At 63.2% G+C, this 51,722-nt stretch carries 47 protein-coding genes and 1 pseudogene; 31 read left to right on the top strand and 17 right to left on the bottom strand.

Annotated features, from left to right (window positions below):
- From I2E26_RS03220 to I2E26_RS03210, 3 genes are all read left to right on the top strand, one after another.
- A partial coding sequence (locus I2E26_RS03220; RefSeq protein WP_195419580.1) for a hypothetical protein occupies nucleotides 1-537 on the top strand: 537 nt, incomplete at its 5' end.
- Nucleotides 538-539: 2 nt separating this feature from the next.
- On the top strand, nucleotides 540-1,235 hold the full coding sequence (locus I2E26_RS03215) for a hypothetical protein (RefSeq protein ID WP_195419579.1): 696 nt from the start codon (nucleotides 540-542) through the stop codon (nucleotides 1,233-1,235).
- Between the two features lie 428 nt (nucleotides 1,236-1,663).
- Nucleotides 1,664-2,188, top strand: a complete 525-nt coding sequence (locus I2E26_RS03210; protein ID WP_229056370.1) for a transposase — start codon at nucleotides 1,664-1,666, stop codon at nucleotides 2,186-2,188.
- Between the two features lie 425 nt (nucleotides 2,189-2,613).
- Here I2E26_RS03210 and I2E26_RS03205 read toward each other — a convergent pair whose 3' ends face one another.
- A complete protein-coding gene (locus I2E26_RS03205; RefSeq protein WP_195419578.1) occupies nucleotides 2,614-3,837 on the bottom strand; it encodes an ATP-binding protein in 1,224 nt (407 codons plus the stop codon).
- Nucleotides 3,838-4,458: 621 nt separating this feature from the next.
- Entirely contained in the window at nucleotides 4,459-4,626 is a 168-nt protein-coding gene (locus I2E26_RS03200) for a hypothetical protein (RefSeq protein ID WP_157966984.1), read from the bottom strand.
- A gap of 837 nt (nucleotides 4,627-5,463) precedes the next feature.
- Between I2E26_RS03200 and I2E26_RS03195 the strand changes: the two genes are divergently transcribed.
- From I2E26_RS03195 to I2E26_RS03185, 3 genes are all read left to right on the top strand, one after another.
- The gene (locus tag I2E26_RS03195) at nucleotides 5,464-6,750 is read left to right on the top strand and encodes an MFS transporter (protein WP_195419577.1); all 1,287 of its coding nucleotides are present in this window, start codon (nucleotides 5,464-5,466) and stop codon (nucleotides 6,748-6,750) included.
- Nucleotides 6,751-7,011: 261 nt separating this feature from the next.
- The gene (gene abc-f, locus I2E26_RS03190; RefSeq protein WP_195419576.1) at nucleotides 7,012-8,481 is read left to right on the top strand and encodes a ribosomal protection-like ABC-F family protein; all 1,470 of its coding nucleotides are present in this window, start codon (nucleotides 7,012-7,014) and stop codon (nucleotides 8,479-8,481) included.
- Between the two features lie 880 nt (nucleotides 8,482-9,361).
- On the top strand, nucleotides 9,362-11,182 hold the full coding sequence (locus I2E26_RS03185) for a hypothetical protein (protein ID WP_123649856.1): 1,821 nt from the start codon (nucleotides 9,362-9,364) through the stop codon (nucleotides 11,180-11,182).
- Nucleotides 11,183-11,460: 278 nt separating this feature from the next.
- On the opposite strand, the gene I2E26_RS03180 is transcribed toward I2E26_RS03185, so the two are convergent.
- Both I2E26_RS03180 and I2E26_RS03175 read right to left on the bottom strand, forming a co-directional pair.
- Nucleotides 11,461-12,051, bottom strand: coding sequence for a hypothetical protein (locus I2E26_RS03180; protein ID WP_195419575.1), 591 nt, complete (start codon nucleotides 12,049-12,051; stop codon nucleotides 11,461-11,463).
- A gap of 106 nt (nucleotides 12,052-12,157) precedes the next feature.
- Entirely contained in the window at nucleotides 12,158-12,382 is a 225-nt protein-coding gene (locus tag I2E26_RS03175; protein WP_096227031.1) for a hypothetical protein, read from the bottom strand.
- 131 nt (nucleotides 12,383-12,513) lie between these two features.
- On the opposite strand from I2E26_RS03175, the gene I2E26_RS03170 reads away from it, so the two are divergent.
- From I2E26_RS03170 to I2E26_RS03090, 17 genes are all read left to right on the top strand, one after another.
- Nucleotides 12,514-13,680, top strand: a complete 1,167-nt coding sequence (locus tag I2E26_RS03170; protein WP_096227030.1) for a WYL domain-containing protein — start codon at nucleotides 12,514-12,516, stop codon at nucleotides 13,678-13,680.
- Nucleotides 13,681-14,215: 535 nt separating this feature from the next.
- On the top strand, nucleotides 14,216-14,434 hold the full coding sequence (locus tag I2E26_RS03165) for a helix-turn-helix domain-containing protein (protein ID WP_096227029.1): 219 nt from the start codon (nucleotides 14,216-14,218) through the stop codon (nucleotides 14,432-14,434).
- Between the two features lie 152 nt (nucleotides 14,435-14,586).
- Entirely contained in the window at nucleotides 14,587-14,766 is a 180-nt protein-coding gene (locus I2E26_RS03160; protein WP_195419574.1) for a hypothetical protein, read from the top strand.
- Between the two features lie 5 nt (nucleotides 14,767-14,771).
- Nucleotides 14,772-15,287, top strand: coding sequence for a hypothetical protein (locus tag I2E26_RS03155; RefSeq protein WP_096227027.1), 516 nt, complete (start codon nucleotides 14,772-14,774; stop codon nucleotides 15,285-15,287).
- A 14-nt stretch (nucleotides 15,288-15,301) separates the two neighbouring features.
- Nucleotides 15,302-16,090: an ATP-binding protein gene (locus I2E26_RS03150; protein WP_033500214.1), complete on the top strand. Its 789-nt coding sequence runs from the start codon at nucleotides 15,302-15,304 to the stop codon at nucleotides 16,088-16,090.
- A 201-nt stretch (nucleotides 16,091-16,291) separates the two neighbouring features.
- Nucleotides 16,292-16,825, top strand: coding sequence for a hypothetical protein (locus I2E26_RS03145; RefSeq protein ID WP_033500213.1), 534 nt, complete (start codon nucleotides 16,292-16,294; stop codon nucleotides 16,823-16,825).
- Between the two features lie 57 nt (nucleotides 16,826-16,882).
- Nucleotides 16,883-17,434, top strand: a complete 552-nt coding sequence (locus I2E26_RS03140) for a hypothetical protein (protein ID WP_195419573.1) — start codon at nucleotides 16,883-16,885, stop codon at nucleotides 17,432-17,434.
- Nucleotides 17,431-19,236, top strand: coding sequence for a VirD4-like conjugal transfer protein, CD1115 family (locus tag I2E26_RS03135; RefSeq protein WP_101677784.1), 1,806 nt, complete (start codon nucleotides 17,431-17,433; stop codon nucleotides 19,234-19,236). Before I2E26_RS03140 ends, I2E26_RS03135 begins: the two co-directional genes overlap by 4 nt.
- Nucleotides 19,237-19,320: 84 nt before the next feature.
- On the top strand, nucleotides 19,321-19,536 hold the full coding sequence (locus tag I2E26_RS03130) for a hypothetical protein (protein WP_006234636.1): 216 nt from the start codon (nucleotides 19,321-19,323) through the stop codon (nucleotides 19,534-19,536).
- A gap of 12 nt (nucleotides 19,537-19,548) precedes the next feature.
- The gene (locus I2E26_RS03125) at nucleotides 19,549-19,974 is read left to right on the top strand and encodes a PrgI family protein (protein ID WP_101677783.1); all 426 of its coding nucleotides are present in this window, start codon (nucleotides 19,549-19,551) and stop codon (nucleotides 19,972-19,974) included.
- Entirely contained in the window at nucleotides 19,943-22,420 is a 2,478-nt protein-coding gene (locus I2E26_RS03120; protein WP_195419572.1) for a VirB4-like conjugal transfer ATPase, CD1110 family, read from the top strand. Before I2E26_RS03125 ends, I2E26_RS03120 begins: the two co-directional genes overlap by 32 nt.
- 2 nt (nucleotides 22,421-22,422) lie before the next feature.
- Nucleotides 22,423-24,024, top strand: coding sequence for an NlpC/P60 family protein (locus I2E26_RS03115; protein WP_229056369.1), 1,602 nt, complete (start codon nucleotides 22,423-22,425; stop codon nucleotides 24,022-24,024).
- Between the two features lie 9 nt (nucleotides 24,025-24,033).
- The gene (locus tag I2E26_RS03110) at nucleotides 24,034-24,753 is read left to right on the top strand and encodes a hypothetical protein (protein WP_195419571.1); all 720 of its coding nucleotides are present in this window, start codon (nucleotides 24,034-24,036) and stop codon (nucleotides 24,751-24,753) included.
- 2 nt (nucleotides 24,754-24,755) lie between these two features.
- Nucleotides 24,756-25,757, top strand: coding sequence for a hypothetical protein (locus I2E26_RS03105; RefSeq protein ID WP_219350861.1), 1,002 nt, complete (start codon nucleotides 24,756-24,758; stop codon nucleotides 25,755-25,757).
- Between the two features lie 109 nt (nucleotides 25,758-25,866).
- Nucleotides 25,867-26,325, top strand: coding sequence for a DNA gyrase (locus I2E26_RS03100; RefSeq protein WP_101677781.1), 459 nt, complete (start codon nucleotides 25,867-25,869; stop codon nucleotides 26,323-26,325).
- Between the two features lie 12 nt (nucleotides 26,326-26,337).
- Nucleotides 26,338-29,064 carry a VaFE repeat-containing surface-anchored protein gene (locus tag I2E26_RS03095; RefSeq protein WP_195419570.1) on the top strand — a complete coding sequence of 909 codons (2,727 nt, stop codon included), beginning with the start codon at nucleotides 26,338-26,340 and terminating at the stop codon, nucleotides 29,062-29,064.
- 72 nt (nucleotides 29,065-29,136) lie between these two features.
- Nucleotides 29,137-29,868 carry a class B sortase gene (locus I2E26_RS03090; RefSeq protein WP_195419569.1) on the top strand — a complete coding sequence of 244 codons (732 nt, stop codon included), beginning with the start codon at nucleotides 29,137-29,139 and terminating at the stop codon, nucleotides 29,866-29,868.
- 205 nt (nucleotides 29,869-30,073) lie between these two features.
- Here I2E26_RS03090 and I2E26_RS03085 read toward each other — a convergent pair whose 3' ends face one another.
- The 8 genes and pseudogenes from I2E26_RS03085 to tet(W) all read right to left on the bottom strand — a co-directional run bounded on the left by I2E26_RS03085 (nucleotide 30,074) and on the right by tet(W) (nucleotide 37,560).
- Nucleotides 30,074-30,628 carry a hypothetical protein gene (locus I2E26_RS03085; RefSeq protein WP_195419568.1) on the bottom strand — a complete coding sequence of 185 codons (555 nt, stop codon included), beginning with the start codon at nucleotides 30,626-30,628 and terminating at the stop codon, nucleotides 30,074-30,076.
- Complete coding sequence (locus tag I2E26_RS03080; protein WP_195419567.1) at nucleotides 30,625-31,896, bottom strand: relaxase/mobilization nuclease domain-containing protein; 1,272 nt, start codon at nucleotides 31,894-31,896, stop codon at nucleotides 30,625-30,627. The genes I2E26_RS03085 and I2E26_RS03080 overlap by 4 nt, the downstream gene beginning before the upstream one ends.
- A complete protein-coding gene (locus I2E26_RS03075; RefSeq protein ID WP_195419566.1) occupies nucleotides 31,884-32,330 on the bottom strand; it encodes a CopG family transcriptional regulator in 447 nt (148 codons plus the stop codon). Before I2E26_RS03075 ends, I2E26_RS03080 begins: the two co-directional genes overlap by 13 nt.
- Before the next feature lie 210 nt (nucleotides 32,331-32,540).
- A complete protein-coding gene (locus I2E26_RS03070) occupies nucleotides 32,541-33,497 on the bottom strand; it encodes a ParB/RepB/Spo0J family partition protein (protein WP_195419565.1) in 957 nt (318 codons plus the stop codon).
- Nucleotides 33,484-34,248, bottom strand: coding sequence for a ParA family protein (locus I2E26_RS03065; protein ID WP_075279298.1), 765 nt, complete (start codon nucleotides 34,246-34,248; stop codon nucleotides 33,484-33,486). The genes I2E26_RS03070 and I2E26_RS03065 overlap by 14 nt, the downstream gene beginning before the upstream one ends.
- 204 nt (nucleotides 34,249-34,452) lie before the next feature.
- On the bottom strand, nucleotides 34,453-34,824 hold the full coding sequence (locus tag I2E26_RS03060; protein ID WP_075279297.1) for a YraN family protein: 372 nt from the start codon (nucleotides 34,822-34,824) through the stop codon (nucleotides 34,453-34,455).
- Nucleotides 34,825-35,440: 616 nt separating this feature from the next.
- A pseudogene (locus I2E26_RS03055) lies at nucleotides 35,441-35,632 on the bottom strand (DUF4368 domain-containing protein); the annotation flags it as partial.
- An 8-nt stretch (nucleotides 35,633-35,640) separates the two neighbouring features.
- A complete protein-coding gene (gene tet(W) / locus I2E26_RS03050) occupies nucleotides 35,641-37,560 on the bottom strand; it encodes a tetracycline resistance ribosomal protection protein Tet(W) (RefSeq protein WP_195419564.1) in 1,920 nt (639 codons plus the stop codon).
- Nucleotides 37,561-38,240: 680 nt separating this feature from the next.
- Here tet(W) and I2E26_RS03045 point away from each other — a divergent pair.
- The 5 genes from I2E26_RS03045 (at nucleotide 38,241) to I2E26_RS03025 (ending at nucleotide 44,839) form a co-directional block, all read left to right on the top strand.
- Nucleotides 38,241-38,891, top strand: a complete 651-nt coding sequence (locus tag I2E26_RS03045) for a hypothetical protein (RefSeq protein WP_199408098.1) — start codon at nucleotides 38,241-38,243, stop codon at nucleotides 38,889-38,891.
- A gap of 1 nt (nucleotide 38,892) precedes the next feature.
- Nucleotides 38,893-41,955, top strand: coding sequence for a type III restriction-modification system endonuclease (locus I2E26_RS03040; protein ID WP_033499421.1), 3,063 nt, complete (start codon nucleotides 38,893-38,895; stop codon nucleotides 41,953-41,955).
- Nucleotide 41,956: 1 nt separating this feature from the next.
- On the top strand, nucleotides 41,957-42,841 hold the full coding sequence (locus tag I2E26_RS03035) for a DUF4238 domain-containing protein (RefSeq protein ID WP_022349656.1): 885 nt from the start codon (nucleotides 41,957-41,959) through the stop codon (nucleotides 42,839-42,841).
- 24 nt (nucleotides 42,842-42,865) lie between these two features.
- Complete coding sequence (locus I2E26_RS03030) at nucleotides 42,866-43,084, top strand: hypothetical protein (protein WP_022349657.1); 219 nt, start codon at nucleotides 42,866-42,868, stop codon at nucleotides 43,082-43,084.
- 81 nt (nucleotides 43,085-43,165) lie between these two features.
- A complete protein-coding gene (locus tag I2E26_RS03025) occupies nucleotides 43,166-44,839 on the top strand; it encodes a DUF262 domain-containing protein (protein ID WP_370551429.1) in 1,674 nt (557 codons plus the stop codon).
- Between the two features lie 3 nt (nucleotides 44,840-44,842).
- Here the strand turns inward: I2E26_RS03025 and I2E26_RS03020 are convergent, their stop codons facing one another.
- Genes I2E26_RS03020 through I2E26_RS03010 form a run of 3 tightly spaced genes read right to left on the bottom strand, consistent with a single transcriptional unit; the run spans nucleotide 44,843 to nucleotide 46,549 of the window.
- Nucleotides 44,843-45,268, bottom strand: coding sequence for a hypothetical protein (locus tag I2E26_RS03020; protein WP_022349659.1), 426 nt, complete (start codon nucleotides 45,266-45,268; stop codon nucleotides 44,843-44,845).
- 5 nt (nucleotides 45,269-45,273) lie between these two features.
- Nucleotides 45,274-46,344 (bottom strand): site-specific integrase, encoded by a 1,071-nt coding sequence (locus tag I2E26_RS03015; protein ID WP_022349660.1) that lies wholly within the window; start codon nucleotides 46,342-46,344, stop codon nucleotides 45,274-45,276.
- 1 nt (nucleotide 46,345) lies between these two features.
- Complete coding sequence (locus I2E26_RS03010; RefSeq protein ID WP_006681531.1) at nucleotides 46,346-46,549, bottom strand: hypothetical protein; 204 nt, start codon at nucleotides 46,547-46,549, stop codon at nucleotides 46,346-46,348.
- 140 nt (nucleotides 46,550-46,689) lie between these two features.
- Between I2E26_RS03010 and I2E26_RS03005 the strand changes: the two genes are divergently transcribed.
- Nucleotides 46,690-47,103: a helix-turn-helix domain-containing protein gene (locus I2E26_RS03005; RefSeq protein WP_022349661.1), complete on the top strand. Its 414-nt coding sequence runs from the start codon at nucleotides 46,690-46,692 to the stop codon at nucleotides 47,101-47,103.
- A gap of 618 nt (nucleotides 47,104-47,721) precedes the next feature.
- Here I2E26_RS03005 and guaA read toward each other — a convergent pair.
- Entirely contained in the window at nucleotides 47,722-49,329 is a 1,608-nt protein-coding gene (gene guaA / locus I2E26_RS03000) for a glutamine-hydrolyzing GMP synthase (protein ID WP_195419563.1), read from the bottom strand.
- 264 nt (nucleotides 49,330-49,593) lie between these two features.
- Between guaA and I2E26_RS02995 the strand changes: the two genes are divergently transcribed.
- Nucleotides 49,594-50,637 carry an asparaginase gene (locus I2E26_RS02995; protein ID WP_195419581.1) on the top strand — a complete coding sequence of 348 codons (1,044 nt, stop codon included), beginning with the start codon at nucleotides 49,594-49,596 and terminating at the stop codon, nucleotides 50,635-50,637.
- 42 nt (nucleotides 50,638-50,679) lie between these two features.
- Here I2E26_RS02995 and I2E26_RS02990 read toward each other — a convergent pair whose 3' ends face one another.
- Nucleotides 50,680-51,234 (bottom strand): hypothetical protein, encoded by a 555-nt coding sequence (locus I2E26_RS02990; protein ID WP_195419562.1) that lies wholly within the window; start codon nucleotides 51,232-51,234, stop codon nucleotides 50,680-50,682.
- Between the two features lie 201 nt (nucleotides 51,235-51,435).
- Here I2E26_RS02990 and I2E26_RS02985 point away from each other — a divergent pair, with 201 nt between their 5' ends.
- Nucleotides 51,436-51,612, top strand: coding sequence for a helix-turn-helix domain-containing protein (locus I2E26_RS02985; RefSeq protein ID WP_255431935.1), 177 nt, complete (start codon nucleotides 51,436-51,438; stop codon nucleotides 51,610-51,612).
- The last annotated feature ends 110 nt before the right edge of the window (nucleotides 51,613-51,722 follow it).

Here is a 51,722-nt window from a genome sequence, read left to right as displayed (position 1 = left end):
GACCTGCACGCGGCCATCATGCTGCTCTCCGAGGCCCATGGCCTCAAGCTCGACATGAGCCGCCACGACTACAAGTTCGAGGGGTTGCCGTTCGCCCTCGACTACGACGTCTGGCACCGCAAGGACGCTGCCGCGAACGGGATGTTCGACGACGAGGCCTCGCCGGAGAACCGCGACTGGCACGACGAGCACGACGGCATTATCGCCGACGCCATCGCTGGCATCCTCTCCAAGGCGCTGCCGGCACATGCCATCCCGCCAAAGTTCAGGTTCAGCTACGAGAACGTGCCCGCCTGCGACACTGAGATTCTCGCCGTGCGCGGCGGGTTCGAAGTCGCGAGATTCTCGTTCTTCCTGGATTTCGAGCTTGATACCGGCAGGGGCGGCAACCGAGTTTTCCTCGACCTGGAGCCTGAACCCTCCGCAGAGAACGTACGCCTCACCTGCGAGGGAATGGACGGCGATTTCAAGGCAGCGTGGAATCCCGATACCGCCGAGTGGGACAAGCCCCTCCCCGCCAAACGGCAAGAAAAATAGCTATGGGAGCGTATCTGGGCCTGCGCGACGACTGGTTTTGGGAAGACGACTCCGTCCTCGACGCAATCGAGGCGCTTCAGGCCCAGGCGGGCGGCATGTTCTACCCGACTGAATGCGGGCCGGAGAGCCTCGCAGGGGTCTCATGCCCCGACCTTTGGGGCTATCACGTCCCGCAGGCGGAGGCGGAGGCGTTCGAGCCCCTTTTCGCTGCACGCAAAGGCGGACAGATCGCAAAGCTTTACGAGAGCCGCTTCGCCTACGCCCGATGGGACGCGGGCGCCGATGGCGAACCCAAGGTGGGCTTTCTCCCCGCGCCCGTCTCCAAGGAGGAGCCCATTGCGGGAGGCGTCGGCAAGAAGGCGACATGGGCACGGTTCTGGACGTGGGGGCCTGCTCTCGAGGAAAACATCGACATACGCTGCGAACTGGTCACGGGTTGGTGCGAAATCGAGTACACCCCCAGGAGACGCGACCTTCCCGCCGCCAGATTCAGAGTTGCCGCGGCTAGGCTTGCGCCCTACGCCACCATCGGCGAAGGCGCCCGTTACAGCGATCACGGAGAAAGTCTGTGGATGGTCTACGACGGTTTCTACTGGAGCTACATCCTCGGAACCGACGATGCCATCCTACTTCGGGGGACGAGAAGCGGCTCACCCGAAAAGAGGACGATCCAATCCCCTCCCTGTTCCGCTCAATAAGAAGGTCCGCCCGCGGCGCGACGCGCCGTCTTTGGGGATTCTCCATCTAGTAATGGCGGAGAAGAACCTAGCCTTGCAAGGGAATTCTTTTGCGCATGTCCCCGCCGTTCATCTGCTCCTGCTCAGTCGAATCGCCAACCGCAACAGACCGTGTCCCAACGGATGGGTACCCTTTATCCGGGTGCACCCGGGGCAACGGGTTGAAGAACCTGCGCAGAGTCGCTCGCAGAACACGCAACATCAAACACGACAGAAGAGGAGAACGACAAATGCCGGACTCCGGAATACGGCACAGCGGAAGACGAGCGGGGTAACGCACTCTTTCTTGCGCACTTTGACAGCAGAATAGCGTCCAGATAGAAGGGAGGGCACAGCCCGCCTCGGTATGATTCGAGCTGTCTATTCTTGAAACATACTGGAGGTTGGCCATGCCCGAACCCATCGTAACATTGAACGAGGAAAGCCTTAGGTCCGATCTACGCGAGCTGATCAGGAAGGCGGCCGAGGATACGCTGAACGGCCTGCTCGAAGCGGAGGCGGACGACTTGGGCGGGGTCGGGCGCTACGAGCGCACCGCCGAGCGAGAGGCGCACCGCGCCGGCCGCTACGACCGCGGCCTCACCACATCGTCCGGCGAGGCCACGATCCGAATGCCCAAGCTCAAGAACGCGCGCTTCACGACCGCGATAATCGAGCGCTACCGCAGGCGCGAGTCGAGCGTTGAGGAGGCTATGATGGAGATGTACCCGGCGGGCGGCTCCTACGAGAGCGTCGCCGCCATGGTCGCCATCGGCGTCAACGACGACGGCCCACCGCGAGGTCCGCAGGCGAACGCGCGTGGTGGGCACCTTCCCGGACGGGAAGTCGGTGCTCATGCTCGTCATCACAAGGCTCAAGTACATCACGGAGAGCGAGTGGGGATCGAGGCGCTACCTGGACGTGACGCTGCTTGATGAGTTGCCGTACCGGATGGCAGGCCTATGGGGCTGTCGGAAAGTGCGCAAGACTCTTGACGGTACCTGTGTCATGGCTGTTGGAAAAGCTGCAGATGAGAGCGTCTTTTCAACCCGTAAGCCGTTGGCGAACCGATTCTGTTTTGACGCCAGCCTCCTGAGTCATGCCCACGCAATTAAGGCAATCTTATTTGCGGCAAGTACAAAAACACCCCTTGAGCAAGATTCTCTCAAGGGGTGTGACAGCTCGCTAATTGATATGATTTGACATCAACAATTATTCCCATTCAGCAACAGGAGCCGCTGGTCAAAAGCTCATTAACTTCAACACGAGTTCTCGGCCTGCCGATTCCAAGTGAATCAATTGTCCTCATTTTATGCTCACGTCACTCATGCACCGAGAAGCAAAGAAATCCGGCCGTCGCTCAAATAAGGTCGTCGTTATCTTTCATAAGCGACACCATGTTAAGATGCCTGACGCCTTCTCTCTCCTGCAGTAGGGGATCAAGTGTGAAAAGATATCGCGGATACCCGTCCCTGATGTAGCCGAATGGCCTGTACTCACGCTCTTCCACGTTCCTATCGGCAATTGTCATCGAAACCTGGATGTAGGCATAGGCGTTGCGCCTGCGGGCGATGAAGTCGCACTCCAGCTTCCCGATGCGGCCTATGGATAGCTTATATCCCCTCGAGCGGAGATAGATGTACAAGGCGTTTTCCAACGAGGGCCCGTAATTCAACCGGACATCGACGTTGCGCGCAAAATAGATACCCGGATCCGCAAGGTAGTACTTCTCCTCGCCACGCAACGATTTGCGGGACTTAAGATCGAATCTCTCGCATCTGTAGAGCACCTTGGCATCAACGAGCATCTGGATGTAGGAGGCGATCGTCCGCCGCTCGACGGCAATGCGCTCCGTCTTGGTGAAATAGTCATGAAGGCTGGTGAGGCTCGTTGGCGCACCGTAGTTGTTGATGACGTAGGTCATGACACGGCTGAACGTATCGATGTTCCTGATCTTGTTTCGGGACCTGATGTCCTTGTCGACAATCTGCCCAACGACATCCTCGATGTAGTGAGCCTTTGCCTCGGGATCTTCGTATTCCAGAGACCGAGGAAACCCGCCATAGCGCAGATATTCGTCAAATTCGATTCGCGCGTCACCGACCACCTTGCCCATGAACCTCTTCATATCGAGGAACTCGGAAAAAGACAGGGTGAACATCTCGAACTCCACGTATCGGCCCGTGAGCTTGGTCATCAGCTCGCCAGACAGCAGATACGAGTTGGAGCCTGTGATGAATATCGAGAAGCCGCCATCCGAGTTGTAGGCGTTCACGACGTCCTCGTAGTCTCGGACGTTCTGCACCTCATCGATGAAGAGGTATTTGAAGTCGCTGTCAGCCAGAAGCGACTCGATTTTTTCCTCCAGCTGCTCAGGCGTCTTTATCGAGCGGTTACCGCGCTTATCGAGGTCGAGGTAGACGATGTCCTTGTCTTCGACGCCGCGGCCTCTCAGTTCTTCGGCAATCGTTGCCATGAGGCACGATTTGCCGCAGCGGCGGATACCCGTGATCACCTTGATCAGGTCGTCATCGTAGAACGGTCGAATCTTTTGCAGATATTGCTCGCGATGGTACAGTTTCATGTAGATCGCCTCCTCTGCCTAGCTTATCAGAGGAGGCGATAATTGTCAGTTAAGGCACTAATATTTATGATTTTTCAGAAGTTGGCTCCTTAAACCTTATTCCCACTCGGTGGTTATAGTTTTGCCGTCTCGTCACTCCAGTTGCACCCAGTTTTCGGCGGCATCTCGAAGTGAGTGCCGCTGAATGACGCGACGTCGCGTTTCATCGGCTTCGGGGACAAAAGCTGGGACAACTTCAAAAACCATTTTCAAACTCAGAGTATTGAGTTTTTATTTTTGTCCCAAGGGGCACGGAGAGCCGCCTTTGGAGGCTCGATATCGCCGAAAAACGCCCGTTTTGAAACTCAACCGCCTTTGAGCCTGCAAACCACCAGCTTCAACAGTAAGTGAGTCGACGCGGGTGGCTTACGAGCCGTTCACAAAACCGCAGGCCACAGGTCTTTGTCAACGATAAGCAAAGTGAATAGTCTCAGGTGGCTTGCCCATGAGTTGGCGTAAGCCTGTTTAGCAAAAGGCTAATCGGACACGACAGGCCGCCCGCATGGCGACGGCGTTTCCCGTGCGGGCACAAACAGCCCTGCGTGCCCTGTCGCGCGATATCCCAATGCGACGTTCAGAACCCTACCCGCCAAGCAGCCACCTCGCGAAATTCAGCACGAGCACGCCCTCCCGGGTATGGGGCTCATGCCTCGTGCGAGTGATGAGAATCTTCGGGAATGCATCCCCGATGGATAGAATCGGCGCAATCTCCCTCTCGAGCGTCGAATCGGCGCCGATATCGTCGCTCACATACACTTTCCTTCCCGGTTTCGAAACTTGGAAGGCAGTATGCGCAAGGATGCGTCGAGGTGCGATCCCAGTCGTACCATGCCAGCAGAGATGTCGAGGCACATTCGTTCATGCTGCAATGCGGGCATCGGAGATGAAAAACAGCCCGTCGGGTAGTCATGGGCGTGCGGGAGCCCGCATCAGTAACCTGCCTCCTCGGTTGTCCCTTCTTTGCATGGTCGTCTACATAAAGGAGGAACCAGCCATGCAGATCAGCATGCTTGCCCTTCTTGGGTCACGGACCGGGGAGGCGAGGGCCTCCGTCGGGACCGCCCCGAGCAACCGGCATATCCAAGGAATGACAAGGCTCGATCGCTGTGCTGGTCAGGATGCCGAAGCGGGCCGTCCGCCAATCGGAATGCGGGTCAGGATGCTGCAACGTGATTCCAGCTGCAGGATACGGCTCCTTTGCGGTTGCCGCAAAACCTGCTGGCAACATTCTTACTATCCGAATGATGTACGCATCCCTTGGGATCGTTTCGCCTGACCAGGGCCATCTTCAGCGCCTCATCGGCCAGCTCGGCAGGCGCCTCTTCCACGCGTAATAGCCCTGGCGGGTCACCTATGCAACCAAAGATACAAAAGGAATCGAATGGCCAGAGAGGATTGCCCTTTCCGATGGTCGATTCTTGACAGGCAAACTCAAGCCTCGTTAATATTACATGGTATGCCAGACCGAATTAACAAAGGAGGGGTGTCGTGGTTGGTCTTTTCCGCACGTGGATGAGCGCCTAGAAAGCGGCGCTGTTGTGGCGTCGCGCTGTTTTTCTGCACGCCATTTCACGATTGGACATAACCATGATATTTGAAACCTCTCGGCGCAGGTCTGTTTCGCTGTGCCATTCATGGCAATTTAAGATTTGTTTCGTATGGGGTGGGGAGCTCGTGTCGACATTGACGAGCTCGATTCTCCAAATGGGTCTCATTTGGCATATCGCCCTCACGACAGAATCATCTTCCCTCCTCTCCCTGGCATCGTTAGCAGGCTTTCTGCCGATTGCTTTGTTCGGAGTCCTTGCGGGCGCCGTTGTCGACAGGCTGCCTTTGAAACGTGTTCTCATCGGCGCCGACCTCTTCGTTGCCGCGGTAGGCGCCGCCTTGGCGATTGCCTCGTTGGCCGGCAGCTTACCTGCGTGGTCAATACTCATCGCCCTGTTTCTCCGCGCAGCTGGCACTTCGTTCTACACGCCGGCCTCCCAATCCCTCACGCCCCATCTCGCCCCGCCAGAGCATCTCGTTCGCCTATCGGGAGTGATGCAGGCGATTCAGTCCGCCGGATACATTCTTGGCGCCGCGCTCGCGGCAGTGATTTATCCTGTGGCGGGCATTACCGCCATGATTGCCCTCGACGTGCTGGGGGCGCTTTTCGCTTCTCTAGCTGTCCTCGCCGCTCAGATAGACGCAGGAGGACTCGACGAAGCCGACCGCAGCTCGTCCTTTTCCAATAAAGTTCGAGAACTTTTCTCTGAGATTTCGGACGGCTACAAGCTGATCAGGGGATACAGGGGGCTGTTCGCCCTTCTTTGGTGCGGGTTCGTCTTCGCTTTCGCGTTCTCCCCACTCGCGGCATTGTTCCCAATAATGACCTTGGGACATTTTGGCGGTAGCACGGGGGATGCTGCTTTGGTGGAGGTCCTTTTCTCCGCAGGCATGCTGGCTGGGTCCGGCATTTTGGCGGCCACGGGAGGGTTCCGCAATAGGTCGCTCACCATGGTCGCCGCGATCGCCGGCTTCGGCGTCGTCGCAATCGCATCCGGATTGATCGGCCCGTCGCTGTTCGCCGTTTTCCTACCGGCGAGCTTTCTTATGGGCGCATGCTCCCCGTTGTACGCGGGAACCCAGACTGCCCTTATGCAGGAGCAGATACCTCCTGAGTACCTAGGCCGCGTTTTCGGCCTCTACGGAACCATCATGGCGTGGGCCATGCCCATGGGCCTCGCGGCCCCCTCCGTTTTTGCGGATCTGCTTGGAGCTCCGTTATGGTTCGTCGGCTCTGGAGCGACCATGGTACTGCTTGCGATGGCTATGCTGCTTGCTCCGAGCGTCCGAAACGTGGGGAAAAGAGATACCGGGCGGATTCAATAGCCCAAGTATTCGAAAAAAAGAGGCGGCAGCCATCGGTTCACGCGTCAGCCTTCAAGCCCTTGCGACGACGAGGTATTGCGCCGACATCCCACATCGCGCTCCTTATTCGTCGCCAACTATCATTTTCGGATTTGCCGGCTTGCGCAAGGTCAAAACGCTCGCGCCGGCAATTGGGCAAAGGCGAAAAATCGACGTGAGCAATCTTTTTTGGCATGGCTGCGCTTCCAGTAAAAGGCTAATACACAAAAGGCGGTTCAACCTATGGAACTCATAGTCAAAGCTAAAGACATCTTTTTGGAATATGCCGGCCGCGATATCCTGGATATCGAAGAGTTGGAAATCTATTCCTACGATCGCATCGGCTTGGTGGGAGACAATGGCGCAGGCAAAACCAGCCTGCTTAAAATTCTGAGCGGCAATCTTACCATTGCGGACGCCGACGTCAGGCGCTTCGGCAGCATTGCCCTCATCGGCCAACTCGATGAACTCGACCTTGATGCGGCTCAGGACAGTGGTGAGATGCTCTCCCGTCTCAACGTCGCCGGAGTGGCGCAGGAGACGATGAGCGGCGGGGAGGAAACACGCGCCAAGATTGCCTCTGCACTCTCCCAGCATGCAAGCGCGATCTTCGCCGACGAGCCTACGAGCCACCTCGACCAAGACGGCATCCGCCTTCTCGTCGGACAACTCAAGACATTTGATGGGGCTCTGCTCATCGTGAGCCATGACCGTCATTTTCTCGACCAGGTGGTAGACAAGATCTGGGAGCTCAAAGACGGCGGTATTTCCGAATTCTGGGGTGACTACTCCGACTATCTGCGACAGAAAGAAGAAGAGCGCAAAGCTCAGGCGACTCGATACGAAGAGGCGATGCGCGAGCGCGATCGCCTCGAAGCCGCCATCGAAAAACAACGGAAAAAAGCACGGCAGGTCGACGCCAAGCGGAAGGCTGCGAAAAAAAGCAACGAGTATGCAGGTCGATTGGGGCATCAGAAAGCAACCGGCACCAAACAGAAGAGGATGTACCAGGCGGCTAAGGACATGGAGAAGCGCCTCGAAGCGCTCGAAGGGATTGAGGCCCCAGATAGCATTCGCGCCGTGCGGTTCCGCCAGAGCAAGGCCCTGGAACTGCATAGTAAATTTCCCATCTCGGCAGACGATTTCAGCTTGAGCTTCGGCAACTGCATGCTCTATGACCACGCGAAATTCGAGATACCGCTCGGTGCCAAAGTGGCCATCACCGGTGGCAACGGTACAGGAAAGACCAGCCTGCTGAAGGCAATCGCTCGACGCGCCGACGGTATCAACATCTCTCCCAAGGCAGAGATCGGTTACTTCGAGCAAACAGGCTACAAGTTCGACGCCCGTCAGTCTGCGATCTCGTTCATGCAGGATGGTTGCGAGTACAGCATGACCGAAATTCGAGGCATCCTCGCCTCTATGGGAATCGGACCGCGCGACCTGACAAAGGACGTTGGCGTTCTCTCGGGAGGCGAAGTCATCAAGCTGCTACTCGCGAAGATGCTGCTGGGCAGATACAACATCTTGCTCATGGACGAGCCTGGAAATTACCTGGACATCAAGAGCGCCGAAGCCCTCGAGCAGATGATGAGCGCCTATGCCGGAACGATAGTGTTCGTCTCCCACGATAAGAGGCTGGTCGAGAACGTCGCAGACATTGTCTACGAAATAAAGGACACCAAGCTAGTCAAAATCTTTCAGCGCGAATAGCCCTAAATGAGCAAGAAATAATCCCCGAACGGAGACAAGGGAGTAAAACGGCAAAGAAAGAGCCTCCGTCCCAACGCAGGGAACGGAGGCTCTTTAATCGCTTTTACTCATCTCCGTCGCTGGTGGCTTTGTCATGACTCTCGTACGAAACGAAACTCAGCGGCATAGTGCGGCACTCAAAATCGCAGGTCAGAACCCTGTCGTCCTACTCCCACTCGATGGCAGCAGTTCTGATGTCCCGTCATTCCAGTTGCATCCAGTTTTCGGTGCCGTCTCGAATCGAGTGCCGCCAGGTAACGCCATGTCGCGCTTCGTCGGCTTCGGGGACAAAAGTCGGGACAACTTCAAATACTTTTTTCGAACTCAGGGCTTTGAGTTTTTATTTTTGTCCCAAAGAGTGCAGCGGGCCGACTTTGGAGGCTCAATAGCGCCGAAAGCGCCCGTTTTGAAACTCAACCGCCCTTTAACCCGCAAGCCGCCAGCTGCAATCGTAAGTGAATCAGCGCGGGTGGTTTGCGCGCCATTTGCAAAACCCCAGGTCGCGACCCTTCGCCATTCGTGGGAAAAGTGAGTAGTCTCAGGTGGCTTACTCATGAGTTGAACCGCTTTCGCGATTAGGGGCCTAATAGCGGCTTCTCCACTAACTGCCCCTGGGTTTGCCTTTGTCCGCCGCACGGGATGGCTCCCGAGGCAACGCGGTGAGATAATGCCATCCAACGCAGGCAATGGAGCCTGAAAATATAGGTGACGGCGGCATGGCCCGAGCCAGCACTTTTGGCCCGCCTCCGTAGCCTCCTTTTTCATATGCGGTCCGCGATACGCCTATGGGAGCAATTCGCTCGTGCAAGGCTGTAAACACGCAGAGAAAACGAGGTATTGGATGAATAGCGAACCGATCTACAAAGAATTCCTTCTTGGAGAAGGCTTAAGCGAGTTGAAGAAAATTCGAGATGGCTGGAGGGATGAAAGCGGCTATTCCGAGTCGAGGGGAGGAACCTCTTTAATACCTGAAAATCTATGCAATGTCTCAGGGTCCGAACGGCTTAACTATACCTTCATCATGGACAGAGCCAATGAGTGCATGTATCGACTGATTTGCGAGTCGATTTCCATGCTTCTTACAGAATATGGATACATAACACTACGTGCCCGCGTTCGCAGAAGCGATGCTTACCAATATCTCCCAAAAGACGGCCTAGCCGGGCCGACCGTCCTCAAAGCGAGCAAGAGGGTGGTCCGCATAATCAAGGTGGATGTCGATGGCTCCCCGAGCGTTTTTGTATTCAAGGAACCTGGATTAGACCAGAGTCTCCCGAAAGAGCTTGAGGATTCGCTGAGGGAAAACTTTGGGGTATCGAAAATCACCTACGTCTCTTTGGTTATGGACGGAGCGAAGAGGGAGGTTCTCAATTACGAGTCGGTGAAGGACGCTACGCCCTACATCTCGGTTAAAGAGTTCTTCCGCCTGTTCTTTCCACAAGAGGAGTTCGACAAATTCGAGGAGGCTGTGGTTGAGCTTAGGCAGAAAGCGCGTTCCTACTATGGCTTGAGCATAACCAAATCGCTTAACCATTTGCGCATGGGCCATTTCAGGAGAGACATCCGAGACCGTCTGATCGGCTACAAACCAGACGTGGAATTGGGGTCCGAACAGAGAATGGCCATAGACAAGAGCTTTGTCGTAGACGGCAGATACTCGGCGTTGACCGGTGACACGGATTTCGCAGTAAGCTTCCAGACCGCAGAATGGCTAAGGGATTCTTTAACGCATGCAGGATGCATAGATTTCGCCCCCATCGCGTTGGAGTACTTCAAATCGCTCGAACAATTCCTGTACAGATTTCTTTACGCCATACATAAGACTTCGAAATCGAAGAGTAGGCGTATTTACTACGGCAAAAAGCTCGGAGAAAACCCTTACTACCTGCCTGCGAAAAGAGATGGCGTTCCCGACAAATCGCGACACATAGAAGTCAAGGACGGAGAAATCGAAATCAACGATGAGCTTTTCACGGATGGTTTCGAATATGTCTTAGACCTCGGTAGGCTCACAAGGTTCTTCGGCGACTATGTTTGCGAGAAGCAGCAGCTGTACAGCCGCAATGAAGACCTTCTCGATACGGCGATAAGCGAGGATACGTACGAGTCGATAATTCGCGCACTCCAAAGCGCTCGAACGATGAGGAACGGCATTGCTCACAAAGACAATCTCTACGATTGGACCGAGATGGAAAGCGCCCGGTCGTCAGTCCTCTTGGCTTTCTACTTAGTCCTAGGTTCTTACAGCATCGATACTGAAATGCGAAGCCTCCTCGGCATCGAAAGCGATTGCGTGCAGAAAAGCGAGGAGTGGAAGCTCTGCAACTACGTGGCATCGGCGGCCGTTCCTAAAGGCAATCCTCTTGAGTTTCCCGTTTTTTATCTCGATGGCGACGATTCCCCCGAGGCCGCCTTGTTTGCTTGCCCCGACGACGAAGAATCCGATCCCGACCGATATGGAAAAGCCCAATCGTTCTCGGGTGTGTACTTCAAGAGAATCGGATCGCATAAGCGTTACGATATCTCGTACCCAACTGACCGTCTTCCCTCATTGGTTGAACAAGGGATGCTGATTATCTGCGGTGAGGGGCTGAAGCTCATGGGGCCTCAAAAGGTCATCTACAGAGACGGAAATTACCTTGGGGACACGAGCGCAGAGTGACTTCGAACCCAGGGCGTGGACCTCGCGCTCCCGCCCTAAAGACCATCGTGGCCGGTTTTAAGGGCGGGAGCGCGAGGAATGTCCGTAGGGTTCATGCCTTCCCGGGCGCAAGCCACCAGTCCGTAACCGCAGGTGAGGCAGCGCCGTGGCTTGCACGCTGGTGGCAAATTCGCAGGTCAAACATCTCCGTCATCTATCGACGAAACGAGAAGCCCCACGTTGACGCGTCTATGAGTTGATGACCTGAACGACGGTCGTCCTAGTTGCCAGCTTCCGCATCAGAGAAACCACTTGGAGCAGAAGCCGATCTGGAAGACCGAATGGACGAGCATCGAGATTCCGAGGCAGACCATCATCGCGCAAAACCCGATTCCGGCCCATTTCAAGAAAGGGTCTTTTTCTTGCTTGTCGGAAGCTCGCTCCATCCAGTCGCGCGAATACGTATCGCCGTACTCGTCGCTCTTTGAGGCCTCTTTCGAAAGCAGCTCGAGAGCTTCGTCGAGGTCATCAGCAAGCTTGTTTCCGTCGATTCCGACCTTGAAAAGATGAGTCTCATCATGCTGCTTGAGCGCCGATTGGTTCTGCAAAAGGTAGAACCTCTCGCCGTTCACCCCGTTCGCCAGAGCGGTCCTCTCGCTCGAAAACGACCGAATCTCCTTCTTGAGCCTTGAGAAGGCCCCCTTGCCCTCGATTCCGAACTTCTGCGCGAGCGACTCAAGCTGCCAGAGCAGGTCGTACAGCCCCACCGCGGGCAGGAGCCCGGCCCCGTACGCCTTCTCGAGCATCGACCGCTCGAAGCGATCGTAAACGGGGATCGCCTCCCCGTACGTCAACCTGGTGCCAACTTCGGGGAAATCATTGCATTCCATATCGTCTCCTATCATTCGAATCGAGAGTTAATTCCTTGGGGCGCGTCACGCGTCGACGACGCCGCGTCCCACAACAGCGGTTGTTGCTTCCGCGTGGGTGCATCGCCTAGCACGCAGGGCGCAGATCAAGCCTGAAATCACCTTTGGCGATAGAGAGGCTGTAGTTCGACCCGACTAAAACAGCGATGCCCATCAAGGCCAGACCGCAAGCGGCGATCAGCTGCTCCGGCGAAAAGCCGAGGATCCTCCTTCCGTTATCGCACGCCGCCTCCGCTACGGCATCGGCTGACGAAATCGTCGGGGCGTTCACCGCCCGTCCGGCGTCGTTCATAGTTGGCTCCCTACTCTCTCTTCCATTGCTTCGACCCTTATTTTCAACCGTCATCGGAATTTCGTCTCCTCTGACTGGTTTGGATTGCCTACAATTTCATAGGCAATAAAGCTGTTTATGGAGGACCTGCAATGTCTAGGACATTCACCGAGGAGGAGATCTCCGAGTTAAAGGAAGCCGGATTCGCGGCGAGCGGCACATCGAGAAGCAGGATCCTGTCCGTTCTCGACCTCCTCGTCCGCTTCACCGATGAGAGGACGGGCATATCCGCATCGGAAATCGCGCGCGTCATAGGCATTTGCTCCGAGAGGCCGACGTCGGAGAATGCCATTCTCAAGGACCTCCACCAGATAAGCGAAAGCATGCCAATGGGAATCCGCGTAGCGATACCAAGCCACGGTGAGAACATTGGGTTCAGAGCTATAAACAAGCCCTTGTCATCCGAGGAGGCAATCCTGATTTCCGACGTAGTGGGGACAAGCTCCTTCATCGGCGAGGCGCAGAAGGAAGCAATTTCCTCGAAGGTGCTCGTTTTCTCCTCCGACTACGACGTTGACGAAAGCATAGAAACCGTGTTTGTCGACCGCAAAGCCGGTAAAGACACTGATATGTTTTTTGGCGTCCTCCATGCCGTATCCCGAGCAATCCGGATGAACGAAAAGGTCGCCTTCAAGAAGCAGGTTCACCTGATGAGCGGACCCACCGTAAAAGTCGGGTTCTATGAGGAGGACCCGGTTGCGATCGTGTTCAGCTTCGGCCGTTACTATCTCGAGAGTATGCATCTCGATGAAAGCGGCTTTCCCATCCCCCACTTCCATCGACTAGACGACATCACAGACCTAGTTATCACAGGAAAACCGGTGTCGGATCGGGATAAGGTAGAGGCGCTGAGGACGCGCGTGGTCGCGGACACGCGCCAGCGGGTCGACATGTTCGGCTCGGGCACCGCCAGAAAGCTGTTCCTGGAAGTATCCGGCACTCATGCCAAGTACGTTTACGAAAGGTTCGGCCACGACCTCAAATTCTGTCACATCGACGAGAGCGACGAAAGAAACGTCATCGGCTACGCCTGCGTCAGCGTGATGCCGTCTCCGACCTTTTACAGGTGGCTATTCGGGATGGACGGCGCGGTGAGGCTGGCGAAGCCTAAGGGGAAACGGTGGGTCGAGAGCTTCCCGAATGCCGTCGCCTCCGACCTAGAATCCTATATCCAAGATTACGAAGCAGCATCAGAGGGCTACAAAGCCGCACTGGATGCAGCTATTTCACGATTGGACTCGAAGAGCTGCCGGCAATGAGGCAATCCCAATCGGTCCGATTCAAAAGCCAATATTGACTAACTCGAATTCGGCTCGCATCCTCGCGCCGTTCGTCTGCTCCCATTCGTCCGAAATGACAACCACAGCAGGTCGTGTCCCAACGGATGGGTACCATTTATCCGGGTGCACCTGGGGCAACGGGTTGAAGAACCTGCACAAGGTCGCTCGCAGAACACGCAACATCAAACACGACAGAAGAGGCGAACGACAGATGCCGGACCCCGGACGACAGCACCGCGGAAGACGAGCATTCCGACCACAACCGAACAACTCCAGCTACTAGGCAGGCGCCCGCATGGGTGCCTTTTACTTTTCAGGGACTTAGCCGCGAGCTAAGGCACGCGGCTCATGGCCGTTTCGTGAAGGCACGACCAGCTCGACCCACTTCGACCCGTCTCCGCTCCTGCCGTGCTCACCAATCGCCATCAGGCGGTTCAATCGTCGTGCAGACGAAAAGGCACACGGTGTCGTGCGGTGTCCTCGCGCGGTGCCGCACGGGAAGATTGGAGGAACCATGGCACGCACAGCCGAATGCGCCGCGCCCGAGGGAAGCCGAGATCGGGACGAATGGATGACGGTGATCGAGATGCAGGAGTACATGAGGGCGAGCCGAAACAAGGCGTACGACCTCATCTGGTCGGGAGAGATCGACTCGTACAGGCTCGGAAGGAAGCTCCTGGTGTCGAGGGCGTCAGTGGACGCCTACATCGAGTCGAGGAGCGGCAGGAAATGACGGCGGCGACCGCCCCGGGAGCCGCCCGCGGCCGGGCACGCGAGGGAGCCTCGAGACGAAAGGAGCTCGAGGACGACCATGACCAAGAGCATTAGCAGGAGCCAGGTGAGGCTCATCGCATCGACCAACGCGATATTCGGCGCCGACGAGGCGTGCGCGATGCTGCGCATCAGCCGCGACGCAATGTACCGTACCGGCTCGCCAAGGACCCCGACGACCCGTTCCCGATCCGCTACATCGGCGGCAAGACGCGCGACGGCATCGTTCTGCACGACGAGCTCGTCGCATGGGTCGAGCGGAACAGCATCGTCGGCTCGCCCAGAAGGGATTAGCGCCGATGGCAGCCGCAGGCCCGAGGGGACGCGACGGCCCCTCCCCGCGCGAGTTCACGGCGGTACGGCACTTCATGATGGCGGACCTGGGCCTCTCCGGCCTTCCCCTGCTCGTCTACGCGCGCATCTTCGGCTTCTGCGACGCCGGGTGCGGCTACTTCGAGAGCAAGGGTGGCCTGGCACGATTCCTCAACGTGCAGGAGCGCAGCGTCCACCGCGCCATCCGCGACCTGCTCGACCGGGGCCTCATCGAGGAATGCGGCGTGCACGCCCCGGCGCGCGGGCACGCCACCAAGCGGTACCGCATCGTGCGCGAGAGGCTGCCGCCCGGAGCGCTGGCAACCCCTGACGATTCGTCAGGGTTCCCGGCGCGAAAGGGTGACGAAATGACAGGGTTCGCCGAGAACAAGGGTGACGAACCGTCAGGGTTCGCAGCCCGAACCCCTGACGAGATGACAGGGAAACCCCTGACGATATGCCACCCAATAAGCAAAAGGGACAACAAGGACTTCAGAAGATAAGGAAGGGGCGCCCGATGGACCGAGCGGGACTCATCACCCTGGAGCAGGCCCGTGCGGCCGGGCTCTCCTTCGACGAGCCGGAGCCGAGGGCGTGCCCGCACTGCGGCGCCGCCCTCGATCCGCTCGGCGCGGCGCTGGCGGGCAGGGTCGCCTGGGTCTCCGCCGCCCCCTGCCCGTGCGAGGGCGCAGCCAGCGAGCGGGAGTCCGAGGCGCGAAGGCGCGCGGCCCTCGCCGCCAAGGAGGAGGCCGCCCGCCGGGAGAAGGCGCTCTCGCGCGCGGGCATCCCCAGGCGCTACTGGGCCGCCGAGGCCGACCGCCCCGAGTTCGCCGAGTACATCGCCTCGTTCGCGGGCAACGGGGGCGCCGGGCTCTACATACACGGGGGCGTCGGCGCCGGCAAGACGCACGCCGCCTCCGCCATGGCCAGGCTGTTCGCCGAGGCCGGCTACGACGTCGCCTTCACGACGGCCAAGGGCATGCTCGAGCGCGTGAAGGCCACGTTCGACGAGGGCGGCACCGAGGCCGCCGTCGCGCGGTACGCCAAGTGCGACGTCCTCGTGCTCGACGACCTCGGCAAGGAGGACGCGACGGAATGGTCCGTCGGCACCGTGTTCAGCGTGCTCGATGCGCGCTACGAGGACATGCGCCCGACCATCGTCACGTCGAACTACGCGCCGGGCGCGCTGGCGGACAGGCTCGCAAGGCGCGGCGAGCGCGTCACGGCAGAGGCGATCGCGAGCAGGATCTCCCAGACCTGCAGGACCGTCTACCTGGGCGGAAGGGACAGGCGCCGCCTCGGCTAGCTTGTGCGCTTCCCGTGGAGGCGCGGACGGCTCGACCCAGCTCGACCCATCGCAGGCGGCCCCGATGCCCGCCGCAATCGAAATCGCTATACACGTCTTGGGCGGCGCCGACGCGCCGGCACGCACGCCTGCTCCGACTCGCACCGTGCCCCCATCGCGAGGACGCCGCCCGCCAAGCAACAAACGAAAGGCGGAGGGCCCATGGACGGCTTCGAGAGGATAACCGGCCGCGAGCACGACGGGCTCGTGGAGAAGTGCCAGGAGAACGGCTGGCTCAAGGTCGGCGGCTTCGACTGGCAGGACGACCCGTTCCTCGAGGAGTACCCCTACGAGTTCTCCCGCACGGATAGCGTCGACAGGCTCCGCGAGGCGCTCGGCTCGGGCAACTGGGCCATACGCCAGGGGTTCTGCTACCGCGACCTCGCGTTCATCCAGCAGGTGAACGGCGGCGACGAGTGGTGGACGCTCAAGCGCGACGGCGACGCGTGGACCGGCTTCGAGAGCTGGAGCTTCGGCGCCATCGCCCAGGAGCCCGAGCGGTTCGAGCGCGCCATGCGCGACATGTGCGAGGCGACGCCGGAGCAGTGCCGCAGCGGCGAGTGGGCCCATCTGCACGAGAAGGCGCCCGAGCCGCTGGCGCAGCGCGCCGCGTCCGCCCGCGAGGCGAGCCGCGCGCACGCCGGGCAGGAAGCCCGCGCCCCAATGGCGCGCGAGAGGGCCGTCGGGGCCGAATAGGGACGACCGGGGCGCGAAGGCGCCCCTTTTTCATCTCGACTGGAAGGGAGGCGCGGGATGGCGAGCGACTACGGGGACGAGGCGGGCGGCAAGCTGCTCGACTGGATGCTGAGGATCGGCCAGGAGGCCGGCGCCGAGGCAATGGCGCGCAGCGCGAGGGAGCTCTCCGAGCGCCTTGCGGGAATCCGCGGGACCATCGCCGGCGGGCGCGCCGAGGCCATCGCGGCCGACGGCGTGCCGACCCACGCGAAGCTCAGCCTCGAGGAGCTCTCGGGGCTTCCCGAGTACGCGACGATCAAGGAGGTCGTCTCCGACAAGCTGCGCGCCGCGTCGGTCGAGCACCACATCATCCCCGGCGAGGGCCGCGACTGGCTGCTCTTCAAGGCGGAGGACGCGCCCGAGGTCGACGAGGCCTTCCGTCAGCTCGAGCAAGAGACGGGAAAGGCCGCCGAGCGCGCAAGGGAGCGGCTCTCCGAGATAGCCGAGAGGCGCCAGGCGCCCGAGCGGCTGGCCGAGCGCGCCGAGCGTGCGCGCGAGGCTTCGAAAGCCCACAGCCAGGGCCTCGGCCGGGACCGCGGCCCGCGCCAGATCGAGGGGCTCGAGAGATGAGATGGCAGGCGGCGGCCGCGCTGGCCGCGGCGGCGTTCGCCGCGGGAGACTTCGCGGCCGCGGCAATCGCGGCGTCGGGCGCGAACCCGATTCTCGACCCGGAGGCCGCCATGGCGGCGCTCCGCGCGGGACGCGCATTCTCAACGGAGGCGCTTCCCCTGTGCGCGGGGACCGCCTGCGCGTGCGCGGCGCTCCTCGCCTGGGCGCGCTCCCTGGGGTCCAAAGGGGCCCGACGCGACGGCGAGGAGCACGGGAGCTCCAGGTGGGCCACGCCTAAGGACATCGCGCCCTTCGGCGACGCCAAGGACCCCGACAACAACATCATCCTCACCGACAGCGCGCGCATCCGCCTCGTGAGCCGCAGGTTCGACCTCTCCACCGACACCAACGACAACGTGCTCGTGGTGGGAGGACCCGGCACCGGCAAGACACGCTACTACGTCAAGCCGAACCTCCTGCAGGCCAACGCCAGCTTCTTCGTGACCGACCCGAAGGGCACGCTCATCCGCGAGATGGGCGGCGCGCTGGCGGAGCTCGGCTACGAGATCCGCGCATTCGACACCATCGACTTCTCGCGCTCCATGCGCTTCAACCCCATAGCCTACATACGCGACGAGGCGGGCGTCATCCGCTTCGCCCGCGGCATCGTCGCCAACACCGAGGGCGAGGCCGACCACAAGGGCGACCCCTACTGGGAGAAGGCCGAGCGCCTGGTCTACACCGCGCTCACGGCCTACCTCGTCATGCACTGCGAGCCCGCCGACCGAAACCTCGACGGGCTGCTCACGCTGCTCTCGCTCGCCGACGCACGCGACGACCCGGGCTACATGAGCCCGCTCGACATGGTGTTCCGCGAGCTGGAGACCGGCGAGCGCTACGTCAGGCGCGGCGGCGCCTCGGCGGAGGGCGGTTCGCTGCGCGGCTTCGCCGAGGAGGACGGCGCGTGGGAGTGGGTCAAGGTCCGCGAGCCGGCGCCGCCCGACGACTTCGCGCTCGCGAGCTACCGCGAGTTCCGCGTCGCCGCCGGCGACACCATGAAGTCGATGCTCTCGAGCTGCAACGTCCGCCTGAAGCCGCTGTCCATCCGTGCCGTCCGCGACCTCACCTCCAAAGACGAGCTCGACCTCGCCCACATGGGCGACGAGGGCGCCAAGGTCGTGCTCTTCGCGTCGATGAGCGACACCGACTCGACCTTCGACTTCCTGTTCGCCCTGCTCATGGATACGGCCGTGAGCGCGCTCTGCGCCGAGGCGCTCGAGGCGCACGGCGGCTCGCTGCCCACGACGGTGCACTTCGTCTTCGACGAGTTCGCCAACATCGGGCGCATACCCGACTTCGAGCGGACCATCGCCGTCACCCGCAGCAGGAACATCGCCGTCTCGATGATCGCCCAGTCGCTCTCGCAGCTGAAGGAGACCTACGGCGACAACAACGCCGAGACCATCGTGAACGCCTGCGACACGCTGCTCTACCTGGGCGGAAAGGCGAACGAGACCAACGAGGAGATCAGCAAGATGGCCGGCAAGCAGACGGTGGCGAGCGAGACGCAGAGCGACTCGCGGGGCGCCGGCTGGACCCGGACCGTGAACCGCGGCATCTCCGAGCGCGACCTCATACAGCCCGCCGAGGTGGCGCGCATGCCGCGCGAGGACGCGCTCGTGCTCGTGAACGGGTGCATGCCGCTCATGGACCGGAAGTACCGGCTCGAGCGCCACCCGCGCTCGCGCCTGCTCGAGGAGGCCGCGCGCCGCGGCCCGTTCGACTTCGCGGAGTACCGCAGGCGGAAGGATGGCGCCTCGTGACGGGGCCGCGGAGGGCGCGGGCCTCCCCCGCCGCGGGGGAGGAACAGCAAGGAACATCGTCAACCGAAAGCAAAGGAGAGCAGCATGCTCGCAAACGTCATCAAGCTCGTGTCGGGCTGCGTGACCTTCCTCGGCGGCTTCCTGGTCGTGTGGGGAGCGGTCTCGCTCGGCCTGGCCATCAGGGAGCAGCAGGGCGGCCCGCAGATCGCGACCGCCATATCCACCATCGCCGGCGGCGCGATCATCATCGCCGCGTCGGTCTACTTCGGGCAGCTGGACACGTCCTGGCTGCCGGCATAGGGGGCGTCGCGGATGGCGCTCCGGATACCGGTCCAGAAGGACATCGGCGAGTACGAGGAGAAGATCGTCGGGAAGATGAGCCTGCGCACGCTCGCATGCGTGTCGCTCGGCTTCGGCAGCGCGGTCGGGGCGGCGGCCTTCGTCCACCTGGGCCTGCACGCCGACGTCGCGGACGCGGCCTTCCCGATCATGCTCTGCAGCATGCCGTTCTGGCTCGCCGGGTTCTGGCGGCCCTTCGGCATGCGCGCCGAGGAGCTGCTGCCTCTCCTGGCGGCACACGAGCTTTCCCCGCAGCTGCTCGCGTACGAGCCCTGCCTCGCCGCGAGCCTCCCCGAGGGCTCGCCGCGCCCGGGCCGCCCGGGGCGGCGCGCGAGGCGCAGGACCAGGAAGAAAGGAGCCGAGCTCTATGAGCCGAGCAAGAACCAACAAGGAGAATAGGCCGAAGCGCCCGAGCACCCTCGGGCTGCTCCTCGGCGGCACGGGCGGGCGCAAGGACGCCTCGAAGGGCGCGGAGGCCGAGCGGCAGAGGCGCCGCCGGGAGCGCGACCGTTCGCGCGAGATGGCCGCCTACGTCGGCTACGACGCCATGTACAGGGACGGCATCGCCCAGGTGATGCCCGGGGTGTTCAGCCAGACGGTCGAGTTCTCCGACATCAGCTACCAGTCCGCGCGCAAGGAGGCGCGCGAGACGGCCTTCACCGTGATGAGCTCGCTGTTCAACTACTTCCCGGCGGACTCCCACGTGCAGCTCCAGGTAGTGAACGCGCCCATCCCCGCCGACGAGGTCGGCCGCAAGGTCTTCTTCGAGCCCGGGGAGCGCGCCACCGCCGGGCTCGCCGAAGAGTACAACCGGATCCTCAACGACAAGATGCGCGAGGGCGTCTCGAACCTCGTGCGCCACCGCTACCTGACCTACGCCGTGGGCGCCGACGACGTCGACGCCGCGGTGCCCAAGCTTGCGCGCATCCGGGGCGACGTGGAACAGACGCTCGCGCGCATACGCTGCTCGTCGCGCGCCCTCGACGGCGCCGAGAGGCTCGAGCTCCTTCAGGGGCAGCTGCGCCCGGGGTCGCGCTTCGAGTTCTCCTGGGACAAATTGTCCCCGACGTCGGGCGCGCGCACGAAGGACTTCGTCATGCCCTCCACGCTCGACTTCAAGCCCGAAGGCAGGTCCGACTGCTTTTGCAGCGACGGGCGCTACGGCGCGGTGCTCGCCGTGCGCAGCTTCGGGTCGGTCATCGAGGAGACCCACCTCGCCTCCATCATCGACCTGCCGCTGCCGCTCAACGTGACGCTGCACGTGCAGCCCATCGCGCAGAGCGAGGCGCTCGCGCTCGTGAAGCGCCAGATCGACTGGATGGACAAGGAGATCATCGACGAGCAGATGAGCGCCGTGAAGAAGGGCTACGACTACCAGATCCTGCCGCCCGAGCTGCGCTTCTCGAAGGAGGAGGCCGAGGAGCTGCTCGACTTCCTGCGCAACAAGTCCGAGCGCCTGTTCGTCTACACGGGCCTCGTCTACACCTGGGCCGACAGCCTCGAGGAGCTCGACCGCCGCGTCCAGCAGGTAACGAGCGTCGCGCAGGGCTGCACGATCGGCCTCGAGCCGCTCCACTTCCGGCAGCGCCAGGCTCTCAACTCGGTGCTCCCGCTCGGGGACAACCACGTCACCGTGAGCCGCTACCTCACCACGGGGCAGGTGGCCATGCAGATGCCCTTCGCCAGCCAGAGCCTCGACGAGGCGGGCGGAGGCTACTACGGGCAGTCAAAGGAGAGCGGGAACCTGGTGCTGTGCGACCGCAAGCGCCTGGCGAGCCCCATGGGCTTCGTGTGCGGCAAGCCCGGCTCGGGCAAGAGCTTCTCGGTGAAGCGCGAGATAACCAACACCGTTCTCGCGCACCCCGAGGACGAGGTGGTGATCTTCGACCCGGCCGGCGAGTACGGCAACCTCGTCGGCGCGCTCGGCGGCGCGAACGTCGAGCTCGCCCCGGGATGCTCGGCGGTGCTCAACCCCCTCGACACCGCCGACGTCGCGGACCGCGCCGACGCCGCCAAGCTCGCGTACAAGACCGACGCGGTGCTCGCGCTCTCGAGCGCGCTCATGGCCGAGGGGCGCGAGGGCCTGCCGGAGCGCGACCGCTCGATCATCGCCCGCTGCGTCGGCGAGGCGTACCGGGAGTGCGCGAGGGACGGCCGCCTGCCCACGCTCGGCGACTTCCACGCGGCGCTGCTCGCTCAGCCCGAGCCCGAGGCTGCCGACATCGCGCTGCGCTACGAGCGCTACGTGAAGGGCGCGTTCTCCTTCTTCAACGGCCAGAGCAACGTGGCGCTCGACAACCGCATCACCAACATCGACATGCACGGGCTCGGCCAGAACATGCGCGTGTTCGGCATGATCACGGCGCTCGAGATGGTGCGCAACCGCGTGATGGTCACGCCGCCGCGCCCCAACTACACATGGCTCTACATCGACGAGGTGCAGAGCCTCTTCGCGCACCCGACGGTGGTCGAGTACTTCGCCCGCCTGTGGCGCGAGGGGCGCAAGTTCGGCCTCATCTGCACCGGCATCAGCCAGAACACGAGCCACATGCTGGCCAACGCCGAGGCCCGCGACATGGTGCTCAACTCCGAGTTCTTCCTGCTGCACAAGCAGTCCACCGCCGACCTCGACGCGTGGGCGGAGATGCTCCAGCTCTCCGCCACGGAGCGCGGCTACATCGGCGACGCCGTCAAGCCCGGCGAGGGCCTGCTCATCAGCGCCGGGATCCGCGTGCCCATCACCGACGACTTCCCGAAAGGCCCGCTCTACGACCTGTGGAACACCAAGCCCGCAGAGGTCGCCGAGCGCGAGATGCGCCGGGCGGCGCGAGAGGCGGAGGAATAGGAATGGCCGGCCCGAGCGAGGGCGGCGGGATGCTCGAGGTGGTCGGGGCGCAGCGCCGCGACGTGCTCACCTCGGGCGACGTCACGGAGACCGAGCGCGACGCCCTGGGAAACGTCTCGGAGGGAGCCGGCCCGCTCGACGAGGCGGGAGGCCCCGCCGCAACGGCGAAGGAGCGCCCCTCCAAGCCCGATGCTCCGGAAGGCGGGCTCGGGGACAAATTGTCCCAACCCGCCGGCGACCGGCGCGCGGCGGCCGCGATGCGCTCGCGCGTCGAGGCGGCGAAGCTGGCGATCGCCCGGGAGGCCGTCTCCCAATTCGACGACTCGGAGGAGCTCGAGGGCGCCTCGGGCATGTACGACGCGGGGCGCGCGTCCAAGAAGGCCGCGGGAAGGCTGCGGCAGAGGAAGGCGAAGAAAGCAGCCCAAGGCAGCCGCAAGGCGGCGACCGCCCTCGGCGCCCCCAAGGGAGGCGCGCGCGGCCCCGAGGCAGCCGGCGCGACCGCCCCGGCCAGGCACCAGGCGGCCCAGGCGGCCGCGCAGGCGTCGGGCGAGGCGGCCCGCGCCGCGGGGTCGAAGGGCGCCGCCTCCGCGATCGCGGGCGCGGCCTCGGGCGCAGCGCCCGCCCTGCTCGGGGCGGTGGCCGGCATCGTGGCCTTCGTCGCCTGCGCGCTCGCCGTCGCGCAGCTGCTGAGCGCGCTGTTCGGCTTCTGGGACGACGCGGCCTCCAAGCAGGGTCTCGAGGGGCTGCCGCCCTACATCACCTACGAGATGGTCGAGGCGGCGCTCGAGTGCCAGGAGGAGTACGGGCACCCGGCGGGCTGCACCATCGCGCAGATCATCCAGGAGTCCAGCCAGGGCGACCGCATGAGCCGGCTCGCAGAGCGCGACCACAACCTCTTCGGCATGAAGTGGTGGTCGGGCTACGCGGGCTGCCCGGAGGTCGCAGGCAAGGCGAACTGGGCCACCAGCGAGGAGTACGTGCCCGGCGAGCACACCCAGATCACGGCGAGCTTCATCCGCTTCACCGGCGACGCCGAGTGCATCCGCTTCCGCAGCAGGATCTTCCTGCAGGCGGAGCGCTACTCGGGCAACGCCCTCATCCGCGAGGCGATCGAGGGGCACGACTCGGACAGGATGGCCGAGGGGCTCAAGGACGCCGGCTGGGCGACCGACTCGTCCTACGTCGAGTCCCTGAAGTCGATCATGGCGCAATGGGGCCTCTACCGGCTCGACTCCATGACGGTCGAGGACCTGAAGGACCCGTCCGCGAGCGGGAACGCGATCGTCGAGGCGGCGTACAGCCAGCTCGGCGTGCCCTACGTGTGGGGAGGCTCGACCCCCGGCAAGGCGCTCGACTGCAGCGGGCTCACGCAGTACTGCTACGCGCAGGCGGGCATCCGCATAAGCCACTACACGGGTTCCCAGTACGAGGAGCTCAGGCGCATACCGCTCTCGGAGGCGAAGCCCGGCGACATCCTCTACCGCTCGGGCCACGTGGCCATCTACATCGGCGACGACAGGTACATACACGAGCCGCGAACGGGCGACGTGTGCCGCATAGCGAGCGGCATCGGCAGCTTCAGCTGCGCGCTCACCGCGAGATAGGAGAAACCAATGCAGGGAAAGTCAAGGGTCATGGCCGCCGTCGCGGCAGGCGCGCTCACCGTGGCGCTCGGCGCGGGCGCGGCGCGCTGCGCCATCGCCCCGCAGGAAGGCGCGCAGGATAGCCCCCAGGGGCAGGCGCAGCCCGCGGCTGCAGGCGCCGACGCGGCGACCGGGAAGGCCGCCTCGGGCGCCGAGGCGCTCTGGAACACCGTGTGGACGGGAGCCGACGACCCGACCGCCACGCTGCGGATCGTCGAGGGCGCCATGGTGGAGAGCGCCGGCGGCACCGAGCGAGCCTGGTTCTTCTCGGCAGAGGAGCCAACCGAGGCCGACGGCGTGCTCAGCGTGCCCATCGACGTCAAGGGAACCGGCGACAAGGCGGGAGGCCTGTCCCTCATCCAGGTCTCGGGCGGCGGGGACGCCCGCACCCTGGCCTGCGACCTCCTGACGCAGGCCTACGCGCCCCAGAAGGCACGCGAGGGAACGTTCTCCGTGACCGGCACCGACGGCCGCCTCTCCGAGGCGCTTGGCGTAGACGTCGCCGCCATCGAGGAGGCCGTCGCCAGGAAGGCGGCGGAGGTGTCCCCGCAGGCGGCGGGTGCCTCCTGGGACAAAGAGGTGTGGCTCGACTACGCCGGGAACGTCGCGTCGACGACCTTCACGCTCGACGACCCCGCCTCGACGGTGGTCACCGTGGTCTCGCGCGGCGGCTCGCTGGAGGCGATGTAGCCATGGGGGCGCTCAAGGCGCGACGCCGAAGGGCGTTCGCCATCTCCGCCGCGACGGCGTTCGCCCTCTGCGCGCTCCTGCTCGTCCCCGTGCAGCCGGCATACGCCGACATAGCCGGGGACGTCAACGATTGGCTGTGCGGCCTTCTGCGCGACTGCTGCAACTGGATGTTCAAGGCGCAAACGGGCGTGCTCGGGTCGATCGGCGCGAACGGGATCCTCTCGGCCGACTTCGCGCACATGCTCACGAGCTCGAGCGACCTGACCATGCACGACGTCGCCCGGGGCGTATGGCAGGTTGCCATCCTGCCGATCGGGTGCGGGGTGCTCGGCCTGGTCTTCACCCTGAAGCTCATCGAGATCTCCCAGCGCATGGACGGCAGCCAGAGCCTTCCCGGCGTCAAGGAGGTCGTTTTCCTTCTCGTGTTCTTTGCCGTGTTCCTGTTCCTCATACAGAACAGCTTCGACCTGATGGCGTCGATCTACGAGGTCTGCGGGCTCGCCATCGACCGAGTCGAGGCGCTCTTCGGCGCCGGAGGCGCGCTCGACCTGCCCGAGGTGTCCGTCGTCACCACCGACGACGACATCCCGTCGCTCATCGCCATGCTCGTCGTGAGCCTCATCAGCTGGGTCGTGGTGCTGGCGGCCTACGTCGTCGCCCTCGTGGTCTGCTGGGCCCGCGCGCTCCAGCTCTACATCATGGCCGCGTTCGCCCCGATCCCGCTGGCGTTCCTCGGCATGGACGCCACGCGCCAGATAGGCCTTGGCTACCTGAAGAGCTTCGGGGCGGTCTGCATCGCCGGCGTCATCATCCTCGTGCTACTCATATCGTTCCCGCTCGTGCTCGGCGGGCTCACCGGGGCGAACCCCGGGACGGGTACCCCGGCCGACGCGGTCGCGAACGGGCTCACCTACGCGCTGCAGTACCTGGCCATGTGCGTGCTGCTCATCCTGGCCCTCGTGAAAAGCGGCTCCTGGGCGCGCGACATCGTGAGCGGCTTCTAGCGGAAAAGCGAGGAAGGGGGCGGTCGCCATGAGATAGGGGCACCGCGCCGGGGCACGCGTCCCGGCGGATGAAGAAAAGGACCGATTGAAAACGAAAAGGAGGAAAGACATGGAAGAGAGGAAGAACGTGTACCTCTCGCTGCACAAGAGCTTCGTGCGCGAGGGCATCGAGTACACCGACCGCGCGACCGGCGAGGCCAGGACCTTCAACTCGGCGACCCTTCCCAAGGGCACCGTCGTCGACGGCATGGACGTGGGAGGCTACGAGTTCAGCCCCATGTTCGTTAACGAGAGCCGCTTCAAGGGGGCCGACTTCCGAGACATACCGCTGCTCGCGAACCGCGAGGTGTGGCTGAGGAAGACGGTGATGGGCCCGGACGGCCAGCCCGAGCTCGACGAGGACGGACGCACGGTCAAGGACACCGTGAAGGTCATGCCGGCGCAGCTCAAGGAGGCCGTTGACGCAGGGCGCTCGCGCTACCTCGCGGAGCGCGCCGAGCACGCCCGCCAGGCGAGCCGCGCCGCCGAGCACGAGGCGCCCCGCGCACAGCGAAGCGTCGAGAGATAGGGAGGCGGAAAGATGAACGCAGCGAAAGACTGCACCCTGCAGGAAAAGCTCCTCCGATGCGCCATGGCGCTCATCCTGGCGGCGGGGGCTCTGCTCGCCTCTGTGGCGGCCTCGCCCGCCTACGCCGCGCCGAGCACGGTAGACGTGTCCATCGGCGGCAAGATCCCCTACGGCGGCTTCGCCACCACGTGGATGAGCGCCGACGGCAACATCGCCTACTGCGCCGAGCCCTCGTCCCCGACGCCCGCGCCGGGCTCCTACTCGACGAGCCCCGTGCCGAGCGGCGACGTGACAGCGGCGATCTGGTACTCGTTCGGCTCTCCCGGCTTCGACGCGTCGATGTTCCCGGGCAGCTGGTACGACGGCGGCGGCTGGGACGACGCCAAGTACGCGGCGGCGAGCCATGTGCTCATCGCCTACGCCTACTCTGGGTCCGAGTCGGCTGCCACGCACGGCACGAGCGCCGAGTTCGCCTCCTGGGCGAAATCCGAGCTGATCGGCGGGACCTTCGCCAAGATGAAGGCGGGCGCCGGCAAGGTATCCGCCGGGTTCGAGGCGTTCTGCGTCAGGACCGGCGGCGGCTCCCAGACGCTCGTGAGCTTCAGCTGGTCCGCAGGCGGAGTCAAGGTCGCCAAAACGGACTCCGAGGCGGGCGCGGAGCCCCAGGGCGACGCCTCGCTCGACGGCGCGAGCTTCTTCGTCGTTAACGAGACCGGCCGCTACGTGCTGGTCGGCGGCAAGTACTACGCCGACGGTGAGGTATGCGCCACGATAAAGACCGCGCCCGAGGACGGGTCGCACGTCGCCGCGACCGGCGCCGACGCGCTTCCCGCGGGCAATTACCGCATCGTCGAGTCCGGCGCGCCCGAGGGCTACGACGCCAGCGACGTCCCCGTCGCGTTCACCGTGAAGGCCGGCGAGGTGTGCGACCTCACGGGCGACCCCGTGACCGACGAGGTCTTCCACGGCGGCGTGCAGGTGACCAAGTCCGACAAGGAGCTGCAGGCGTCCGAGGCGCTCGCGGGCAGCGGCCACAAGGAGGCGCCTGGCGAGCACCCCGGCCTCGACGGGATCGAGTTCACCGTCACGAACCGCTCGGCGCACAAGGTCCTCGTTGACGGCGAGTGGCGCGAGCCGGGCGAGGCCGTGGCCACGCTGACCACCGCATGGAACGACGAGGCCGGCGCCTACACCGCGCAGACCGCGGCCGACGCACTGCCGTACGGAACCTACGACGTGCGGGAGACGGCGACGAACGGGAGCTACCTGCTGACCGACGGCGAGCCCCGCACCTTTGAGGTCCGCACCGGCGACGAGATCGTGAGCGCCTCCGCGGACGGCGCCGCGCTCGAGTTCCGCGACCAGGTGGTGCGCAACGACCTCGAGCTCTCCAAGAAGAGCGAGTCCGACAACGCCGGCCTCATGGTTCCGTTCGCCATCGAGAACGCGGCCACCGGCGAGATTCACGTGCTGGTCACGGACCGCAACGGCGACGCGTCGACCGCGAGCAGCTGGAACAAGCACTCGAGGGACACCAACGCCAACGACGCCCTGCTCGGCCATGAGGGCCCGATTGCTGCCGCCGACATGGACCCGAAGGCCGGCATCTGGTTCTCGCTCGGCGAGGACGGCTCCTCGGCGCCGGTCGACGACTCGCTGGCGGCCCTGCCGTACGGCGCCTACACCATGACCGAGCTGCGCTGCGATGCCAACGAGGGCCTCGAGCTCATCACGAGAAGCTTCTGGATCGATCGCGACTCGACGGTCGCGAAGGCCGTGTGGATGGGCCTTGACGACCAGGAGGGCCCGCGCATCTCCACCACGGCAAAGGACGGGGCGGACGGCGACAAGGACGTCTCGGCCGACGCCGAGGCCAAGGTCGTCGACGCCGTCGCCTACGAGGGCCTGAAGGCCGGCGAGGAGTACGAGCTCTCGGCCACCCTCGTCGACAAGGCGACCGGCAAGCCCGTGACCGACGTCTCGGGCATGCCCGTGGAGGCCAAGGCCGAGTTCGCCCCCGCGCTCTCGACGGGCAACCAGGACGTCGAGATCTCCTTCGACGCGAGCCTGCTCGGCGGCCGCGACCTGGTCGTGTTCGAGAGCCTACGCAAGGACGGAGCCGAGGTGGCGTCGCACGCGGACCTCTCCGACGAGGGCCAGACAGTCCACGTCGCCGTCGAGGTAAGCACGCAGGCGGCTGACGCCGCCGACGGCGACCAGGTCATCGAGGCCGGCAAGGCCAAGGTCGTCGACACGGTGGCCTACAAGGGCCTCGTCCCCGGCGAGACCTACATCGCCGTGGGCACGCTCATGGACAAGGGCACCGGAGAGCCGTTCCTCGACAAGGACGGCAACGAGGTGACCGCGCGCACGCCCTTCGAGCCCGAGGCGCCCTCCGGCACCGTCGAGGTGACCTTCGAGTTCGACACCGAGGGCCTGGCCGAGGGAGACGAGCTCGTCGTCTTCGAGAAGGTCCTGGACTCCGCCGGCAACGTCGTTGCGGCCCACGAGGACATCGACTCCGCCGAGCAGAGCGTCGTCGTGGACAACCCCGGCACGCCCGAGGTCCCCGAGGAGCCCTACGCCAAGACCGGGGCCGACGCCCCCGACGGCACCGGCTACGCCGTGGCCGCGGGCATCGCTCTGGCAGCTGCGGCGGGTGCGGGCGGAGCGCTTGCGTATCGCAAGCGCAAGGCGGCCGCGAGCAAGGACGAGGCGGCCGAAAAGCCGGAAGAGTAGCGGCAGCGCATCGATACCGAACCGGAGGCCCTGGGCGCTCGCCCGGGGCCTCCCCTGCGAACGGGGGAGGACATGAACAAAGGGAAAGCCGCCACGGCGCTCGCCGTCGTCGTGGCGTTGCTGGCGCTGGCGGCGCTCGCCGTCTTGCCGCAGCCCGAGAGGAACCCGTACGTGGTGCACGAGGTGCCCGCTGCGGAAGAGGACGCGGCAATGGAGGCTCAAGAGACGGGAGGCGGAATCGATTGGGACGCCCTTCCCGCCTCCGTCGTCGCATGGGTGCGCGTGCCGGGCACGACCGTCGACTACCCGATCGTCCAGGGCCGGTCGGAATCGCCCGACTTCTACCTCACGCACGATGCTAACGGCGAGTGCTCCGCATGGGGCGCTCCCTACATCGACGCAGGCTGCGCGCAGGGAGCCGAGAGCCCGCTCGTCATCGTGTACGGGCACCACATGTCCGACGGCACCATGTTCGCGCCGCTCGCGCAGTACTCGTCGCGCGGTTTCGCCGAGGGGCACCGCACCATCCGGGTCTTCACTCGCGAGAAGGCGATCGAGCTAGAGGTCTTCGCGGCCGACGTGGTCGACGCGAGCTCGGAGGGCAAGCGGACCGACTTCGCCGACGCGGCGGCGCTCGACTCCTATCTCGGGGACAAATTGTCCCGATGCGAGGTCGTCCTGGAAGAGCCGAAAGACGTCGTCCAAGCCTGGGCCTTCGTCACCTGTAGCTACCAGACGAGCAACTCCCGCACCGTCGTCTACGCGAAGGAGGTGGAAGCATGGGATTCGCGCCCTTCGGAATAGGTCTCCTCATGGGGCTCTTCACGCTCACGGCCTACGCCTGCTGCGCAGCCGGCGACGACGACCAGGACTAGCCGTGGGAAATCGAAATCGCACAACGGAAAGAGGCGGGCAATTGCCCGCCTCTTCTCACATCACCCACCTGAACACGGCGCGGAACAGCCAGACGAAAAAGCCCAGCGTGACCTTCAGCGCCGCCAAGAGGAACCTACCAAGCCTCTTCATCGACGTCACCCCAATCTTCCTTGACCTTGCGGGCGCCCTCCTCGGCGCCCTCTTCCTTCTCTTCCGCGAGCAGCCTCGCCAGCCCGTCCGGCACGCCCGGGACCTCCGCCCTCCCCAGCGCGCGCTGCAGGTCCCTTATCTGCGACTTCAGCGGTTTTGAGGGAGGGCCCACGTGCTCGCGGTAGCAGGCGCCGATCGCGGCCGAGTCGCACAGGAAGCCCCGCACCCGGGCGAACGCCTCGTCGCCGTCGAGCAGGACGCGGCGGGCTCGCCCGAGCTCGGCCTCCGAGGCCAGCATGAAGCGCCAGCCGCGGGACCTCCGCGCGGCCGGTATGCCGTCCGCGGGCGCGTCGGCGCGCCAGTCGTCGCGCACCTGGTGCCAGTTCGCCGTGAGCCAGAGCCCCTTCTCGGGCTCCTCCCGCATCTCGAGCTCGAACTCCGTGAGCATGTTCGCGCCGGAGAACGGCGAGCCCTCCGTGAACGAGAGCGCGTCGAACAGCGTCGTCCTGCCGCCCTCGCACTCTATCCTCACCATCATCTCCGGCCCCTCTCCCTGCGCTGGTCCTGCTGGGCCCGCTGCCGCTCGGCGGCGAGGATGCGCTGCTGCTCGTCCGCTCGGTGGCACTGGCGCGAATTGCCGCTGGCATCGTCGCGCCCTTCACCGTCCCCGTAGCGGGTCTTGAGGGGCATGAGCCCGTTCTCGGACATGTAGGCGCGCGCAGCCTCGAGGCGGCGGTACCCCTCGCCGCCCGCCTGGCCGCGCCGGTCGAGCGTCGCCATCCTGAGACCGAACTCCTCGATGGACTCGACGTCGAACTTCGCGCAGGTCTCGAGCGCCGAGGAGAGCCTGCTCAGCTCCGAGAGGTCGTTGAGCTCGAGGGCGCGCTCGGCGGCCTCGCGGATGCGCGCGGTGCTCGCGTCCGTGGGACGGTAGACGTTTTCGCGCTCGAAGCGCCGGCGGAGCATCTCCTTGCCGTAGACGAACCCCAGGCGCTCGCCGCTGACCTTCTTGGAGGGCTCCTCCGCCAGGCTGAACACCCAGTCGTCCCGCCGCGCCTTGGCCGAGTTGTCGGCGACGTGCACGCCCAGGGCGTCGAGGATGCCGAGGAACTCCGCCTCGTCGCGCGCCGTGGTCTTGGCGAGCGCGACGCGGGCGCGGATGTCGCCGACCCACGAGTAGCCGCCCGAGCGCATGATCTCCTTCTCGGCCCGGCCCAGGTAGACGCTCCTGCGGCTCCTTGGCCCGCCCGCGCCGGCATGCCCGCGCGCCTTCGACGGCGATTCGGGAGCTCGGTCGTTGGAGAGCCCCGACAGCCCGCGCTCGCGCGCCATGTCCTGAAGGTCTCGGTTGAGGTCCTCGGGGTGCTGGGTCTGCATGCGGTAGCCGGTTCGGAGGTTGGCGTTGTTCACGACGATGTGCGCGTGCGGTATGCCGCGGGCGTTGTCGTCGTGGTAGACGATGGCGATCTCGTGGTCGCCGAAGTGCTTGAGCGCCCACGAGCACGCGAGCTCGCGCAGCGCCGCCAGGTCGATGCTGTCGCCGGGGTCCGGCGAGAGCACGAAGTGCTTGAACGTGCGCGCGGGCTTTCCCCGCCAGGGCGCGTCCGTGCCGAAGGCGGCGCGCGTGGCGTCCATCTCGGCGTCCCAGGCGCAGGCCTCCTTGGCGTCTTCCCCCATCGCGCCGGCGTCGCGCTCGTCGTAGCTCAGGTTGAACAGGTCGCGCGCCAGGGCGCGGCCTCCCTTCTCGAGGTAGCGGCGGATGCCGCCCGTCGAGCCGTGGCCGCTTATCGGCTTCAGGATCGGCATGGCGAGCCCTCCACGAGCGAGTCGGCGCCGATGCGACCGAGCTCCGCCGCCATCTCTCGGGCCGCGGCGTTCACGTCGGCGAGCTCGCGCTCGATCGTCGGGACGCTATCCGCGACGAGGTCGCGGTCGACGCGCCCGTGGCGGGCGTGGAAGTTGATGAGGTTCATCGCGTGCACGGCCTGGTTGTAGTGGTAGCCCCACTTCGTGAGCTCGCGCGACATCGCCCACAGGGCCTTCCGGTCGACGAGTATGCGGTGCTCGTCTCCCGCGTTCGCCTCCGTCGACAGCGGTATGCGCACGAGGTAGCGCAGGTACTCCGACTTGCTGAGGCCGGCGCGCTCGCACCGCTCGCAGAGCGCGTCGTAGTCGCCTCCCTCCATGCGGAGCGTGACGCGGCGCTCCTTGCCCCTGGCGCCGCCGACGCTCTCTTCCATTGCGGATTCCTTTCCTCGGGCCCGCCGTGCGGCGGGCGCGTCTCTCTAGGGGCGCGGGGGATTCCCCGCAGGCGGCGGCCCGGCTCGGGCGCCGCCTCTGGGACCGGGCCTCGTGTAAGCGGGCTCCCAAACGGCCCGCGGCATGACGGGTCCGAGGCCGCCCGGTCCCCAAGTGCTATGGACGCCCGACGCGATGTCGGACGCCATAGGCTACTTGCTGGATTTCGAATGCGAGGCCCTTCTTCGGACCTTCCGGGCTCCTGCGCCCGCCTCCGCGTAGGGCGCGGTCATGAGCGCCATCTCCCGCAGCAGCGAGAGGTCGGCAGCGCTCGGGCTCTCGGGCGGGCTCTCGAGGAAGTCGGCCACGAACCTCGCGGCCTTCGCGATGCGCCCGTCGGGGCCGGCCTGCGTTTTGCTCTCGCTCCTCACGTAGTCGGAGAGCTCCCGCTTGGTGCGCCGCCAGGGCTCCATCGCGGCGTGCATCTCCGCCTGGCGCTCCTTCGGCATGCCCGCGAGCGAGCGCACCGCCTCGGCGCTGAGGTTGCCTCGGTCGGCCTCGGCGGCCCACTCGGGCGAGAGGTCCTCGGCGATCCTGCGGGCAAGCCTCTCCTCGCGCGCGATGGTCTTGCCGGAGACCTTGCGGCCCGTCTGCCGCTCGATGATGGCGGCCTTCACGTCGTCGACGCGCATGCCGGAAAGCGACGGGTCCTCGGAGCGCAGGCGCACGGCGTCGCCCCTGAGCGCCTCGGTCGCGGCGGCGCGCTCGGTCACGGTGAGCGCGCGGGTGAAGTAGTTCGCGGCGTGGAGCAGCGTCACCGCCCGCTCGTCGTCGATGCCCTCTATCACGCGGCAGGGCATCCTCTCGTAGGCGGGGTCGTCCTTGGCGAGCAGCGCGTAGGCGGCCTTGCGGCGGTGCCCGGAGACCATCTGCCACGAGCCGTCTCCGACCTTGCGCACCAGCGGCAGGTCGGTGAGGCCGTCCTGGCGTATCGACTCGGCGAGCTCGGCTATGCCGGCCGGGTCCATGGAGTACGCGGCGTTCGCCGGGTGGTCGGCGATGTCGGCCACCGCGATCTCGGACACCGGGTAGCGCCCGCGGGTGCGGGACGCGCCGTCGAGGAGCCCCGTGATGGTGAATCCCGCGGCCACCTGGCTAGGCGAGCTCACGGTACACCTCGTCGGCGAGGGCCTCGTAGTCGCGCGCGGGGCGGCTCCCCGGCTCGAAGGCGGCCACCGGCTTCCACTGCCAGCTGCCCTCGCAGACCTTGCTGCTCGCGTGTATGACCGTCTCGAACTGCTCGTCTGGGAAGAACCCGTCGAGCACGGCCGCGCCCGTGGTCTCGGCGTTGGTCATGCGGCCGGGCACGCAGGTGCGCAGTATCTTCCATCTGGGCGTGGGCATGCGCAGGGCGTCCGCGATTGAGCGCGTCGCCTCCACGGTGAGCGCCGTGCCGCGCATCACGGTGGAGTCGAGCTTCACGGGGATGACGACCATGCCGCCCTCCGCGGCGGCGAGGTAGGCGTTGAAGGCGAGCCTGCGCATCACGGGGCTGCAGTCGATGAGGCAGACGTCGTAGGAGCCCGAGGCGTCGTCGAGCGCGAACTTGAGGCGCTGCTCGCGCAGGAGCATCTCGTTCTGGTCGACGAGGTCGATGGTCGAGGCCACCACGTCGAGGTTCTCCCCGGCGGCGTAGGCGATCTCCTCCACGGGCGCGCCGCCGTAGAGCAGCTCGACCGATGTGCGCCGCTCGGAGGCGGCCCGGTCGTAGAGGCCGAAGAAGTCGGTGGCCGACGCCTGCGGGTCGAGGTCGACGAGCAGGGTCCGAAGGCCCCGGGCGGCGAAGATGGCCGCCAGGTTCACGGCGGTCGTCGTCTTGCCGACGCCGCCCTTGTAGTTGGAAATGGCTATCGTGCGCATGGGTCGCGTCCTCTCTAGCGTGGGGCGCGCCTCGCCGCATCCGGTCCGGCGCGCCCCGAGTCTCGGAGCGTCGGGACAAAATCGTACGGATTTGTCCGACAAGCGGAGTGTACCACGAAAACGTACGGATATGTACGCTTTCGTGGTACAGGGGCCGAGTTTCGGGGAAACCCGGCCCCGGGAGCCCGGGGCCGGGCGCGCCGCCTAGGAGAGCGGCTCCATCTCGCCGAAGCAGTTGACGTGGTGGCGCAGGAGCGCGCGGTTCTCCTTGACGACCATCATCGCCACCTCGTCGAAGCGGACCGGGGTGTCGGCGTAGTCGTCGCCGTTGCCGGCGAGCCACGTCGCCGCCAGCGCCTCGCGCAGCCCGCGCGCCCTGTGGGCCTCGGGGAAGCCGTCCGTCCCGATCCGGGCCGTGGCGTCGACGAACACCAGGGTCCCGTCCTCGTCCACCGCCACGAGGTCGATCCCGCCGATACCCTCGGGCCCCTGCCAGGCCTCGTCGACGATCTCGTAGCCCTTGCGCTCGAGGAAGGCCTTGACCGCGCCCATCGCCTTTTCCTTCATGTCGTTCATGTCTTGCTCCTTAGACTCTGAGGCCCGCCCCTGTGGCGTGCCTTGCGTCGCGTGAGTCGCATGCAGCGCGGGCGTGCCGGCAAGGGAGGAAGCGAAGTCGGACGTGGTTGTAGAAATCTCCCGACGTCAGTTTTTCGCGTTGTTCGCGCGCGCAGCGCATGGGGCGAAGAACCCGAAAAAGTGTCGCGGCCCTTGCGGGCCGCCTGCCGGCGTGCGACCCTGCGCGTCCAAGGAGCGCCGGGGCGGGTTTCGGGTCGGAGGGGCGGAGGCGTGCGGCATGGAACCGGCCATGGGCGCCGAGACCCTCCGGGCATGGGATGCGGCCCGTCGGCGGTTGCCGGGGCGCTCGCGAGGGTTACGTCGGGACGTCGCGTGGAGGACGGAGGCGCGTTTCCGAGTCGCGGCGCCGCTACCCTAATCGGGACGGCCTCTCCCGTGCCGCTTGCGGCCGATGTGCGCACGAGATCGCTGGCGGTGAGGCTTTTCGTTGCGCGGAACGGCTACGGTGCTGCGCGACACGTCCGTTTGCTTATGTGTGATAAAGAAGCAATAGAAGTGCAAAAAATTTTGCCGTTCCTATCCGACACTTGGCCATTGTGTCGGATAGGTCGGGCGGTTATTCGGGCAAGTCAATCTTGCCGACAAAGCTGTAATAAATCTCAATGTCCTGCCTGCGGGTGCCGTTCTCATCATAGCTGCACTCATGCACCACAATTTTCTCGATCATTTCCCGCAAGAGAGTGGGGGTCAGTTCTTCAAAGGCAAGGTGCTTGCGGACAATGCCCATAAATTTCTCGGCGTTGACGGTAGGTATCTTTACATTACCTTCTGAAACATATGGCGCACCTTGTCCAGGCGGCTGTTTGGACGGCGGGGCTGGATGACTGGCTTGCCGACAGCGGCCTGATACCCTTTCAGTTCTGTAAGGCATACGCTCTGCCCGTTGGTGTAAAAGGCCAGATCAGTACGGTATGCCTGTATACAGCGGGCGGGAATCTCGCCAGTAAAGACAACTTCATCCTTTTTTACCTGGACCGTTTCGATGGTGGCACAGTATTTCGGTGCATCATGATAAGCCCTGGAAAGATATTCCCGGGGCGCATAGAGGGTGAAGGAGAGATAAGGTTCCAGCAGTTGCGTCCCTGATTCCTTCAATGCCTGTTCCAATACAATCGGGGCCAATGAGCGGAAGTCCGCCGGCGTGCTGACCGGGCTGTAATAAAGCCCGTATTCAAAGCAAATCTTACAGTCCGTTACGTTCCAGCCGAACAAGCCCTGCTCCAGCCCGTAACGGATACCATCCCTGACAGCGTTTTGAAAACTCTGGTTCAAGTATCCCAGCGAAACCCGGCTCTCGTATTGTACACCGGAGCCAAGCGGGAGTGGTGTAACAGACAGTCCGATGGATGCCCAAAACGGGTTGGGCGGCACCTCGATATGGATGGTGTGGCTGGCTGCTTTGAGCGGCCGCTCCATATAAATGACGGTGGGTTCCTTTACCACTGTTTCAAGCTTGTATTTTTCCGACAGCAAAGCGGAAACAACCTCCAACTGCACCCGGCCCAAAAAAGAAAGAATGATCTCATGGGTGATGGAATCCACCTCGCAGCGCAAAAGCGGGTCAGTATCCGCAAGTTGCGTAAGAGCGTCCAGCAGCCGTTCTCTTTGCGCTGCCGTTTTCGGCGCAATCGACGTCCGCAGCATGGGGAGGGGGTCCTCACGCCACCTTTTACGAGGGAGCCGGGTTGGGTCCCCTAATACATCGTTTAACCTCACGCTGTCGCTGGGAAGGATAACAATTTCACCCGGATAAGCGGTGTCTGTCCAAACAATTTCCCCTTTGGATGGAATACGCATCTCTGTGATTTTCAGCTTTTCTCTCCCGGCCAGGGCCACCGTATCCCGCAGGCGCAGCGTTCCGCTGTATAGCCGTAGATAGACACGCCGCTGGCCGCAATCTGTATACTCCACCTTGAAAACGCTGCCGCATAGGGCGGCGCTCCCCTGTTCCCCAATCGGTTGGAACAGCCCTGTCACCGCATCCATCAACGGTTGAATGCCAAGGCCCTTTTTGGCGCTGCCATAATAGACCGGGAACAGGGAGGCGTCTTGAACCCGCCGCTGTTCCTCCCGCACAAGTTTTTCCCGGCTGATTGGTTCTCCTGCGATATACTTTTCCAATAATTTATCGTTATTTTCGATGACCGCATCCCATGCTTCTATGTCGGTATTTTCCTCCAGGACTATTTCCGGGGACAGCGACACCGTCTGCTTGATGATAATATCGGCGGAGAGCTTATCCCGAACAGACTGAACCACGCTCTGCAAATCAACGCCAGCCTGGTCGATCTTGTTGATAAAGATAACGGTGGGAATGTTCATTTTCCGCAGGGCATGGAACAGAATACGGGTCTGGGCCTGCACGCCATCTTTAGCGGAGATCACCAAGATGGCCCCATCTAAAACAGCCAAAGAGCGGTACACCTCCGCCAAAAAATCCATGTGGCCGGGCGTATCCACAATGTTGACTTTACATCTGTGCCACTGGAAGGAAGTGACTGCCGCTTGAATGGTAATCCCACGCTGCCGCTCCAAAAACATGGTGTCCGTCCTCGTTGTCCCTTTTTCGACGCTCCCCGGTTCTGAAATGGCTCCGCTGGCATATAGCAGGCTCTCCGTCAAGGTCGTCTTTCCAGCGTCTACATGGGCAAGAATTCCAATATTGATTATTTTCATGTGATTGTCCTCCCTTTACTGCCCCGAAGGGCATAAAAATCCCCAGCAGTAAAATACTTTTACCACTGGGGATGATAATTTGCGGACATACACATATACAGCCTACACCTGTTTGTGAGTGCTGTTTTTGGGGATATGTCAAAATTGATAAGGCAAAAGTATTCTTAAATTGGGTACAAAAAACTAAGCCCCTACAAAAGGGACTATCATAATCCTTTGTTCCCACTATTTGATTATAGTTTTATTTAAGAATACCTTGCCGCATATTTTTTACTCCTTTTCTGGACTTGAATTATTATATCACATCAGTTTTAGGAAAACAAGTATCTAAAAGAAATTTTTCTTCCCCTTATATGTAACAATCATACCGGCTTCCTAACGTTCAGAATGGTTTCTACTGTCTGCTGCGGTGTTTGGTTGGAATTGTCCAGCCAAAAGCCGATCCGTGGTGTTGTCTGCATTTTACTAAATACAAATTCAATGTATACAGAAAGAAATATATAAGGAGTGGGAGGGATTCCGCCGTAGTCGGCATTGTAGGAAAATCCAAAAGTTTAGATTTTCTCAAAATGCTTATCTTTTGGTCTTTGGTTCGGAATAGTGTAGTGCTGGCGGTCTATCTATTGTTTTCGGTTGCTTGCTTCTTTACCGTACATGAGCATTTAAGCACGGGTGATATTGTGCTTGATTTTTTCTCAGGCTCAGCATCGACCGCCCATGCCATGTTCCTGCAGGAGCTCGGAAAAGATGATCGCTATCAGTTTATCCTTGTCCAGCTTCCAGAGCCTTGTGACCCGAAACGCGACGCCTACAAGGACGGGTATGAGACTCTCTGCGACATAGGCGAAGGACGCATTCGCCGCGCAGGCGACAAAATCAAAACCGAGCTCGAGGAATCCAACCGTCAACTCAAGCTTGGCGAGGGACCCAAGCAGCTTCCCGACATCGGCTTCCGTGTGTTCGAGCTCGATGAGTCCGGCATTGAGAAGCCCGAGCCCGGTCAGCTCCTCTTCGACGTGGTCAAGCCCGATCGCTCCGATATGGATATCGTCTTCGAGATGATGCTCAAATGGGGCCTCGAGCTCACGCTGCCCGTCGAGAAGTCTGAAGCCGCGGGCTATCCCATCTGGTCCGTCGCTTGCGACGAGCTCGTCTGCTGCATGTCCCGAGGCCTCACCATTGAGGCGCTCGAGGCCATCGCCGACATGGAGCCCAGGCGCGTTCTCATCCTCGATTCCGTCCTCGACGACACCCTCAAGCTCAACGCCGTGCAGATCTTCAAGCACGCCGGCGAGCGCATGGGCTGTGAGATCGAATTGAGGACGGTCTAGCATGGCGGCGCTCGAGTTCAAGTTCTCATCCGACCAGCAGCACCAGCTGGAGGCCATCGAAGCAACCTGCGACCTGTTCCGCGGACAACAATTTATTGGCAGCGTATTCTCCGCCGATTCCGGCCGCAAAGGCCAGACGGCAATCGGCGAGCTCATGGTCGGCCACGGCAACGAGCTTCGCGTGGCGCCGGGCCAGCTCCTCGACAACCTGCACGCCGTGCAGGAGGAGGGCTGCCTCCCGGCAACCGACGTCCTCACCGATGGGCGCCTGCGAGACTTCACCGTCGAGATGGAGACCGGCACCGGCAAGACCTACGTCTACATCCGCTCCATCTACGAGCTAAACCGCCGCTACGGCATCACCAAGTTCGTTATCGTCGTGCCGAGCGTGGCCATCCGCGAGGGCGTCCTCAAGAGCCTCCAGACCACCCGCAGGCACTTCGAGACGCTCTACGACCGCACGCCGCTCGACTACTTCGTGTACGACTCGAAGGACATGGGGCCGGTGGGTAACTTCGCCACGTCGAGCTCCATCCAGGTCATGGTCATCAACATCGACGCGTTCAACAAGGGCCTCGAGAAGGATGGCACCGCGAAGGAGGGCAACCTCTTCCACCGTCCCAGCGAGAAGCTCACCGGCGGCTTCAGCCCTCGCGAGCTCGTGAGCGCCTGCAAGCCCGTCGTCATCATCGACGAGCCCCAGAGCGTCGACAACACCAAGCAGGCCAAGGCCGCCATCAAGAGCCTGAACCCGCTGTTCGTGCTGCGCTACTCGGCCACGCACAAGCAGGCCTACAACATGATCTACCGCCTCACGCCGGTCGACGCCTTCGAGCGCCACCTGGTGAAGGGCATCTGCGTGGACTCGATCAAGGCCGAGGCGAACCTCAACGGCGCGTACGTGAGGCTCGAGTCCGTCAAGTCCGACCCGTTCTCCGCCAAGGTGTCCATCGACGTGCGCCAGGCCGACGGCACGCAGAAGCGCAAGGCCGTCACGGTGAAGACCGGCAACGACCTCTACCAGAAGAGCGGCGAGAACAGCGACTACGAGAGCGGCTGGGTGGTCAACAACATCGGCGCCGCAGTGGGCGACGAGTTCATAGAGTTCCAGAACGGCGAGGTGCTCGAGCTCGGCGAGGCGCTGGGCGACGTCAACGAGGAGGTCGTCAAGCGCGCTCAGATCCGCCGCACCATCGAGGACCACCTGGCCCGCCAGTTCGAGCTGTGGCCGCGCGGCGTGAAGGTGCTCTCGCTCTTCTTCATCGACCGCGTCGACCGATACCGCGTCTACGAGCCCGAAGTCCACGGCGGCCTGTACGCCCTGATGTTTGAGGAGGAGTACGCAGGTGCCCTGAACTCGAAGGCGCCTCGTCGCATCGCAAAGGCGGCGGGGATCGGCAAGGGCACGTGGCTCGAGTGCTACGAAGCCGTCGGCGCCCCGCTGGTGCGCGACCCCCACGCCGTGCACCAGGGATACTTCGCCAAGGACAAGAAGGGCAAGTTCAAGGACTCCAAGGGAGCCGCCGGCACCGCCGACGACGCCGGGGCCTTCGAGCTCATCATGCAGAAGAAGGAGACGCTCATCTCCTTCCCGGACGGCAAGGACGCGGACAAGGACGTCTCTTTCGTCTTCAGCCACTCCGCGCTCAAGGAGGGCTGGGACAACCCCAACGTGTTCCAGATCTGCACGCTCGTCGAGACAAAGGACAACCTGACCAAGCGCCAGAAGATCGGCCGCGGTCTGCGCCTGTGCGTGAACCAGGATGGCGAGCGCCTGTACGACCCAGAGGCGAACGTGCTCACCGTCATCGCGAACGAGAGCTACGACGACTTCGCCAACGGCCTGCAGAAGGAGCTTGAGGCTGAGGACTTCAAGTTCGGCGTCATCACTCCGGAGAGCTTCACGAAGGTCACGGTCAAGGGCGATGATGGCGTCGAGGAGCGCCTGGGCTACGAGAAGTCCAAGCAGGTCTACGACCACCTCGTCGCGACCGGCATGGTCGACGACAAGGGCGCGGTGACGCCCGAGCTGAAGGCGGCCGCCGAGGAGGGCAAGGTCGAGCTCCCCGCCGAGCTCGAGCCTGCCAAGGAGCAGGTCGAGGCGATCATCATCCACAAGTCCCAGAGGGTCCAGATCCGTGACAAGGCCAAGGAGGTCTCGGTCGAGCTGCAGAAGGACGTCACGCTCGACCCTGCGTTCCAGGCCCTGTGGGACCGCATCCGCCAGCGCACGCGCTTCCAGGTCGAGGTCGACTCCGGCAAGCTCATCGAACATGCCATCGAAGCTGTCGACGGCATGCTCGCCGTGCGCCCGCCCCAGGTGACGAGCGAGCGTGCCTCGCTGGGCATCGACGACGCGGGCGTGAGCGCCGAGGGCACGGGCACCTCCGTGGTGTCCGTTTCGGGAAAGGTGAAATACGACCTTCCCGACCCGATCGCAGAGCTGCAGGACGCCGTCGGGCTCACCCGCGGCACCATCAAGGCGATCCTCGAGGGCTGCAGCCGCCTCGACGAGTTCGAGATCGACCCCGCGACCTTCCTCGCGCAGGTCGGCGACAAGATCAACCGCGTGAAGAACGACCTCATCGCCCAGGGCATCAAGTACGTGCGCCTTCCCGAGGACGAGTGGTACACCATGCGCGACCTCGAGCTTGACGACTACACGGCCTACCTTGGGCAGAACGCGTGGAAGCCGGACATGACGAGCAAGAGCCTGTACAACTACGTGGTCTACGACTCGGCGGGGGTCGAGCGCTCCTTTGCCGAGGCTCTAGACAAGCAGGAGGAGGTTCTCGTGTTCGCGAAATTGCCCTCGGCGTTCAAGATCGACACGCCGCTCGGCAGTTACAACCCCGACTGGGCGTACGTCGAGGAGGCCGACGGCGAGCGCCGCGTGTACTTCGTGACCGAGACCAAGGGCGGCAAGAACGGCGAGCCCGCCCTGCGCGACGCGGAGAAGATCAAGATCGGCTGCGCCAAGAAGCACTTCGAGGCGCTGGACCTCGGAAACGACTTCCATTACAACGTGCGCACGACCTACCAATACGAGGCGGTGAAGGCTTAGGATGTCGAAGCTGCCCGGAAAGATGACGCGAAAGCAGCACTGGGTGCCGCGGTTCTACCTGCGCCATTTCGCGGATTCCTCCGGGCAGCTTCATGCCTACAGCAGACAGAAGGGCTCCTTCTTCCGCACGAATTGCGAGAACCTTTGCAGCATGCGCGATCTTTATGAGGTCGAGCATGCCGATGCGACAGGCGATGCGACAGACAGATTCTATGCGCAGAACCTCATCGAGGTTAAGCTATCTGAGCTCGAGAGCCGCATCGCGCCGCTTTACGATCGCTTTTTGGAACGCCAGAAAGAAGACCAGTGCGAAGACGAAGGGTATTCTGATGGGAAAGCCGCCGTTTGCGAGCTGGCAGCAAATATCATCGTCCGGCACCCTATCAGTATGCGCGTCGACAAGAAATGGTCACGCGAGACTGCCGAAGAGCTGCTCAGAAACGTTCATCTGACACCCTATGAGCTCGGCTTGCTCGATTGGTCGGATTGGCGCGGGGATTCCCAAGCGGTGGTCGAGCTTGCCGCCGCCGCAACCATGCTCTTCTCCAACGATGATATTGTGCCAGTTAACCGTATTCGAAAGGCTTTTTTTGAGAAGAGCTTCTCCATCCTTAGGGCACCCGTCGGCTCAGGGTTCGTTACGACGTCGATGCCTATGTTCATCATCGGGCCCGAGGACGACTCGTACGATTTTCATCTCGCGTATATGCCGTTGAGCAGTGAGTATGCTGCGGTCTTTTCAGATGACCCTCTATTTCCGCCGTTTGCGAGACTCGGTTTTTCGGGCGTCGAGTTCATGAACCGACTTCTTCTGCTTAACTGCGAGCATTGGGATGTCGCCATATCGAGGGGAAGCGGCCCGCTCGAGCACGCGGTACGCGATTGAAGTCAAGCGAACAGTGCCGAATTCATGCACGAGATGTTCACGCGCGACGGCAGGGAGCTATCCCTCGACACAGTGATCTACGACCGCTCGAAGAAGAAGGGGCAGACGATGATCGATACCATCGACCGTGGCTGCCTCGAGGGCGGCTGCCTTGATGACGAGGACCTGCGCATCATCTTCGAGCACCTTCTGGGGAGAAGACGGCAAGGACCGGGAACATTAAAGGGTCAAGCAGCGTATTGATAAAATTGACCCCGCCAGCAATAACCGCAAAGGATAGATAGGGCTTTAAGGATGGATGCAGGAAAAGCAACGATAAGCGGCGTGTTCAACGGATCGCGCCTGCTCGAAATACCTTTTTACCAAAGGGCGTACGTCTGGGGAGAAGAGCAATGGGAGCGTTTCCTCGGCGACATGGAGTTCGTCACGGCCTCGAAGCGGCCCTATTTCCTGGGCTCCATCATCCTGAAGCAGGCCTCCTCCGGCAACACCTGGTCCGAGGTCTCCGAGGTTCGCACCGTCATCGACGGCCAGCAGCGACTCACGACCATGGTCATCTTCTTCAAGGCACTCTGTGCAAAAAACGGCACCAACAATTTGTTTGAGCGAGATTTCGTCCTGGAGACCGGCGATGTCGCCTTGCGGCACGGCAAGTACGACCGGCAGGATTTCGAAAAGGTCGTCAGCGCCACGGGCTGCGAACCCCTCGAGGGCTCCTCGGCCATCGTCCTTGCCTACAACTACTTCCTCAAGAATATCGACCCGGAGAAGGTCGACAGGAACACGATCAAGTCGAACGTCCAGTTCGTCTGCATCGATCTTACCGAGGGCGAGGACGAGCAGCAGATATTCGACACCATCAACTCGCTCGGGGTGCGCCTGACGACGGCGGAGCTCCTTAAGAACTACTTCTTCAACCGCGAGAACGAGCAGGCGTTCAAGGAGTGCTGGGAAGACGTCTTCGAGCCCACGGCTGAGAAGAGGGAGTATTGGGAGCAGGAGATCGTTACCGGGCGCATCAAGCGCACGCTCGTCGACCTCTTCTTCGACGCGTTCCTCCAGATTCTGGTCCAGGACAAGAGGCGTGGCGTCACGACCGAGGACAAGCTCTTCTATTCGCGTACTTCGAACCTCTTCCAGTCCTACAAGGATTTCATCGGCAGGTACTGCAACGGCGACAAGGTCGAGATTCTCGACAACATGAAGGCGTATGCCGAGGCGTTCGAGTCCACGTTCGACCCTGGCTACTGCGACGCGGACATCCCCTCCGCTTCCGGCGTCGAGCGCCTGAACGTGCTGATATTCGGCCTCAAGAACTCGACGCTCATCCCGTACGTGCTCTACGTTCGAAAGAACGCGGAGTCTTCGAGCGAGGAATCTAAGATCTACGCCCTGCTTGAGAGCTACATCGTCCGCCGAATGCTGGTTCAGGCGACCACGAAGAACTACAACAGGCTGTTCACCTCGCTGATCTTGAACGAGGTGAAGGACGCGGAGGCGCTGAGGAAGACTCTCGAAGCCAATGACGAGACGACGACGTACATGCCCGGCGACGCCGAGGTTCGAGCGGCATTCGAGGAATCGTGTCTGTACAACCTCCAGTCCAAGGGCGTCCTCTATCTGCTGGAAAGCGCCATTCGTCCGGGCATGAGCAGCACGGCCCTGCTCGGGTTCAACCAGTACACCCTCGAGCACATGATGCCCAAGAAGTGGCGCAACAAATGGGGAGCCCTCGACGATGAGGCTGCCACGCGAAGGGACCGGAAGCTCCTCACGCTCGGCAACCTCGCCATCATCACGCATTCGCTCAACGCCTCCATCCGCGATGCCGATTGGCCCACCAAGAAGCAGGGGAAGGGATACAAGGACGGCCTTGCCCTCTGCGCCGCCGGCCTTGCGACCATGGCCGGCGCCCTAGAGAAGGAGTCTTGGAACGAGGGCGATATCGCCGATCGCGCCGAATGGCTTGCGGACAAGGCGTTGGAGGTCTGGCGCTAGGCCCTACCTGCGTCCCATCTCGAAGATGCTTGCGGTGTCGGAACCCGCATCGATGACGGATGGAACCGGCTCTTCCAAAAACGTAGTTCGTGGCGATGTCTCTTCCGTCGGCGCGTCAAGAGGCTCGCCGAGCGCTAGGAAGAACCTCATCACGTGCTCAATTCTCTGTTGCAGGGACTCGCTCAGCTCGCCGTAGGAGGCCGCCAGCCGCACCTCCTTGGCCAATTCCGCCATCGAGTCCCTCAGTGCCTTCTGCACGCTCACGGAGGGCCTCACCTCGACCTGGGTATCGGTGAGCTTGGCGATGATGTAGTCCTGCCTGTTCATGCCGCTCCAGGCTGCCATCTCGCATATGAGCTTGCGCTCCTCGGGCGTGCAGCGGAACGCCATCGTCTTGCTGCGCTTGCGGGCGCTGTTCTCGCACGGCATCCTTCTTACCCCCTCGCCCCGTCGAGCGCGGCGGCCATCTCGTCCTGCTTCGTGGGGAACAGGTGCGCGTAGCGGTAGGTGATGTCCACCGCCTCGTGGCCCATGCGCTCGGCGATGGCCAGCGCGGAGAAGCCCATCTCTATCAGCAGGCTCACATGGCTGTGGCGTATGTCGTGTATGCGGATGCGCTTCACGCCCGACGCCTTGCACCCGCGCTCCATCTCGTGGGCCAGGAAGTGCTTGGTCACGGCGAACAGGCGCTCGTCGGGGGCGACGTCGTCGCGCATCTCGATGAAGTCCGCCATCTCGTCGCGCAGGAAGGCGGGCATGACGATCGTGCGCACGGACTTGGGCGTCTTGGGGTCGGTCACGGTGTCAACGCCGTTGAGGCTCTGGTACGACTTGTTGATGCGCAGCCGCGAGCTCTCCAGCATGAAGTCGGACGGCGTGAGCGCCAGGAGCTCGCCGCAGCGTATGCCCGTCCAGTAAAGCAGCTCGAAGGCGTGGAACGAGAGAGGCTTGTCCATGACGGCCTCGCTGAACCTCAGGTACTCGTCCTTGGTCCAGAACTGCATCTCGCCGCCCTTCTTCGAGCCTATCTTGTCGACCCTGCGCACCGGGTTGTCGCTGAGGCCGTAGTAGCGCTCGGCGTGGTTGAAGATGGCGTTGAGCTGGTTGTTCACTGTGCGCAGGTACGTCGGCGCCCAGGGCTTCCCGTCGGCGTCCCGGTGCTCGGTGAGCTCGTTTTGCCACCTGATGACGTCGATCGGCCTCACGTCGCACATGCGCATGTCCCCGAAGAACGGCACGAGCTTGTCGTTGATGATGTACTCCTTGGTGATCCACGTGTGCTCGCGTATGCGCGGCTTCACCTCGGAGGCGTACACCTCGACGAACTCGGAGAACGTCATGTCCATGGCCCCGCCGTTAAGGCTCTTGAACTGGCTCTCCCACACTGCGGCCTCCACCTCGGAGGAGAAGCCGCGCTTCGTCTTGTGGCGCTTCGAGCCGCGGGCGTCGCGGTAGTAGCACTGCACGTAGAACGTGCCGTTGCCGTCGTCCTTGTACACGGGCATGTCAGTCCACCTCCGGGAAGTACAGGGCGTCGAAGACGTCGCTTCGAACGCGCCCGCGGATGACCACGCGCCCGCGCGCCTCCTGCTCGGCGTTTATCTTCCTGATCACCTCGTAGGCGCTGCCTTTCTTGATCCTCAGCAGCTCCGCGACCTCGTCGGCGTCCAGCATGTGCGGCCTCGGCGTCTTCGCCACCTTCTCGTCCATGGCTCCTCCAATCAATGGCGTACGGATACGTACGGTTCACAGATTCAGAGTAAACGTACATATCTGTACTGTCAATAGAATTGCGTACATTTGCGTACGCTGATAAGATGTGCTGGTACGTAATTCCAGGAGGAGGGCTCATGTCCGTAGGCGAGAACATAAGGCGGTACCGCAAGTCGCGCGGCATGACGCAGGCGCAGCTCGCCGAGGCGGTCGGCCTGACCGAGGGGGCCGTGCGCCACTACGAGAGCGGCATCCGCGCCGTGAAGCCCGAGCTGCTCGAGTCCATCTCCGCGGCGCTCGGCGTGTCCGTCAACGCCCTCAAGGATTACGGCGTCGAGACTGCGGGCGACCTCATGTCGCTGCTCGTGCGGCTCGAGGACTCCTTCGGCATCGTGCCCGCAGCCGACGGCACGGGCCTCTCCCTGAACCCCAAGGCGCCGCACGCGCCCAAAGCCGCGATGGCGATCGAACTGTGGGCAGAGAAGCGCGCGCAGCTCGAAAACGGCAAGATCGACGCCGACGAATACGAGGACTGGAAAGCCTCGCTGTAGCGGCTCTCCGCATTTCGCGATCAACGCAACCGAATCAGGACGGTGGACCAGGCGGCGAGCGCCGCTCGGGCCTGCGTAAGCTGAGTTTTTACTCCCCATTGCATGCCAAGGCATTTCCGGCGCACCTGGGGAGTAAATGACGCGGTGGCTTACACGGCGGCACGCGGCAGTACGCCGCGGCATTTCCCCTGGTTACTCCCGTTTTCATTGAGGCGGCGAGATTCTTTACTCCCCATTAACCACCTGGGAAAACGCTGTGAGAAGACCGCCGAAAAGCCTATTGAGTTCGATTTGAGTTTCACAGGCCCCGAAACGGCCCCGTTTGGCTCTCGGAGACAAAAATCGCGCGTCTACTCACTTGGGATGAATCCTTACTCCCGTTCCTCCGAATGCCGCACCGTGCCTTGCCGTCTTGAAACACGGGGGAGTAAATTGCGAAATCGCAGGTGAAAGGGAGTAAAACGACAAAGAAAAAGCCTCCGTCCCAACGCGGGAACGGAGGCTCGGTTATCGTATTTACTCACCAACATCGCTGGCGGCTTTGCCATGACTCTCGTACGAAACGAAACTCAGCGGCACAGTGCGGCACTCAAAAATGCAGGTCAGAACCCTATCAGCCTACTCCCACTCGATGGTCGCCGGGGGCTTGCTCGTGATGTCGTACGCCACGCGGTTGACGCCGGGGACCTCGGCCACGATGCGGCCGGAGATGCGCGCGAGCACCTCGTAGGGCAGGCGCGCCCAGTCGGCGGTCATGGCGTCGCTGCTCTCCACGGCGCGCAGGATCACGGGGCGCGCGTAGGTGCGCTCGTCGCCCATCACGCCCACGGACATGATGTCGGGCAGCACGCAGAAGTACTGCCAGCAGGAATGCTCGCTATTGCGCTCACCGGTCTGCTCGAAGAGGCGCGCGTTGTAGGCGTCCAGCTCCTCGCGCACGATGGCGTCGGCGTCCTTCAAGATCTCGAGCTTCTCGGGGCTCACCGCGCCGATGATGCGGATCGCCAGGCCGGGGCCCGGGAACGGCTGGCGGTACACGATGTGCTCGGGCAGGCCCAGCGCCAAGCCCAGCTCGCGCACCTCATCCTTGAAGAAGTGGTCCAGCGGCTCGATGAGGTCGAAGTGTACGCCCTCGGGGAACGGGATGAGGTTGTGGTGGCTCTTGATGGTGGCCGTCTTGCCGCCCGTCTTGCGCGCGCCGCTCTCGATGATGTCGGGGTAGATGGTGCCCTGGGCCAGGTACTTGACGGGGCGCCCATCGCGCTCGAGCTCCTTGGCCACGGCGAAGAACTCGTTCCAGAACTGCGTGCCGATGATGCGGCGCTTCTCCTCGGGATCGGTCACGCCATCCAGCAGCGCGGCGTAGCGTTCCTCGGCATGCACGTGCACGAAGTCGACGTCGAACTGCTTGGTGAAGACCTCCTCCACCTGCTCGGGTTCGCCCTTACGGAGCAGCCCGTGGTTGATGAACACGCAGGTCATCTGACGCCCCACGGCACGGGCGCCCAGCGCTGCCACCACGGACGAATCCACGCCGCCGGAAAGCGCCAGGATCACGCGGTCCTCGCCCACGGCCGCGCGGAACTCGTCCGTCATGGTCTCCACCAGGTTGTCCATGGTCCACGTGGCCTCAAGCCCGCAGATGTCGAACAGGAAGTTCTTCAGCAGCTGCTGGCCGTACTCGGTGTGCTTCACCTCGGGGTGGAACTGCGTGGTGTAGATGCGGCGCTCGGCGTTCTCCATGGCGGCGACCGGGCACACGGAGGTGCTCGCCGTCACGGTGAAGCCCTGGGGCACGGTGGACACGGCGTCACGGTGGCTCATCCACACGGTCTGCTCGAGCGGCGTGGCGTTGAACAGCGCGCTCTCGCGGTCGCGCTCGATGGTTGCCGGGCCGTACTCGCCGATCTCGGAATGGCCCACCTCGCCTCCGAGCGTCACGGCGGTCACCTGATGGCCGTAGCAGAAGCCCAGGATGGGCAGGCCCAGGTCGTAGATAGCCGGGTCAACCGTGGGCGCGTCCTCGGCGTACACCGACGCGGGGCCGCCGGACAAGATGAGCGCGGCAGGCGCCATGGCGCGCACCTCGTCGGCGGAAATGTCGCACGGCACGATCTCGGAATACACGTGCAGGTCGCGCACGCGACGGGCGATAAGCTGCGCGTACTGCGCGCCAAAGTCAAAAACGAGGACCTTCGCCTCGCCATGCAATCCGTTCTGAGACATGGGTCTCCTCTCTACCGGATCGGGTTTCATAGCTCCTCGCCAACGTGCAATACGCAGGTCGCACGCTATGCAGGCGAAAATAACCGTCATATCATACACGTTTCGTATGGAACAGCAGTACATAGCTGCGCATATGCACACAGGCTACAAGTTGCCAGCTAGACGCCCCGCCCCAACCGCCGACCGCGGGCGCGCTCCACAACCCGCCCACGGCGTTGGCGTACAATAGCGCCCAGAAACCAGCGAGGAACGGACATGCGCACTATGAAGAACATCCTGCTCATCGCCACCGGCGGCACCATCGCCTCGGCAGAAGACGACAACGGCCTCTCCCCCGCCCTCACCGGCGAGGAGCTGGCCCAGAGCGTGCCGCAGATCGCCGGCCTGTGCGAGCTCGACATCGTGCAGCCCATGAACATCGACAGCACCAACATGCGCCCCTGCGACTGGCTCACCATCCGCAACGTCATCATGGACGCCTACGACGATCACGACGGCTTCGTGATCCTGCACGGCACCGACACCATGTCCTACACGGCGGCCGCGCTGTCCTACCTCATCCAGAACAGCCGCAAGCCCATCGTGCTCACCGGCTCCCAGCAGCCCATGGGCAACCCGTTCACCGACGCCAAGCTCAACCTCTACCAGAGCCTGCTCTACGCCATCGACGACCGCTCGCACGACGTGTCGATCGTCTTCGGCGGCAAGGCCATCGCCGGCACACGCGCCCGCAAGCAGCGCACCATGAGCTTCAATGCGTTCATCAGCGTGAACTACCCGTCGCTCGCCTATATCCGTAACGACCGCATCATCCGCAGCGCCATCCTGCCCACCCCGGCAGAGATCGCCGCCGCCCGCCCGGCCATCCCGCCCATCGCGCCCACCACCTACGAGCGCATCGACGACCGGGTCTGCGTGCTCAAGCTCACCCCGGGCCTCACGCCGGCGATCTTCGAGCTGCTCGCACCCAGCTACGATGCCGTTATCCTGGAGACCTTCGGCATGGGCGGCATCCCCGAGTACGGCGCGGACGCCACGCGCACCTACCAGCGCGCAATCTTCGATTGGGTCGATTCCGGGCGCACCATCGTGATGACCACGCAGGTGCCCGAAGAAGGCCTCGACCTTGGCGTGTACGAGGTCGGTCGTGCCTATGCGGAGCATCCCGGCATCCTGAAGGGCGACGACATGACCACCGAGGCGCTCGTGGCCAAGACCATGTGGGCGCTCGGCCAATCCCGCGACGCGCAGACGGTGCGCGAGCTGTTCTACCGCCCCGTCAACCACGACCGCATCGCCAACGCCTAGCAACCGGGCGAAACCGCCCCGTCTCGCCTGGCTGCGGCGCCCTTAGCGCAGCGCCTGGGCGCACGCCAGCGCACGGCGTAGCGCATCAGCGGAGCGCGGCCCCAGCGCCACCTCGGCGGCGCGGCATGCATCGGCGCCCGCCTCCTCCATAGCCAATGCCACGCCCGACATGGCCATGGCCTCGAGCGCCGCTGGATGCGCCGCGGCAAACACCACGCGATTACGCGAGATACCCTGCTCCTGGCACCACAGGGCGAAGGCCGCAGCCGCCCGGGCGGGCGCGTCCAGACCCTGCAGCGCCGCCACCTCGCCTTCCCCATCCTGCGCCGCGTAGCTCACGATGACAGGATGAAAGCCCGCCTCGTCGCACGCGCGCCCAGCCGCGCGAGCGTCAACCGCCGTGAGCAGCGCCACCCGCACGCCCGGGCACTCGGCCAGCACGGCGGCTTCGTCTGAAGCGATTTCCAGGCGCGCACCGTCCTCGCCGCCGCGCCAATCAAGCCACGCCACCCGGTCCAGATCGAGGAACAGCACGGGATCGGGCTCCGACACGCCGCCCCGCACCATGCAAAACCCCTGCTTGCTACACGAATCCATACAAACCACCCTCGCATCTCCCCCGCCCGCGCACCGCTCGGCACCCCACCACCGCAGCTGCCGGCCACGCCTCCCGCTGCCGCCCACGCGCGCCGGCGTATGCAGTAACTTTGAACGTAAACTATAGTTTACATCCGCTGCAGCACGCCGCCGCACACTCAGCGTATGGAGACGAAGACAGGACATATCCTCGGCCAAAACGTGGCTGCCATCCGCACCCGGCAAAACCTGAGCAAGAGCCAGTTCTGCCTGATGGCGTCCATCAGCCGCCCGTATCTCGACCTGGTGGAATCGGGCTCGTCCAACATCACGCTCGAGAAGCTGGACAGCCTTGCCGAGAGCCTGGGCGTCGAGCCCTGGGAGCTCATCCACCCGTAACCGCGCGACGCCTCCCGCCGCGTCCCCATGCCAACGAAAGACGATATGAGTTGAACATTGGGGCCCCTCCCCTTGTAGCTCTATCGTGGGTCGGGCGACAATGGTCGTAG

Source organism: Collinsella sp. D33t1_170424_A12 (genome assembly GCF_015554865.1).
Lineage (GTDB): Bacteria > Actinomycetota > Coriobacteriia > Coriobacteriales > Coriobacteriaceae > Collinsella.
Note: the sequence above shows the minus strand (reverse complement) of the source record. Positions and strands in the feature narration are given on the sequence as shown.

Coding starts and splice junctions, on each gene's coding strand:
- I2E26_RS03215 (WP_195419579.1), top strand. CDS start 540: ATGGGAGCGTATCTGGGCCTGCGCGACGACTGGTTTTGGGAAGACGAC.
- I2E26_RS03210 (WP_229056370.1), top strand. CDS start 1,664: ATGCCCGAACCCATCGTAACATTGAACGAGGAAAGCCTTAGGTCCGAT.
- I2E26_RS03205 (WP_195419578.1), bottom strand. CDS start 3,837: ATGAAACTGTACCATCGCGAGCAATATCTGCAAAAGATTCGACCGTTC.
- I2E26_RS03195 (WP_195419577.1), top strand. CDS start 5,464: ATGATATTTGAAACCTCTCGGCGCAGGTCTGTTTCGCTGTGCCATTCA.
- abc-f (WP_195419576.1), top strand. CDS start 7,012: ATGGAACTCATAGTCAAAGCTAAAGACATCTTTTTGGAATATGCCGGC.
- I2E26_RS03185 (WP_123649856.1), top strand. CDS start 9,362: ATGAATAGCGAACCGATCTACAAAGAATTCCTTCTTGGAGAAGGCTTA.
- I2E26_RS03180 (WP_195419575.1), bottom strand. CDS start 12,051: ATGGAATGCAATGATTTCCCCGAAGTTGGCACCAGGTTGACGTACGGG.
- I2E26_RS03175 (WP_096227031.1), bottom strand. CDS start 12,382: ATGAACGACGCCGGACGGGCGGTGAACGCCCCGACGATTTCGTCAGCC.
- I2E26_RS03170 (WP_096227030.1), top strand. CDS start 12,514: ATGTCTAGGACATTCACCGAGGAGGAGATCTCCGAGTTAAAGGAAGCC.
- I2E26_RS03165 (WP_096227029.1), top strand. CDS start 14,216: ATGGCACGCACAGCCGAATGCGCCGCGCCCGAGGGAAGCCGAGATCGG.
- I2E26_RS03155 (WP_096227027.1), top strand. CDS start 14,772: ATGGCAGCCGCAGGCCCGAGGGGACGCGACGGCCCCTCCCCGCGCGAG.
- I2E26_RS03150 (WP_033500214.1), top strand. CDS start 15,302: ATGGACCGAGCGGGACTCATCACCCTGGAGCAGGCCCGTGCGGCCGGG.
- I2E26_RS03145 (WP_033500213.1), top strand. CDS start 16,292: ATGGACGGCTTCGAGAGGATAACCGGCCGCGAGCACGACGGGCTCGTG.
- I2E26_RS03140 (WP_195419573.1), top strand. CDS start 16,883: ATGGCGAGCGACTACGGGGACGAGGCGGGCGGCAAGCTGCTCGACTGG.
- I2E26_RS03135 (WP_101677784.1), top strand. CDS start 17,431: ATGAGATGGCAGGCGGCGGCCGCGCTGGCCGCGGCGGCGTTCGCCGCG.
- I2E26_RS03130 (WP_006234636.1), top strand. CDS start 19,321: ATGCTCGCAAACGTCATCAAGCTCGTGTCGGGCTGCGTGACCTTCCTC.
- I2E26_RS03125 (WP_101677783.1), top strand. CDS start 19,549: ATGGCGCTCCGGATACCGGTCCAGAAGGACATCGGCGAGTACGAGGAG.
- I2E26_RS03120 (WP_195419572.1), top strand. CDS start 19,943: ATGAGCCGAGCAAGAACCAACAAGGAGAATAGGCCGAAGCGCCCGAGC.
- I2E26_RS03115 (WP_229056369.1), top strand. CDS start 22,423: ATGGCCGGCCCGAGCGAGGGCGGCGGGATGCTCGAGGTGGTCGGGGCG.
- I2E26_RS03110 (WP_195419571.1), top strand. CDS start 24,034: ATGCAGGGAAAGTCAAGGGTCATGGCCGCCGTCGCGGCAGGCGCGCTC.
- I2E26_RS03105 (WP_219350861.1), top strand. CDS start 24,756: ATGGGGGCGCTCAAGGCGCGACGCCGAAGGGCGTTCGCCATCTCCGCC.
- I2E26_RS03100 (WP_101677781.1), top strand. CDS start 25,867: ATGGAAGAGAGGAAGAACGTGTACCTCTCGCTGCACAAGAGCTTCGTG.
- I2E26_RS03095 (WP_195419570.1), top strand. CDS start 26,338: ATGAACGCAGCGAAAGACTGCACCCTGCAGGAAAAGCTCCTCCGATGC.
- I2E26_RS03090 (WP_195419569.1), top strand. CDS start 29,137: ATGAACAAAGGGAAAGCCGCCACGGCGCTCGCCGTCGTCGTGGCGTTG.
- I2E26_RS03085 (WP_195419568.1), bottom strand. CDS start 30,628: ATGATGGTGAGGATAGAGTGCGAGGGCGGCAGGACGACGCTGTTCGAC.
- I2E26_RS03080 (WP_195419567.1), bottom strand. CDS start 31,896: ATGCCGATCCTGAAGCCGATAAGCGGCCACGGCTCGACGGGCGGCATC.
- I2E26_RS03075 (WP_195419566.1), bottom strand. CDS start 32,330: ATGGAAGAGAGCGTCGGCGGCGCCAGGGGCAAGGAGCGCCGCGTCACG.
- I2E26_RS03065 (WP_075279298.1), bottom strand. CDS start 34,248: ATGCGCACGATAGCCATTTCCAACTACAAGGGCGGCGTCGGCAAGACG.
- I2E26_RS03060 (WP_075279297.1), bottom strand. CDS start 34,824: ATGAACGACATGAAGGAAAAGGCGATGGGCGCGGTCAAGGCCTTCCTC.
- I2E26_RS03040 (WP_033499421.1), top strand. CDS start 38,893: ATGGCGGCGCTCGAGTTCAAGTTCTCATCCGACCAGCAGCACCAGCTG.
- I2E26_RS03035 (WP_022349656.1), top strand. CDS start 41,957: ATGTCGAAGCTGCCCGGAAAGATGACGCGAAAGCAGCACTGGGTGCCG.
- I2E26_RS03030 (WP_022349657.1), top strand. CDS start 42,866: ATGCACGAGATGTTCACGCGCGACGGCAGGGAGCTATCCCTCGACACA.
- I2E26_RS03020 (WP_022349659.1), bottom strand. CDS start 45,268: ATGCCGTGCGAGAACAGCGCCCGCAAGCGCAGCAAGACGATGGCGTTC.
- I2E26_RS03015 (WP_022349660.1), bottom strand. CDS start 46,344: ATGCCCGTGTACAAGGACGACGGCAACGGCACGTTCTACGTGCAGTGC.
- I2E26_RS03010 (WP_006681531.1), bottom strand. CDS start 46,549: ATGGACGAGAAGGTGGCGAAGACGCCGAGGCCGCACATGCTGGACGCC.
- I2E26_RS03005 (WP_022349661.1), top strand. CDS start 46,690: ATGTCCGTAGGCGAGAACATAAGGCGGTACCGCAAGTCGCGCGGCATG.
- guaA (WP_195419563.1), bottom strand. CDS start 49,329: ATGTCTCAGAACGGATTGCATGGCGAGGCGAAGGTCCTCGTTTTTGAC.
- I2E26_RS02995 (WP_195419581.1), top strand. CDS start 49,594: ATGAAGAACATCCTGCTCATCGCCACCGGCGGCACCATCGCCTCGGCA.
- I2E26_RS02990 (WP_195419562.1), bottom strand. CDS start 51,234: ATGGATTCGTGTAGCAAGCAGGGGTTTTGCATGGTGCGGGGCGGCGTG.